Here is a 55562-nt window from a genome sequence, read left to right on the forward strand (position 1 = left end):
CTCCGCCAGCGCACGCACCGACTCCCGGAGCATCTCGTGCTCCTCGGACAACCGGTACAGGTCGAAGTCCTTGCCCATGGTCTTGAGCTCCCTGGCTTGCTAACTACCGTTAAGTAACCCAAAGGGTAGGGCGTGAACCGGGACCTTGTCAGCGCACGACTATGCTCGGGCAGGCACTTTCGCCCGACGTCCCTGGAGTTCCGCATGGCCCTGAAGATCACCGTGATCGGCACCGGATACCTCGGAGCCACCCACGCCGCGGCCATGGCGGAGATGGGCTTCGAGGTCCTCGGCCTCGACGTCGTGCCCGAGAAGGTCGAGCTGCTGGCCTCCGGCCGCGTCCCGATGTTCGAGCCCGGCCTGGAGGAACTGCTCCGCAAGCACGTCGCCGGCATCGAGGGCTCCACCGGCCGGCTGCGCTTCACCACCTCCTGGGAGGAGGTGGGCGCCTTCGGCGACGTCCACTTCGTCTGCGTGAACACCCCGCAGAAGCACGGTGAGTACGGCTGTGACATGAGCTACGTCGACGCCGCCTTCGCCTCCCTCGCCGCCGTCGCCCGCCCGGGCTCGCTGGCCGTCGGCAAGTCCACCGTCCCGGTCGGCTCCGCCGAGCGGCTGGCGGGGCTGCTGCCGGAGGGCGTGGACCTGGCCTGGAACCCCGAGTTCCTGCGCGAGGGCTTCGCCGTCCAGGACACCCTGCGCCCGGACCGGATCGTGGTCGGCGTGCGCGGCGACGACGACGGGCGGGCCGAGAAGCTGCTCCGCGAGGTGTACGCGGCCCCCGTCGCCGCCGGCTCGCCGTTCGTCCTCACCGACTTCCCGACCTCCGAGCTGGTGAAGACGGCCGCGAACTCCTTCCTCGCCACCAAGATCTCCTTCATCAACGCGATGGCCGAGATCTGCGAGGCGGCCGGCGGCGACGTCGCCAGGCTGGCCGAGGCGATCGGCCACGACGAGCGGATCGGCAACAAGTTCCTCCGCGCCGGCGTCGGCTTCGGCGGCGGCTGCCTGCCCAAGGACATCCGGGCCTTCATGGCCCGCGCGGGCGAGCTCGGCGTCGACCAGGCGCTGACCTTCCTCCGCGAGATCGACTCCATCAACATGCGGCGGCGCGGCCAGATGGTCGAGATGGCCCGCGAGGCGCTCGGCGGGAACTCCTTCCTGGGCCGCCGGGTCGCCGTCCTCGGCGCCACCTTCAAGCCCGACTCGGACGACGTCCGCGACTCCCCCGCGCTCAACGTGGCCGGGCAGATACACCTCCAGGGCGGCCAGGTGACCGTCTACGACCCCAAGGGCATGGAGAACGCCCGCAAGGTCTTCCCCACGCTCGGCTACGCGGACTCCGCCGTCGAGGCCGTGCGGGGCGCGGACGTGGTGCTGCACCTCACCGAGTGGCGCGAGTTCCGCGAGCTCGACCCGGCGGAGCTGGCCGCGGTCGTCACCTCCCCGGTCCTCCTCGACGGGCGCAACGCCCTGGACGGCGAGCGGTGGCGGGCGGCCGGCTGGACGTACCGGGCGATGGGCCGCCCGCGCGCGTGACGGCAGGGAGGAAGGGGCGCACCGGACGGATCCGGTGCGCCCCTTCCTCGTGGCTGTACGGGTGCGGGTTACGGGTGCGGGTCAGGCGGCGACGGGCCTGATCCGGTTCGTACGGGACAGGAACTCGGTCTCGCGCAGGGCGCGGGTGGCGTTGCCGTGGGCCAGGCCGACCAGGTCCCGGGCCGGCCAGTCCCGGCGCAGCAGCTCCGCGAAGAGCGGCACGTAGCCGGCCGCCGGGGCGGTCAGGCGGGAGAGGCCGGTGGAAGCGGGCCCCGCCAGGTCGCGTACCCGGTCGAGGAGGTCGGCGGTGGCGGCGGGGTCGTCCCCGACGGCGACCATGCAGACGGCGCCGTTCCCGCCGAGGAGCCGCAGCACGTCGTCCGGGAGCGCGTCCGGGGCGGCCCGGGTGACCAGGGCCGGGGCGCGGGTCACGGCGAGGACCTTGCGGACGGTGTCCTGGTCGGCGCCGGAGAGGTCCACGGCGAGGCCGATGCGGTTCATCTCGCGGACCGCCTCGCGGGCGAAGCGGTCGAAGCGGGTGAGGTTCACCGCCCGGACGCCCAGGGCGTGGTACGCCCGCAGGGTGGCGGCGGAGCCGCCGACGGCGGTCCAGTCGACCGGGCCGAGCAGCGCGGCGACCCGGCCGCAGTTGCGGGCGTGGATCATCTCCGAGGTGGAGTGCGCCAGGCGCAGGTCGTCGGGGCAGGCGGCGACGAGCGCCCGGATCGTGTCGAGCCGGCGCAGGGTGCCGAAGGCGCCGTCGTCGGAGTCCACGCGCAGCGACCAGAACTGGGCGCCCGCCTCCCCGGCCCGGGCGGGCGGCAGGTCCTCGGGGTCGAGGAGCGCGGGGAGTTCGGTGTGGCCTTCGAGGACGGGCTGGGCGGCGAGGATCGCCCGCGCGCGGGCGGTCTCGTCGAGCGGCGGGGGTGGTGGCTCCGGGGGTTCCAGCGCGCCGACGGCGCCGGAGGCGGCAGAGAAGGGGGGATGGTCGTCGAGATCTGCCATGGCACTACTCACACTTCCGAACTCGGTGATGCAGTACTACCCCGCCAAGAGGGCGGGGCAGTACCGTCCACCGTGCCAGCCGGGCCCGGCCGGGGGCCCGCCGGGCTGAGCCGTTCGGGTGAGGGCGCGGCGGTGCAGTCGCCTCAGTCCTTGGTGCCCCACACCCAGGGGACGCCGAAGCCGTAGGCCCGGTCGATCAGCTGCTGGTTGCTCTCCCACGGCGTCGCGGTGAACCAGCGGACCTCGCGGCGCACGTCCATGCCGCCGTTCCCGGCCGTGATCAGCGCGATCGCACAGGCCGTCGCCCCGGCCGGGGCGTCGTCGAGGAGGATGCGCAGACGGCCGGAGGCGGCGGTGACCGTGACGGTCGCACCGAGACTCCGGAAGTCGACCGCGCCCTCGTAGACGAAGGTGTAGACGAGGATCCGCCGGAACTTCGCCCGGTACTCCAGGTTCGTCCGCACCGTCTCGCCGTCCGAGGAGGCGCCGGTCCGGTCGTCCTGGTCGAGGAGCGTGTACGGGGGCGCGTCGAGCGCGCCGAAGGAGTCGCCGAGCGCCTGGATGACGTGGATGGAGCCGTCGGCGAGCTCGATCAGGCAGCCGAGGTCCAGGTCGGCGCCGGTCGCGGCGGACCAGTTCAGGTTGGCCTGGAGGACACCCCGGCCGGAGACGAGGCCGAGCGGCGTCGCCCTGGTCAGCAGGGCCTCACGGCCGGCGCGCTCCCCGGCCGGGGGGCGGGGCGGCCGGGGGGTCTCGCCGGGGGTCTTGGGCTTGGGCTCGCCGGGCGTCTTGGGCTTGAGCCGGATGACCCCGCGCTGCCTGTCTGATGCCACGTCAACTCCCCCTGTCCGCCTGACTTCCGCGACTCACACAGTATCCGCGAGTGGGCTACGATCTGCTCCCAAACGGGGGATGGCGGGCGTGAAGGGTGCGCTGGGGAGCGCACGACGCCGAGGACGGCACCCCCCTCTTTCTCGTCGCGTCGTGGGGGTGGGCATGACCGTCGGTTTCGCGACGGACCGGATGAAAGTGGCCCGGGACATCGAGCAGTTGAGCCAGGACGCCCGACTCGCCCCGCGCGCGGCCGAGTTGACCGAACTGTGCCGGGCGCTGCGGGCCGCCGACGCCGATGCGCGGCCGCTCGATCCGTGGACCGACCTCGACCTGGTGGCCGCGTACGCCCGGCCGGAGAGCGTGGACGCCGGCCCGCCGCCGCGCGACCACCCCGGCTGGAGCTGGCTGGAGACGGCGCTCGGCGGGCTGGTCTTCGTCCCGCTCGCGCTGACCTGGTACGGCCTCACGCGGGCGTCGAGCGCGTACGGGGCACTGACCGGCGCGAACCCCAAGGCGGCCACCCGGCCGTTCCTCCAGCTGTGGCAGTCCGGCTTCGAGGGGCACCTGACCGGCTTCTTCACCTTCGGGCACGTCGCCGGGACCGCCACCGGCGCGATCGTCCTCCTCCTCGTCCTCGCGGTGCTGCACGGCTGGCGCCGGGGCCGGGCGGACCGGCTGGAGCGGGCCGCCGAACAGCGGACGGAGGCGCTGCTCCGGCAGCTGGTGCCGGTGCTGACCCGGGCGCAGCTCTGCCTCAACGCGCACCGGTACTCCTCCCCCGTCCGGTTCGCGGAGGAGCTGACGAAGTCCGCCGCCGTCCTGGGCAAGCTGGGCGACCGGGCCAGCAAGACCCAGGGGCTGCTCGCGCAGGCCGCCACGAGCGTCGGCGACTCCCTCGACAAGGCGCAGCAGCGGCTGGCCGCCGTGGACGGCGCGGTGAAGCCGCTGGAGTCCGCCGCCGACCGCATCGAGACTGCGGTGAGCGGCAGCGGGGTCCTGGTGCGCCAGGCCCTGGAGGACGTACGGGGGACGAACGGCGAGGTCAGGGACGTCCTGGAGAAGGCCGGCAGCCAGGTCGAGGACTCCGTCATGACGCTGGCGGCGGCGCAGCGCTCGTTCACCACCGGGATCGAGGTCTCCGGCGACCTGTCCGGGCAGGTGCTCGGCCGGCTCGCCGACGTCGTCGAGGGAGCCGCGCGGGACCGGGCGGACGCCCAGGCACTGCTCGGCCGGCTCGCCGACCAGGCGGACGCGCTGACCCGGGTGGCGGAGCGGCTGGGCCAGGCTTCCGACACCCTGGCGGCGGCGCTGGCGCGCGACGCGGCCGGAAGCGGGGGCCGGGAGCGCGGGCGCCGGGGCGGCGGCCGGGACGGGAGCCGGGACGGCGGCCGGGACGGGGGGCTGAGCCTCGGCAAGGGCGGGAGCGCGGACTCCGGCGGCACCGGCCGTCGCGGGGGCGCGGGCCCCGGGCGGGATCCGGACGCCGGGTCCGGGCCGGGTGTGCCGCCCGCACGGGAGGCGGGCTCGGCGGGGCCGCCCGCGCTGCCGGGCCGCGAGGACCCTGACGGGGCCGGGCCGCGGTGAGGGCGCCCCGCTTCAACCCCCTGCACCTGGCCGGCTGGCTCTTCGCGGACATGCTGCTCGTCCTCGCCCTCGTGGCGATGGGCGACCGGGGCGACCCGCTGGCCGCCGAGGCCCGCCCCGGCGCCTCGGCGAGCCCCAAGCCGGGGACGAGCAAGCCGTCGAAGCCGAAGGGGCCGCGCGCCGTGGTCCGTACCCCGGTGAAGGTGTCGATCGGGGCGGCCCCGGGCGACCGGACCGCCATGCGGGAGCGGCTGCGGGCGGTGACGGCGAAGTACGCGGGCCGGCAGGCGGCGTTCGTCCTCACCTTCGGCCGGCACTCCGACCCGGGCGCCGGCGTCGGCTACGCGAGCGAGGTCAACGCGCAGCTGGCGAAGGCCCGTCCGGACATGTTCAAGGGCACCACGACCCGGGACTTCTGGAAGGGCGGCGCCCCGGGCGGGCGCGCCGACATCGAGATCTACTTCTACACGTACTGAGGGGCACGAGACCGCCCCACCGGAGGGAACCGAATCATGCAGATTCTTCCGTTCTACCTGCTGTGCGACGAGTCGGGCTCGATGGCGGGCGACAGCGTCGACGCGCTCAACACGGCGCTCGTGGAGCTGCACAACGAGATCAGCACCAACCCGACGGTCGCGGACAAGACCCGGTTCAGCCTCATCGGCTTCTCCACCGACGCGCAGGTGCTCCAGCCGCTGGCCGACCTCAGCGACATCGACGAGGTGCCGGCGCTCTCGGCGGGCGGCCTCACCTCCTTCGGCAACGCCTTCCGCACGCTGCTGCGGTGCATCGAGACGGACGTGGCCGCGCTGAAGGCCGAGGGCCACGAGGTCTACCGGCCCGTCGCGTTCTTCATGTCGGACGGCATCCCGACGGACGACGACTGGACGCAGGCGTACCAGGAGCTGACGGCCTCCCGCTACTGCCCGAAAATCATCGCCTTCGGGATCGGCGATGCCGAGGAGTCCACGATCGCGCAGGTGGCGAACTTCCGCGCCTTCATCCAGAAGCGGGACGGCGTCTCGGCGGCGAAGGCGCTGAGCGAGTTCGCGAAGAGCCTGACCCGGTCCATCGTCAACTCCGCCATCAGCATCTCCGCCGACGGCGGATCGGACCTCAAGCTGGCGGTGGACGACAACGTCCCCAACTTCACGACCGTCTCGCTCGACAAGCTCTGAGGAACCCGACATGGAGCGCATGAGCCGGCCCGAACCCGCGCGCCCGTGGGAGTTCCAGGGGCGCGTACGACTGGAGAAGGCGACACCGCCCGAACCGGCCGCCCCGGCCACGGAGCCCGAACCGACCGCCCCGGCCGCCGAGCCCGTACCGGCCGCCCCGGCCGCCCCGGCCGCCGAGCCCGTACCGGCCGCCCCGGCCGCCCCGGCCGCCGAGCCCGTACCGGCCGCCCCGCCGACGGTGGCGCCCGTACCCGCGACCGTCCCGCCCGCCGTCCCGCCCGTACCCGCGACCGTCCCACCGGCCGTGCCGCCGGCCCCCGCCGGGCCCCCGGCGCCCGCCGTTCCCCCCGCCCCCGCCGTGCCCCCGGTACCCGCCGCGCCGCCTGTGCCCGCCGCGCCGCCCGCGCCCGCGGCTCCGGTGCTCGGGGCGCCGCCGCACGCCGGACGGCGGCCGCCCAGCTATCCACCGGTGCCACGGGGCCGGCCCCGGATGACGGACGAGACGCTCGCCGCCGCCGTCGTCCCGGACATCGTGCTCGACGGCGCCGCCCACGGGGGGCTGACCCTGCGGGCCGCGTCCGTGCGCGGGGACTCCCACCGGTACCTCGGCGAGGCCCGGCAGGACACGGTCATGACGGCCCACCTCGGCGAGGAGGGCTCGGGTGAGCTGCTGGCGGTGGCGGTGGCCGACGGGGTCGGCTCGCAGCCGCTCTCGCACCTCGGGTCGTACCACGCCTGTCAGCGTGCCCTCCAGGTGCTCGGCGTCCGCGCCCAGGAGGTGTTCGAGACGCTGGCCGCCGGGCGCGAGGACCTCTTCGCCGATCTGGCCCGGCAGACCGCCGCCCACGTCGCCGAGTACCTGGTCGAGCGGGCGGGTCCGAGGGGGCTCGCACCCGTCACGTACTCCACCACCCTCCGGGTGCTGGTCGTGCCGCTCGACCCGGCCGTCCGCACCCGGGGGGTCTTCACCGTCGGGGACGGCGGCACCGCCCTGCTCCGCGACGGATCGTGGGACCTGGCGCCCGGCGAGGGCGGCCAGGAGGAGGACGAGGGCCGGGTCATCGACACCCGGACCGCCGCGCTGCCCATGTCCCGCAGCGTCTCGGCGCGGCTGCTCGACACCCTGCCGGGGGACGTCCTGGTGGTCTCCACCGACGGCTTCTCCTCTCCGCTGGCGGGAGAGACGGAGATGCGGGCCTTCCTCGCGGGCGCCTGGGGCGGCGGGACCGTGCCCGAACCGGCCGACTTCCTCTGGCAGTTCCAGTACCGGGTGAAGTCCTACGACGACGACCGCACCGCGGCCGTGCTGTGGGAGGCACGGCCGTGACGGCGGACGACGGCGCCGACGTCGAGCGGTCGCTGCTCACGGTCGAGCGAGAGCTGAACACGGGGGGCCAGGGCCGGGTGCACGTGCTCGTCGGCGCGCAGCGGCTGCTCTTCAAGGAGTACCTCACCCCGGCCAAGGTGAACGCGGCCGAACTCTCCGCGCTCGTCGCCCTCCGGCTCGGCCTCGTGCCGGAGGAGCGGCTGCGGCTCGACCGGGAGGCCGCCTGGCCCCTGTGCCGGGTGACGGACGGCGGGCGGGTGGTGGGCTTCCTGATGCGCCGGGCACCCGACTCGATGACCTGGACGCCCCCGAAGGGCGGGACCAAGGTCACCGAGCTCCAGTACCTCCTGCGGGAACCGAAGGCGGCGACCCGGACCATCCGCCAGCCCACCCCGGAGGAGCGGCTGGCGCTCGGCGTGGTCCTGGTGGAGCTGGTCGAGCGGCTGCACGCCATGGGCCTGGTGGTCGGCGACCTGTCGCAGGCGAACGTGCTGTGGTCCCTCGACCCGGAGCCCGCCCTCCACCTCCTCGACTGCGACGGCATCCGGATCACCGGACACCTGCCGGTCCTCGCCCAGGCCGACACCCCGGACTGGCACGACCCGCAGGCGCCCCCCGGGACGGTGAGCGTGGACAGCGACCGCTACAAGGCGGCGCTGATGCTCGGCCGGATCCTCGCCCAGGACCCGTACGTGACGCCGGAGCGCCCGCTGGCGGTGCTGCCCGGGGTGCTCGACGAGCGGCGGGAGACGGCGGTGCGGCGGCTGTGGGCGCAGGCGGCGGGGGCGTACGGTTCCCGGCCCGACCTCGGCCAGTGGTGTACGGCCCTGTCCGGGCGGGCGACGATCCGGCTCCAGGCCCGCGCCCCGCGGCCCCGGCCGGTGGTGGACCGGTCGCGGTTCGACGCGGGGCCGGAGCGCGACCGGGGCACCATCCGCTTCCGCGGCAACTCCTGACAGCGGCTCAGGCGGCGCCGTCGAGCTGGGCGATCGTGGCGTGCGAGGCGGGGGTGCGGGCGGTCAGGTCGCGGGAGACGGCCTCCGCGTCACCGAGCACGCGGAGCGCGTTCGACCAGGTCAGCTTGGTGAGGTCGGCGCGGGACCAGCCGCGGTGCAGGAGCTCCGCGATCAGGTGGGGGTAGCCGGCGACGTCGTCGAGGCCGGCCGGGGTGAAGGCGGTGCCGTCGTAGTCGCCGCCGATGCCGACGTGGTCGATCCCGGCGACCTCGCGCATGTGGTCGAGGTGGTCGGCGACCGTGGCGGCGGTGGCGATCGGGCGGGGGTGCTCCGCCGCGAAGGCGGCGTGGATCGCCTTCGCCTCGGGGGTGGTGTCGAGGTGGTGCAGGCCGTGGGCGCGCAGGTTGGCGTCGGCGCGCAGGGTCCATTCGACGGCCGCGGGGAGGATGAACTTGGGCACGAAGGTCGCCATCGCCACGCCGCCGTTGGCGGGCAGCCGCTCCAGGACGTCGTCCGGGACGTTCCTCGGGTGGTCGCAGACCGCGCGGGAGGAGGAGTGCGAGAAGACCACCGGCGCGGTGGTCTCGTCGAGGGCGTCGCGCATGGTGGTGGCGGCGACGTGCGAGAGGTCGACGAGCATGCCGCAGCGGTTCATCTCGCGGACCACGGCGCGGCCGAAGGCGGTGAGGCCGCCGTGCCGCGGCTCGTCGGTGGCGGAGTCCGCCCAGTCGTTGTTCTCGTTGTGCGTGAGGGTCATGTACCGCACGCCGAGGGTGGCGAAGGCGCGCAGCGTCGCGAGGGAGTTGTCGATGGAGTGGCCGCCCTCGGCTCCCTTGAGGGAGGCGATCCGGCCCTCGGCGCGGGCCTTGGCGACGTCACCGGCGGTCCGGGCGGGCGCCAGGTCGGCCGCGTACCGCTCGACCAGCCGGTCGACGGCGTCGATCTGCTCCAGGGTGGCGCTCACCGCGTGGTCGCCGGCGAGCCGGCCCGGCACGTAGACGGACCAGAACTGGGCACCGACCCCGCCGGCGCGGAGCCGGGCGAGGTCGGTGTGGAGGGAGGCCGAGCGGTCGCCCGCGATGTCGAGCGCGTCGAGGTCGTAGCCGCACTGCTGCCGCAGCGCCCACGGGAGGTCGTTGTGCCCGTCGACGACGGGGGCCTCCGCGAGGAGGGCGCGCGCCTCGGCGAGCCGCTCGGCCGCGCTCACCGGGCGAACCCGAAGGACTCGGTGCCCTCGACCTTGGCGCGCAGCCGCTGGCCCTTCTCGGTGGCCTGCGCGTTGAGGCCCTGGAGGAACTCCTCCATGCGGGCCTGGAGCGCCGGGTCGGCGGCGGCGAGGATGCGGACCGCGAGCAGGCCCGCGTTGCGCGCGCCGGCGACGGAGACCGTGGCGACCGGGATGCCGGCGGGCATCTGCACGATGGAGAGCAGCGAGTCCATGCCGTCCAGGTACTTCAGCGGCACGGGGACGCCGACGACCGGGAGCGGGGTGACGGAGGCCAGCATGCCCGGGAGGTGGGCGGCGCCGCCGGCGCCCGCGATGATCGCCTTCAGACCGCGGCCGGCCGCCCGCTCGCCGTACGCGATCATCTCGCGCGGCATCCGGTGGGCGGAGACGACGTCGACCTCGTACGGGATCTCGAACTCGTCGAGGGCCTGGGCGGCGGCCTCCATGACGGGCCAGTCGGAGTCGGAGCCCATCACGATGCCGATGAGCGGGTTGCTCGCCTGGTTACTCAACGATGGTCCCTCGCAGGTAGTCGGCGGCGTGGCGGGCGCGCTCCAGCACCTCGTCCAGGTCGTCGCCGTAGGTGTTGACGTGGCCGACCTTGCGGCCGGGCTTCACGTCCTTGCCGTACATGTGGATCTTGAGCCGCGGGTCGCGGGCCATGCAGTGCAGGTAGCCCTGGTACATGTCCGGGTAGTCGCCGCCGAGGACGTTGCACATCACGGTCCACGGGGCGCGCGGGCGGGGGTCGCCGAGCGGCAGGTCGAGGACGGCGCGGACGTGGTTGGCGAACTGGCTGGTGATCGCGCCGTCCATGGTCCAGTGGCCGGAGTTGTGCGGGCGCATCGCCAGCTCGTTGACGAGGATCCGCCCGTCGGTGGTCTGGAAGAGCTCCACGGCGAGGTGGCCGACGACGCCGAGCTCCTTGGCGATCCGCAGGGCCAGCTCCTGGGCCTGCCCCGCCAGCTCCTCGTCGAGGTCGGGGGCGGGCGCGATGACCGTGTCGCAGACGCCGTCGACCTGGCGGGACTCGACCACCGGGTAGGCGACGGCCTGGCCGTGCGGGGAGCGCACGATGTTCGCCGCGAGCTCGCGGACGAAGTCGACCTTCTCCTCGGCGAGCACGGGCACGCCGGCGAGGAAGGGGTCGCGGGCGTCCTCGGCGGAACGGACGAACCAGACGCCCTTGCCGTCGTAGCCGCCGCGCACGGTCTTGAGGATGATCGGGAAGCCGCCGGCCTCCTCCGCGAAGGCGACCGCGTCGGCCGGGTCGGCCACGATGCGGTGCCGGGGGCTGGGCGCGCCGATCTCGTCGAGCTTCGCCCGCATCACCCCCTTGTCCTGCGCGTGCACGAGGGCACCGGGCCCGGGGCGGACGGGGATGCCGTCGGCCTCCAGGGCGCGCAGGTGCTCGGTGGGGACGTGCTCGTGATCGAAGGTGATCACGTCGCAGCCGCGGGCGAACGCGCGGAGCGTCTCCAGGTCGCGGTAGTCGCCGATGACGACCTCTCCGGCCACCTGCGCCGCCGAGTCCTGCGGGGTGTCGCTGAGGATCTTGAACTTGATGCCGAGGGGGATGCCCGCCTCGTGGGTCATGCGGGCGAGCTGCCCGCCGCCGACCATGCCTACTACCGGGAACGTCACCCTCTTAGGGTATCCGCACCATCCGTGAACACGTTTTTGGCTGTGGATTGACACAAGGCGTGACGGGGCAGTGATGGGTTTTCCACAGGTTTCCCGCCTACCCGGGCGGGTGACAGGGGAGGCTGGTTAGCATGAGTGGGTTGACGTCACCCGGACGTCACCCGACGGACGGACCGACCCCACCATGAGCGAACCCGGCGCGCTGCGCATGCGAATCGCCCTGCTCGGCCGCGAGGTCGCCAAGTTCGGGGTGGTCGGCGGACTCGGAGTCCTGGTCAACCTGGTCGTGTTCAACCTGGTCCGGCACACCACGGAGCTTCCGGTGGTGCGGGCCAGCCTGATCGCGACGATCGTGGCCATCGCCTTCAACTACGTGGGGTTCCGTTACTTCACGTACCGCGACCGCGACAAGTCGGGCCGCACCAAGGAGATGACCCTCTTCCTGCTGTTCAGCCTGGTCGGGATGGTCATCGAGAACGGCATCCTCTACGCGGCGACCTACGGCCTCGGCTGGAACTCGCCGCTGGCCAGCAACTTCTTCAAGTTCTTCGGCATCGGTGTCGCGACGCTCTTCCGCTTCTGGTCGTACCGCACGTGGGTGTTCCGGGCGCTGCCGGCGAAGGAGGCCGTGCAGACGGCTGAGTCCTTCCTCGAGGCGGACTTCCTGGAGCAGGCCGAGCCGGTGGCGCCGCGGCAGGCCCGCCGCCGCCAGCCCGACCACGTCTGACCCGGCCCTTCTCCGAGAGGCCGCGCCTCAGCGCACCGGGCGCTCCCGCGTCTCGTCGGAGCCGCTGCGCGCCTCCCGGCTGAGGAAGAGCGCGAAGACCGGCGGCTGCTGCTGGAGGAGTTCCAGCCGGCCGCCGTCCGCCTCTGCGAGGTCCCGGGCGACCGCGAGGCCGATGCCGGTGGAGCTGCGGCCGCTGACCGCCCGCTCGAAGATCCGCGCGCCGAGGTCGGCGGGGACGCCGGGCCCCTCGTCGGTGACCTCGATCACCGACTGGTTGCCGATGACGCGGGTACGCAGGGCGACGGTGCCGCCGCCGTGCATGAGCGAGTTCTCGATGAGCGCGGCGAGGACCTGGGCGACCGCCCCCGGGGTGCCGATGGCCCGCATGCCCTGCTTGCCCGAGCGGACGATGGCGCGGCCCGCGCTGCGGTAGGCGGGGCGCCACTCCTCGATCTGCTGCTTGACGACCTCGTCGATGTCGAAGGCCACGGCGGAGCCGGAGCGGGGGTCGCGGGAGTTGGTGAGCAGCCGCTCGACGACGTCGGTGAGCCGCTCGACCTGGGTGAGCGCGATCGTCGCCTCCTCCTTGACCGTGTCCAGGTCGTCGGCGAGCGCGACCTCCTCCAGGCGCATGGAGAGCGCGGTGAGGGGCGTACGGAGCTGGTGGGAGGCGTCGGCGGCGAGCCGGCGCTCGGCCGTGAGCATCCGGCCGATCCGCTCGGCGGAGGCGTCGAGCACGTCCGCGACCCGGTCGAGCTCGGGGACCCCGTACCGCCGGTGCCGGGGCCGGGGGTCGCCGGAGCCGAGCCGTTCCGCGGTCTCGGCGAGGTCGGTGAGCGGGGAGGCGAGCCGGTTCGCCTGGCGTACGGCGAGGAGGACGGCGGCGATGACGGCGAGGCCGGCGACGGCGACGATGATCAGGGCCGTGCTGCCGACCTCGGAGGTGACGGCCGAGCGGGACTCCTCGACGATCGCCGTCTCGCCGCGCTCGCCCTCAGCGTAGCCGCGGATGACGCTGCCGGTGGGGCGGGTGCCGATCTCGATGGGGGGCCGGCCGGGGATGGTGACGAGGGCGTACCGCTTCGCGCCGCTCTGCTCCGCGAGGATGCCGGGGTTCACGGGCTCGCCGCCGATGAGCCGGCTGTCGACGATCGAGACGATGCGGAGGGCCTCGGCGTCGACGCTCTCCTGGGCGCTGCTGGTGATGGTCCTGGTCTCGACGAGGACGAGGGAGACGCCGAAGACGGCGATCACCACGAGGACGACGGCGAGGGTGGAGGTGATGAGGCGGCGGCGCACGTGCCCTCCCGGGCGGGTTGCGGGGTCTGCGGAGGGCCGTCCGGGGCGGGCCTTGTCGGTGCGCCGCGCACCGGGTGCGGGTTCAGGCTCCGGAGCCTGGGCGCGGCACTGGGCGCCGTTCCGTGTGCCCACCCGTTCCTCCCCCAAGGACTTCGTCCAGGGGGACCCCCAAGCGGAACGCCTGCCCACACGGCGGGGCGCGAGCTAGCTCTTCTCGAAGCGGAAGCCGACGCCTCGGACGGTGGCGATGTAGCGGGGGTTCGCCGCGTCGTCGCCGAGCTTCTTGCGGAGCCAGGAGATGTGCATGTCGAGGGTCTTGGTGGAGGACCACCACGTGGTGTCCCAGACCTCGCGCATCAGCTGGTCGCGGGTGACGACCCGGCCCGCGTCCCGGACCAGGACCCGCAGCAGGTCGAACTCCTTCGCGGTGAGCTGGAGCTCCTCCTCGCCCATCCAGGCCCGGTGCGACTCGACGTCGATGCGGACGCCGTGGGTGGCGGGCGCGGGGACGGGCTCGGCGGCGCCGCGCCGGAGGAGGGCCCGGACGCGGGCGAGCAGCTCGGCGAGGCGGAAGGGCTTGGTGACGTAGTCGTCGGCGCCCGCGTCGAGCCCGACGACCGTGTCGACCTCGTCCGCGCGGGCGGTGAGGACCAGGATCGGGATCGTGTGCCCCTCGGCCCGCAGCCGCCGGGCGACCTCCAGGCCGTCCATGCCGGGCAGGCCCAGGTCGAGCACGACCAGGTCGACCCCGCCCTGGAGGCCGGCTTCGAGCGCGGTCGGCCCGTCCTCGCGGACCTCGACCTCGTACCCCTCTCTCCGCAGGGCGCGGGCCAGCGGTTCCGAGATGGATGCGTCGTCCTCGGCGAGCAGTACACGGGTCATGGGGTGATGGTAGTCCGCACGGGTGCCGTGCCGGGGCGGGATCGCGGGCCGCCCGCCCCCACCTCCGGCCGCCTCGGAAGCAGGGTGCGTAATCTGGACATCACCTTGGAATGCCCTCCGTTGGTTCCATGGTCACCTGTGATCCATCTCTCAAGTCCTTCCATATCCGGCACTGTCGTGTCGTATGGTGGCGAGACGTCTGTAGCGGTAATCGGGGACCTTTGGCCTGCTTCGTCAGCCAAGGTCCTCTTTTCTGCGCAGGGTTGGCTCCGCCGGCCTTGAGACGGTGAACGACCTGTGGGCCGGGTCCCGCGGCGCGACGACGCGCGGCGGGGCGTGGATCCCGGCCGGGGCGCAAACGCCCCGTCCGGTGCCGGCCACCCCCCACCGGGCGCATCACGCTCATGAGGCGTCGCGTCCCGAGCTAGCAAGGATCGACCCATGGCTTCCAGCCTGACGAAGGACTCGCCGAGCCCGGCTCACGAGAAGACCTTCCTCGGCCACCCCGTTGGCCTGGCCACGCTGTTCATGACCGAGATGTGGGAGCGGTTCTCCTACTACGGCATGCGTGCGCTTCTCGTCCTGTACCTGGTCTCCGGTGGCGTCGACGCCGCGACCGGCAGCCAGGGCGGCGGACTCGGCTACACGGCCGCGACGGCCACGGCGATCTACTCCGTCTACGTGGCCATGGTCTACCTCATGGCCCTGCCCGGCGGCTGGTTCGGCGACCGCGTCTGGGGCGCCCGCAAGACCGTCGCCATCGCCGGCACCGTGATCATGCTCGGGCACGTGTCGCTCGCCCTGCCCGGCCAGATCGCGTTCTTCGCCGGTCTGGCGCTGGTCGCGATCGGCTCCGGCCTGCTGAAGGCCAACATCTCGACGATGGTCGGCCACCTGTACCAGGGCATGGACGACTCCCGCCGGGACAGCGGCTTCACGATCTTCTACATCGGCATCAACCTCGGCGCCTTCCTCGCCCCGATCGCCATCGGCATCGTCGGCGAGACGGTCAACTGGCACCTGGGCTTCTTCCTCGCCGCCGTCGGCATGGGTCTGGGCCTGGTCTTCTTCCTGGTCTTCGGCCGCACGCTGAACCCGAAGAGCAGCGAGATCCCGAACCCGCTCACCCCCGCCGAGCGCAACGGCATCCTCACCAAGACGATCGTCGCCGTCGTCGTCACCGCCGTCTTCTACGGCGTCGTGGTCGCGATGGACATGTTCACGATCAAGTGGGCGCTGTACCCGATCACGATCGCCGGTCTGGTCATCCCGGTCGCCGTCCTCGCGCGGATCAAGCGCGACAAGGAGCTGACCTCCGGCGAGCAGACCAAGATGAACGCGTACATCTGGTTCTTCGTGGCCGCCGCCGTCTTCTGGATGATCTACGACCAGGGCGGTTCCACGCTGTCGCTGTTCGGCAGCGAGAACTCCGAGCGCAGCCTCTTCGGCTGGGAGATGCCGAACGTCCTCTTCCAGTCGCTGAACCCGCTCTTCGTGGTCATCCTGGCGCCGTTCTTCGCCTGGCTGTGGATGGCGCTGGCGCGCCGCCGCCGCGAGCCCAGCACCATCGTGAAGTTCTCGATCGGCCTGGTCATCGTCGGTGCCTCGTTCTTCGTCTTCGCGATCCCGCTGAACCAGACCGCCGGCACCGACACCAAGGTCACCATGTGGTGGCTGGTGCTCATCTTCCTGATGCACACCGTCGCGGAGCTGTGCCTGTCCCCGGTCGGCCTGTCGGTCACGACCAAGATGGCGCCGCAGAAGTACGCCTCCCAGATGATGGGCGTCTGGTTCCTCGCCGTCACCGCCGGTGACTGCGTCACCGGTCTGCTCGGCCTGGCGGGCGTCAAGATGGACGGCGTCGGCGTGGTCCTCTTCGAGGCGCTCGCCGCGGTGCTCGCCGGATTCGCGATCTTCATGTACCGCAAGAAGGTCAACGCGCTGATGGACTCCGCCAAGTAGGGCACGCCCCCCTGCGGACGTGAGGCCCGGCACCTGCTTCCAGGTGCCGGGCCTTCGCGCGTCCGTGACGGTGCCCCGTCGGGACGGTGCCGTCGGACGGTGCCGTCGGACGGTCCTAGCGGTCGCGCCGGGCCAGCCTGCGCCACGGCGTGAAGGTGAAGAGCGCCCCGCCGAGGAGGATCACCGTGCCGGCGACCAGACCGAGGGCGCGGAGGGCGCCGTCGGACTCGGCGCCGGTCTCGGCGAGGTTCTCGCCCCCGCCGGAGCCGTTGCCCCCGTTGCCATTGCCCCCGTTGTCGTTGCCTCCGTTGCCGTTGCCTCCGTCACCGTTGGCGTTCGTGCCGCCGTTGTCCGTGCCGCCGTCGTCGGTGGAGCCGGAGGCGCCGCCGGACTGCTTGGCGGTGTCCAGGGTGAGGGACGCCTCGACGGCGCCCTTCACCTGGCAGGGGATCTTGATCGGGTCCGCGCCCGGGGCCAGGACGACGGAGATGGTGAGCGCGCCCGGGGAGAGCGTGGCCTTGCCGGTGGCGCCGGGGCGGTAGGTGCCCTTCATGTCGGTGAGGCTCACCGGGTCGTTCATCTTGAGCGCGGTGGGGTTGGACGCGCCGGTGACCTTGACGGTGCCGCTGTCGTCCCCGCCGATCTTGATGTCCATGCTGGGCGTGAGGGCCTTCGCGGGCAGCGGCGCCGGGCTGTTCATCACGCCCTTGGCCGTCTTGACCGTGAGGTCGTAGGCGCCGCCGTTCTTCTTCGCGCTGATGGTGACCTTGGAGTTGATCGCGGCGGGGCCGGGGGACGTACAGGTGAAGGCCACCTTGACCTCCTTGCCCGGGAAGTCGGTCTGGCCGCCGTTCCCGGAGCCCCCGTTCGCGGCGCCTCCGTTCGCGGCGCCTCCGTTGTCCGAACCTCCGTTGTCCGAACCTCCGTTGTCCGAGCCTCCGCCGTTGTCGGAGCCGCCGTCGCCGCCTCCGCCGTCCGCGCTCACCTTGATGGTGGCGCCGACGGGCACCTGCGCCTTCGGCGTGCACTTGGTGTTCGTGGACATCGGCTTGGACACGTTGATCGTGTACGCGTCGGGCGTCAGGGTGACGTCGCCCGCCTTGGTCAGCTTCAGGGTGCCCTTCATCTCGGGCAGGACCATGGCCGTGTTCTTGGGGATCGGCGGGTTCTGCCGGGGGCCCTCCATGGCGACCGTGCCGCTCTGCGCCCCGCCGACCTTCATGGTGCCGGTCGGCTTGACGGTGTTCGCCTCCAGGTCGAGCATGTCGGGGTTCTTGGAGGCCGGCTTCACGGTCTTCCAGACGACCTCGACGGTGTCGCCGACTTTGGCGGTCGCGGGCGCCGTGACCAGCACCGTGGTGGTGCCCTGGACCGGCGGGAGGCCGGAGATCGCCGGCGGAACGCACTCCGTCTCGAACGAGATCTGCGCGGCCTGGGCGGGAGCGGCGGACAGCAGGATCCCCGCGCCGCCGAGCATCAGCGCGACCCCGGCCGCGATCGTCCTCCGTTGCGTGCTCACGTAAGTCCCTTCGTCGTCGGACTGTTCTCGGACGGTGCGGAGCCGGGGTGGAACCACGGCAGGACCGCGGTCGTCCCGGGGCCGTCCGCGTCCGCCGGTACGGGGACGGGGACGGAGTGGCGGTTCCGGCCGCCGGCCCGGTCGACGAGGACCATGCCGATCCGGAAGAGGGCGGCGGGCACGACCACGGCGAGCAGGACCCAGAAGAGGACGACGCCCCAGGGGCGGCCCACCTTCCAGGGTTGTTCGGCCAGGACCTTCCCGCCGTAGGAGACGGAGACCCGGTAGTCGCCGTGGGCTCCGGCGGAGAGCTCGACGTCCAGCTCGATCCGCGCCTTCTGCCCGGGCTTGATGGTGCCGCGCCACTGGTGCTCCTCGTCGCTCGCGGCGAGGACGCCCCGGGCGGTGCCGACGAGGAAGACGGGGTCGCGGACGGGGGCGGTGCCGAGGTTGCCGACGGTGAGGACGACGGTGCGGCCGGGCGGCGCGCCGAACCAGGTCAGCACCCCGCTCGATCCGTCCAGGCGGGCCGCGGTGAGGACGGCGAGGCGGCCGTCGCCCGCGTTGTCGGGGAGCGGGGCCGTGGGGTGGCCGGCCACGGTGAAGGCGGCGTCGACGACGTCCTGCTGTCCGGTGACGCCGGAGACGTGGACGACGCAGGGGCAGGGCCTGGGCGGGGCGACGACCGGGAGCTTGACGCTGAAGGCGCCGCGCGGGTCGACGGTGGCGGCCCGGCCGTCGGTGTTCGCGCAGGAGTTGGTGCCGCCGACGACGCCCTTCTCGGGGGTGCCCTGGCCGCAGAGCAGCACCATCAGCAGCGCGCCGGCCTTCCAGCCGGTGCCGCTGACCGTGATCTCCCCGCCCTTGGGAGCCTCGTTCCCCGAGACGGCCACGGTCGGGTCACCGGCGGCGGAGGCCGAGGAGACGGCGGAGGTGGAGGCTGCGGAAACGGTGGAGACGGAGGGCGCGGCCGACGCGGCGACGGCCGGGAGCAGGGTGAGAGCGAGGGCCGCGAGCAGCGCGACCAGGGCGGTACGCGTGCGGGCCAGGGCCGTACGGGTGCGGGCCAGGGCCGTACGGGTGCGGGCCAGGGCCGTACAGGCGGGGGCGGCGGCCGGTCTCATGCGGTGGCTCCCTTCGTGCGGCGCCGGATGGCGTACGCGGCTCCGCCCGCCACCGCGAGCAGCGCTCCGGCGGCAAAAACGGCGGCGGGCCCGGTGGCGAGGACGGCCTCGGCGACGGCGGTCGCGGGGGTGGCTCCGGGGGCGGTGGCGGTGAGCCGGACGGTGACGGAGTCGAGGGCGGGCCGGCCGGGCCAGGGTTCCGTGCGGGCGGCGCGCTCGCCGGGGCGGAGGCTGAGCGGGAGGGCGCGCTCGGGGCGGTCGAGGACGGTGCCGAGGAGGCCGTCGGCGCGGACGGCGAGGCGCGGCCGGTCGAGGACGGTGCTGCCTCGGTTGACGAGCGTGTAGTGGAGGGTGCCGGTGGCCCGGTCGACGCGGGCGTCCTCGACGGTGAGGGCGGCGAGCCGGGGGCCGCTGACCTTCAGGCGCAGGTCGACGGTGGTCCGCCGGTCGCCGGCCGCGGCCCGTACGGTGCCGCGGTGTTCGCCGGGCGGGGTGGCGGCGGCCACGGTGACGGCGAAGGGCACGTCGGCGCGGGTGCGGGCGGGCACGGTGACGGTGCGGGCGGCGAAGGCGACGGCGGCCGGGCCCTCGCCGGTGAGGGTGACGGTGAGGGGGCGCGGGCCGGGGTTGGTGACGGAGAGGGTGTCCTGGAGGACACTGCCGGCCGGGCCTTCGAGGTAGGCGTACGGCCGTCCGGCGGCGGGGGCGGCGGTCCAGGCGGGGGCGGCGGGGGTGGCGGGGGGCGCGGCGCCGAGCGTGCCGAGGACGGCGCCGGCGGCGAGGAGCGCGTACCGGGTCCTGGTCATGGGCGGGCCGGGCCGGCGGGGCGGGGGCGGGGGCGGCGGGTGAGCCAGAGGAGTCCGCCCGCGCCGCCGAGGAGAACCGTGCCGCCGAGGGTGGCGAGGGCGGTGGTGGTGACGGTGCCGCCGGTTCTGGGCAGTTCGCCGCCGGGCAGACCGTCGGCCTCGTCCTCCTCGGCGGATTCCTCGGCGGATTCCGCGGGGGCTTCCGGCCGCGTGCCCGGGAGTCCGGTGACGGTCAGGCTCAGGGAGGGTTTCGGCGCGTTCGCGGGGGTGCAGACGGCGGCGTCCATGCCGAGGGCGTGGACGGTGAGCACTCCGGCGGTGAAGGTGACGGTGCCGTCGCGCTTCGGCGTGTAGGTGCCGGTGAGGGTGCCGATCCTGATGGGCGTGAAGGCGGGGATCGCGGCGGAGTTGGGGACGCCCTCGACCTTGACGGTGCCCTGGTCGTCGCCGCCGAGGACGAGGTCGGCGCGGGGCGTCATGACGCCCTTGGGGAGTTCGACGGGGCTGTCGGAGACGCCTTTGTCGAAGGTCATGGTGATCGTGTAGGCGTCGCCCTTCCGCTCGGCCGTGATGTCCACGGGCGAGACGGCGGCACGGTCGCCGATCTTGGTCTCGCACTCGTACGTCACGTCGACGATCTCGGCGTGGGCGGCGGGCGCGGCGGCGAGGCCGGCCGGCGCCCAGACCGCGGCGACGGCCGTGAGCACGGCGGCCGCCCTCCTCCGGTTCGGCTTCTTGGACACCCGCGACCCCTCACCGCTCTTTTTCCTGACGCGCCATCAGATTGGGCGTCAAGGTACGCCTGGGGCCGTACGGAGGGAAGAAGAGCGACGGTGAAAGTCCTGCGGGCAAGCGTCAGGCGGGCGCGACGGCCGGGCGCGGACCGTCGCCAAGCGCCGCCCTCGTCAGGCAGGCGCAAGCGTCAGGCGGGCGCAACCGTCAGGCGCCGCCATCGTCAGGCAGGCGCAAGCGTCAGGCGGGCGCAAGCGTCAAGCAGGCGCCACCGTCACGCAGGCGCGACCGTCAGGCGCCGCAACCGTCACGCGGGCGCGGCCAGTTCCGCCCAGACCGTCTTGCCGGGGGCGCCCGGGACGCGCTGGATGCCCCAGTCGAGGCAGAGCCGCTGCACGATGAACATGCCGTGCCCGCCGGGGCGTCCGGCCCGGTGCGGGGTGCGGGGCGTGGGCTGGCCCGCTCCCCGGTCGGTGACCTCCAGACGGACGCTGCGGCCGAGGCGGACCACCCGGAGCCGCTCGGGGCCCTCGGCGTGCAGGCAGGCGTTGGTGACGAGTTCGGAGACGACGAGCAGGACGTCCTCGGCGGCGGCCCGCCGGTCGGCGGACGCGGCGGGCAGCCAGCCCCACTCGGTCAGCGCGCCGCGGGTGAAGTCGCGGGCGAGCGGGACGGTGCCGCTGGTCTCGCCGAGCGCGAGCGTCCGCACGTCGGAAGCCTGGTCCATCAGCACTTCACCTCACCGGTCGACGAGACAACAGGGGCAGGGGCGGGAAGGGGGCGCGGGTCCGGCGGGGGTCAGCCGGAGCCCGGGAGCGCGGTGGCGAGGGTGTCGTGCACGGTGAAGACCGCCTCCGCGCCGGTGATCCGGAAGACCCGGGCCACCGCGGGCCGCATGGCCACCAGATGGACCCCGCCGCCGGCGGCCTCGGCCCGCAGCCGCGCCCCGAGGAGCACGTTGAGTCCGGTCGAGTCGCAGAACGCGAGCCGCTCGCAGTCGACGACGAGACGGACGCGGCCGGCGTCGAGGGCCGCGTCGAGCGGGACGCGCAGCAGTTCCGCGGTGTGGTGATCGAGCTCACCCACCGGCGCCAGAAGTTCGGCGCCGTCGTCCACGGTCCGTACCTCGACCCGCAGCCGCGCGGGCTGCGCGCCGCCGATGTGCTGGCGGTCCATGACGGGGCCCCTCCTCGATCGACTGCGCAGAACCCTACTAGCGGGGCGCCTTCCGGCGCACACAAGCCCCCCACGAAACCACCCAAACCGGATTATTGCCACTTGCAACGATCGGCGCCGAGCAGGTAGGGCTAGTAAGGAACACCCGATCCAGCCGGCTTTGGAGGCGCCGCACACCGCACCCCGGACACCCACCCCCCTGAGGAGACGCATGTCATCCCGGCTCGACGCCCCGCGCACCCCCCTCGCGCCGTCGACACCAGCCCTTCCCCGCCCCGCCGATCCCACACCCGCGCCGCCCCCGGCGCTCGAAGGACCCCTCGACCGGGTCGCCCCGGCCGACGCCCGCGCCCTCTCGAAGGAGCTCTTCGCCCGGCTCGCCGAGCTGGAGGAGGGCACCCACGAGTACGCGTACGTCCGCAACACCCTCGTCGAGCTCAACCTGGCCCTGGTCCGCTTCGCCGCCGCCCGCTTCGGCACCCGCAGCGAACCCATGGAGGACATCGTCCAGGTCGGCACGATCGGCCTCATCAAGGCCATCGACCGCTTCGAACTCGCCCGGGGCGTCGAATTCCCCACCTTCGCGATGCCGACGATCATCGGCGAGATCAAGCGCTTCTTCCGCGACACCTCGTGGTCCGTGCACGTCCCCCGCCGGCTCCAGGAACTCCGCCTCGACCTGGCCCGGGCCGGCGACGCCCTCTCCCAGCGCCTCGACCGGGCGCCGACCGTCGCCGAACTCGCCGCCGAACTCGGCATCAGCGACGACGAGGTCGTCGAGGGCATGGCCGCCAGCAACGCCTACACGGCCGCCTCGCTCGACGCCCAGACCGAGGACGACGACCACGGGCAGAACGAGAGCACCCTCGCCGACCGGCTCGGCTACGAGGACCACGGCCTGACCGGCATCGAGTACGTCGCCTCCCTCAAGCCGATGATCGCCTCGCTCCCCGAACGCGAACGGCTCATCCTCTCCCTCCGGTTCGTCACCGGACTCACCCAGTCGGAGATCGGCGCCGAGCTCGGCATCTCCCAGATGCACGTCTCCCGGCTGCTCGCCCGCACCCTCGCCCGGCTGCGCCGCGGGCTCACCCTGGAGGAATGACGCGCCTCTCCGGCGGAAACCCCCTCCGCCGACCCCCGCGAACCGCCAAGATAGCGACGGAAAGGGCCCGTTCACGGTCGACCGACCCGGACGGGCCCTTCCGCGCGACCACGGCGGACACCGGGCGGGACGTTGTTGACGCCCCCGTCCGGAATGGGCGACATTGAGCCCGTGGAACCAGGGGGGAATCACATGGCTTCCGCGTACGCGGAACTGGAAGAACGCATGCGCGACCGGCTGGGGGGCCGGGCGTGCCTCTACGTGCCGTCGTGCCGCCTCGGCCTCTACCTCGCGCTGCGCCGCTGGTGCGCGCCCGGCGGCCGGGTGCTCATGTCGCCCGTCAACGACGACGTCATCTTCTTCGTCGTCCTCGCCGCCGGCCTCCGGCCCGTGCAGGCGCCGCTCGACCCGCGCGACGGCTCCCTCGACCCGGCGGCCGTCCCCGACTCCGTCTGGTCCGGGCTCTCCGCCGTCCTCACCACCAACCTGTACGGCAACCCCGACCCGGCACCCGCGCTGCGCGCCCGCTGCGACCGGCTCGGCATCCCGCTCCTGGAGGACGCCGCCCACGCCATCGGCACCACCGTCGGCGGCCGCCCGGTCGGCGCCTGGGGCGACGCCGCCGTCTTCAGCCTCTCCAAGCACACCGGCGCCAAGACCGGCGGCTTCCTCGCCGTCGCCGACCCCCGGCTGCGCGACGGACTCGCCGCCGAGCGCGACGCGATGCTCCGCCCCGCCCGGCTCACCGGTGAACTCGCCTACCTGGCCCGCCCGTACGCCGAGTCCGCCGCCCGCGGACTGCGCCTCGCCCGCCCCGCGCACGCCGCCCTGCGCGCCGCCGGACTGCACGAACGGCCCGGCATCCGGATGCCGTTGCGCCCCGGCGAGCTGGCCCGGGCCCTCGGCGCGGCGCCCTCCCTCGACCCCTTCCACTCCTGGATCCGCGTCGACATGCACGACTACCGGCTCCGCCCCGGCGCCGCCCGCCTCCGCCGCGCCCGCCACCGGCTGGCCGCCCTCGACACCGTCCTCGACGCGCACCGCGCCGGCACCGCCCGCCTCCTCGCGAGCGAGTACTCCGCCCAGGGCCTCCCGGCGGACGGCGAGATCCCGCCGCTCTTCCGGGCACCGCTGCTCGTCGAGGACCGGGACGCCGCCGTCGCCGCGCTCGCCCGCCGCCGGATCACCGTCGGCTATCTCTACGACCCGCCCCTCGACGACTACGCCGGGGAGACCTTCACCGACCCCTCCCCCGCACCGGCCGGCGCCGCCTGGTTCGCCCGGCACGCCCTGCCCGTCGACCCGCGCCGCGCCGACGAGGCGCTCGCCGCCCTGCGCGCCTCCGGCGCCCGCCCCGCCGTGCCCTCGCCCGCCCCCGGCGGCGCCCGGTGACCGACACCGTACGGACCCGGGGCGCCGAACCCGACGCCCCGGGGGCACCCATGACCGGCACCTCCGAGGCGAAGGCCGCCGGCGAGGACTCCCCCGGCGACGACTCGCTCTTCCGCAACGCCTACGCCCTGATGCTCTCCACCGGCGTCTCGGCCGCCCTCGGCCTCGGCTTCTGGCTGGTCGCCGCCCGCTACTACACGGAGGAGGCCGTCGGCCAGGGCTCGGCCGCCATCGCCGCCCAGCGGATGCTCGCCTCCATCACGGCGACCACCCTCGCCGGCGCCGTCGTCCGCTACGTCCCCCGGGCCGGCCGCGCCACCGGCCCGCTCGTGCTCCGCCTCTACCTCCTGAGCACCGTCGTCGTGGCCGCCGCCTCCGGGATCTTCCTGCTCACCCTGGACTGGTGGGGACCCTCGTACGCCCCGCTCGGCACCCTCTCCGCCGGGATCTTCTTCACCCTCTCCTCGGTCGGCTGGGCGCTGCTCAGCCTCCAGGACGGCGTCCTCACCGGACTGCGCAAGGCGTTCTGGGTGCCGGTCGGCAACGCCGTCTTCTCCGTCGGCAAACTGGTCCTGCTCGTCGTCCTCGCCGCCGCCCTGCCCGTCCTCGGCGTCTTCGTCTCCTGGGCGGCGGCGATCGCGTTCTCCACGATCCCGCTGGCCTGGCTGGTCTTCCGCCGGCTCATCCCGCAGCAGGCCCGCGCCGACAAGGACCGCGAGCCGCCCACGTACCGCGAGATCCGGCGCTTCGTCGCCGGGGACGCGGTCGGCGCCCTCTTCAGCCTCCTCATGATCAGCCTGCTGCCGGTCATGGTCGCGGTCCGCTTCGACGCCGCGCACAACGCCTTCTTCTACACGGCGTACACCGTCGGCGGCACCATGGAGTTCATGGCCATCAACATGGCCTCCTCGCTCACCGCGCACGCCTCCCACAGCCCCGACTCCCTCGCCGAGGGCGTCCGGGGCGCGCTGCGCCGGATGGTGCTGCTGCTCGTCCCCGTCGTCCTGGTCCTGGTCGTCTTCGCGCCGCTGATCCTCGCCCCCTTCGGCCAGGGCTACACCGACAACGGCTCCACGGTGCTGCGGCTGCTCGCCGCCGGGGCGCTCCCCCGGGTCGCGGTGGAGCTGTACATCGGGGTGCTCCGCGTCCAGGGCCGCACCGGGATGCTCGCCGCCGTCCAGGGCGGCATGTGCGTGCTCGTGCTCGGCAGCGCGACCGTGCTCCTCGGCCCGTACGGCATCAGCGGGGCCGGGATGGCGGTGCTCGGCGGGATGACCGTGATGGCCGTGGCCTGCGTGCCGGGGCTGCGGGCGGTCCTCAAGGGCAAGGCGCCCGAGACCCCCGCGCGGCCCGCCGCCCCCGGGGACGACGGCTACGGCACCAGCTGGGCGCGGCAGAGCGCCTATCTGCGCTCCACCGCGGCCCAGGACACCGTGACTCCCGCGTACGGCATCCCCGTGTACGTGCCCGGCCCGCGCGCCCCCGAGCCCGCGCCCGGCACGCGGCCCCCCGGCGTACGGGAGCGCTCGCCGGCCGCGCTCCTGTGGGCGCTGCTCGGGGTGGCGGTGCTCGTCTTCTGGCTGCCGCTGGCGTTCGCCGCCCCGCTCGACGCCGCCCTGCCGTCCGGCAGGGACCTGCTGGCGGCGCTCCCGGCACCGACCCTGCTGGCCGGCCTCGTCCTGATCGGCCTCCAGGGCGCGGCGGTCGGCGCGCACGCGTTCGGCGGCGGCTACGCGGGCGCGGTCCTGGTGGCCACCTTCCTGGCCCTGCACACCGCGCCTCCGCTCCTGGGCCTGCTCCCGCCGCCGGCCGCGGGTCCGGCGGCCGGGCTGCTCGGCACGGGCCCGGCGGCCTGGATCGCCCCGGTGGCGGCGCAGGGCGTGTGCCTGGCGCTCGCGGCGGTGCTGCTGCGGCTGCTCGGCGCGGGCGGGCGGATCGCGGCCGGGGCGGTGTGGGTGCTGATATGGGCCGGCTGGGCGGCCCAGCAGTCCCTCGCCACCGCCCCGCTGCCGCTGCTGCTCGGCCTGTCCGGGGTGACCATGGCGGTGTACGCGATCCGGGGCCTGCGGTCCTGAGCGGGGTCAGCGCCGGGGCAGGGGCTGCCGGAAGTAGGGGTCCTGTCCGGCCGTCCGGTAACCGTCGAGTCCGGGACCGGAGTTGACGGTGAGGTCGCAGCCGGGGCCCGGCACGGGCCGGTTCCAGTGGACGTACGCCTTGGCCTCGGGCAGGGTCGGCGCGACCTCCGGGATCTTGGCGTACCAGTCCCGGTGGCGCTCGGGGCGCTCCGGGTCGGGGGCGGTGGCGAACTCGGCGAGCATGACCGGCTTGTCCGCGGAGACGTTCTCGCGGAGCCAGTCGTAGGTGGGGCGCTGGCTGGCCTCGAAGTCCCGCCAGGTGTCGGTGCCGTGGCAGCGGTAGTAGTTGTACTGGTCCATGCCGATCCAGTCGACGTACCGGTCGCCGGGGTAGAGGCTCTTCATCTCGTCGGCCATGCCGAGGTAGCCGGAGACGGTCCACACCCAGACGACGTTGTCCGCGCCGAGCCTCCGGAAGCGGTCGTGGAGGTGCCGGTAGGCGGCGACGTACTCGGCGGGGGTGCCGGCGCCTTCCTTGATGCGGGCGTCGACCTCCTGGTCGAAGGAGAGGAAGACCCGCTTGCCGTACTCCTTCACGCGGCGGATCTGGGGGTCGATGATCTCGGCGTCGTACCGCCCGGAGGCGATGTTCTTCCAGCCGAGCTGGGTCTCGGTCCAGCCGGCGTGGTGGGGTTCCTTCCACACGGTGGACTCCCAGGCGAGCATCAGCAGCCGCTCGCGGCCGAGTTCGCGCTCGTCGTCGGTGAGGAGGGTCCCGTCGAGCGTGTTGCCCGACATGTCGTGGTACGTGTACACGAGGTCGAGCTTGCGGCCGATCTTCCGCTCGAAGGCGTACACCGGCCGGGTGAGCGAACTGTCCTGGTCGTAGGGGAGGTACGCGCCCCACCAGGCTCCGCAGGGGGCGACGAGCCGGGTGTCGGGGGCGCAGCGGTCGCCGCCCTCGGCGACGGTGGCCCACACCCCTATCCCGGCGGTCAGCGCGCCGACGGCGGCGAGGGCGATCGCGAGGCGTCCGGTGGCGGTGCCCCGGGCGTGGCGGCCGCCGGTCACCGGCCACCGCCGGGCCCGCGTTCACGGGACAGGAAGGACTCGGCGTCGGCGGGGGCGACGGCGCCTCTGGTGGCGGCGGGCAGCGGAAGGCCGGGGAGGAGGGCGGCGACCGTGGTGAGGGCGGCGAGCGGGACGAGGAAGGCGGGCACGGAGAAACCTCCGATCAGGAAGAGGAACGTGGCGGTGAGCGCGGCGAGGGCGAGGCTGAGCGGGGCGGCGAGCGCGAACGCCTCCAGGCGGGCGCCGGGGCGCAGTCCGCGCGGCTGCGGGTGGAGCAGGGCGGTGCCGGGGCCGAGGCAGACGAAGAGGAGGACGGGCGCCCAGCGGAGCGGGAAGCCGTCCGGGAGGAGGGTCGCGGCGAGGGCGAGCCAGCCGGAGGCGGCGACGGCGGCCCTGACCCGGTTGTTCCCCCGGTTCCGGAGGGCGGGCGCGGTCGGGTTGGTGGTCACGAGGCACCGCCCGGGGTGGTGGTCGACGGGGTGTGGTCGAGGACGATCCCGTACGGGTGCTCCTCGACGGTCCTGAACAGGGGGGACGCCTTGAGCTTGTCGCGCAGGACGGTGAAGCCGCCGGCCGGCAGCAGTCCCTCGCCGGCGGTGTAGATGTCCTGGGTGCGGGTGAGGACGACCCGGGCGGGGACACCGCGCGGGATGCGGTCGGAGAGGTAGCGGGCCGGGTCGGCGAGCATCTTCTCGTTCTCGGCGGGGTCCTGCTCGCAGAACCACCAGTGCTCGACCTCGTCGTAGCGGTGCAGGGCCTCCGGGAAGGAGCCGGAGGTGGCGAGGAGCAGCCCGTCGGCCGGCATCCGGTCGATGGCGCGGGTGACGAGGGCGGACTCGGCGGGCGGGGTGTAGTACATGGCGTCCTTGCCGTAGTACGCGGGCAGGAAGCCGGCGGTCAGGGCGAGGAGGACGGCCGGGAGGGCGACGGCGGTGACCCGGCGGCGGGTGACGGCGGCGCGGCTGCGGCGGGCGCCCGCGGCGGCGGGGACGAGCGCGGCGGCGGCGAAGAACGCGGCGCCGGGCAGCCCGAAGAGGTAGACGCGGAAGAGCATCTCGCCGCCGTAGTCGTTGACGGCGAAGAGCGGTACGGGGGCGGCGGAGGCGAGCAGCAGCGGCAGGGCGCCGCGGGTGAGGCGGCGGCGGAGCAGGACGGCGACGCCGGCGAAGAGGACGACGGCGAGGGCCATGGCGATGCCGGCCCGGCCGGCGAGTTCGGGCCCGGGTCCGGTGAGCTGTCCGGTGTATCCGGCCCGGGAGTTCTGGGTGAGCCGGCCGAGGGAGTCCTTGAGGGTGCCGAGGGTCTCCAGGAACAGCGGACGGCCCATGGTGAGGTTCCAGGCCAGCATGATCAGGCCGGTGACGGCGAGGAGGCCGAGGTTGCGGTAGCGGCGGGTGAGGCAGAGGGCGGCCAGGACGACGCAGAGCATGACCGGGGTGAGCTGGTGAACCGCGTTGATCCCCAGGATCAGCGGGGACAGGATCAGCACCCCGGCGGCCCGCTGCCGGGTCGTCGTGGACGGCGGCACGGCGGCGGCGGCCGGGTCGAGCGCGGCGCGGTCGCGGAGCCGTCCGGCGGAGCCGGGCCGGACGAAGTGGCGCAGCACCACGGCGAGCACGGTCAGGTGGAGGACGTAGGCGAGGCCCTGCGGGGCGAGGTAGTCCTGGCCGACCCAGTTGGCGAGCTGGAAGATCCAGACGGCGGTCCAGACGAGCCGCCAGTCCTCGGTGAAGGTGCGGTAGAGCAGCACGAGCACCGGGAGGAGGATCAGGCCGAGGACGATGGGCGCCCAGTTGAGGTAGACGGCGGTGGACTCGACGCCGAAGGCGCGGACGAGGGCCGCGTTGAGGGTGAAGAAGCCGGGCCACTGGTCGTAGGCGGACATGTTGCCGGACAGGGCGGCGTGCGGGCGGAGTTCGCCGGCGCCGAGGATGGTGTTGACGACGGCGTCGTGCTTGGACGCCCACGGGTAGCGCACCGAGTCGTAGAGGACGGCGGGCGCCGCCTTGAGGGCGACGAGGAGGCCGACACAGTAGACGAGCGGCCAGCCCGGCGAGGTCCCGGCGCGGCGCAGCGCCACCAGGAAACCGGCGGTGAGGACGGCGAGGGAGGCGTAGAAGGGGACGGGCAGCCGGTCGAGGAGCCCGTAGTCGTCCATCGTGCGGAAGTCGACCAGGGGCAGCGAGAGCCCCCACAGGCCGAGGCCGAGCACCAGGAGGGCGGGGGGCAGCCAGGCGAGGGCGGGAACGGCGGTGCGGCGCGGCTGCGGCTGCGGCTGCGGCTGCGGCGGCCCCGGACGGCTGTCGTCCTCCTGGGCGAGGGCGCCGGGCTGCGCGGGCGGCCCCGGACGGCTGTCGTCCTCGTGGCCGGGGGCGGCGGTCAGCGCGGGCGGCGCCGGGCTGTCGTCCTCCCGGCCGGGGGCGCCGGGCTGCGCGGGTACGGACCCCTCGCTCACCGGCGCGGGCTCCTGGTGGTGCTGTGGCACGACGCGTTCTCCCCCCACTGTCCCCTCGGACGAGGCAAGGGAACGTACTTCGGTTCCGTCCTGGTACACAACTCCCGTCTCGCGCACGGGCTTTGTCGATCTTGGTCCGGCTTGTCCGGCCGGTCCCGCCGGCCGCTCAGCCGGCGAACTCCGGCCCCTTCACCAGCGCCTTCGCCCTGCGGTAGAGCCGCCAGCCGACGGTGGGGAGCGAGTCGGGGTACGGGGCGGTCCTGGCGCCCCTGCCCTCCATCCACGCCTCGACGTCCGCGGCGGTGTGGTCGCGGCGGACGATGAGCCGGGCGATCCGGAAGAGCTCGTCGGTCCGGGAGCTGAGCGCGTGCCGGACGGCGACGGCGGAGGCGTACCCGGCGGCGCGCGCGGCCCGGCGGACGGCGGGGCTGTTGTAGCCGTGCGGGTAGGCGAGGTGGCGGACCTCGTGGCCGAGGACGTCCTCCAGTTCGGCCTTGGAGTCGCGCAGTTCGGCGCGGAGGGCGGCGGGGCGGAGGGTGTCGAGCTGCGGGTGGCTGACGGTGTGACCGCCGACCTCCATCCCGTACTCCTCCAGGCGCGGGGCCTGCGCCAGGGTCATCATCGGCGCGGGCGGCAGGAGGCACGGCCGGCCGGGGGCGAGGGCGCCGGTGGTGAGGTACGCGGTGGCGGGCAGGGCCCGGGCGGCCAGCGCCTCCGCGGTGGGTCCCGCGAGGTCGGCGAAGCCGTCGTCGAAGGTGAGGACGACGGGCCGGGGCGGCAGCGGGGTCCCGGCGGCGAGGTGCCCGACGAGCGCGCCGACGGTGAGCGGGGTCCGGCCGCTGCCGGTGACCGCGTCCAGATGGGAGGCGAACTGGCAGGGGGTGACGGTGAATTCGGCGATCCAGGCCGGCGGGTCGTCCATCACCGGGTGGTAGAGGAGGACGGGGATGCGGGTGTGCGCGGGGGCGCCGCTCATCGGGAGGCTCCGTTCGTCCGTGCCCGCGCCCCGGTCCGGTCCGCGAGGCCGGTCCTCCGCGCCGCGAGGCCGTTCATCCGGGCCTTGAGGTAGCCCAGCGGGCCGTACAGCATGCCGCGCCGCTCCAGGCGGGAGAGGGAGGCGGGCCACGGGTGGTGCCGGGTGCCGTGCTCGCCGGGGACCCCGTCCGCGCCCTGGGGGGCGCCGCGCTCCGCCGTCATGGTCCGGGCGTGCGCGAGGCCGCGCGGAACCCTCGCGAGGAGCGCGGGGAGCAGGGCGGGGCGGCGGACCAGGGTGGCGGTGAGGTACGCGGTGAGGCCGGCGCCGTAGCCGTACGCCTGGTTCCTGAGGTCCTGCCAGGTCTCGCGGTGGTGGTGCCACACGAGGGCGTCGGGCGTGTAGCGGAGCCGGTGCCCGGCGGCGAGGACGGCGACGAAGGCGTACAGGTCGTCACCGCCCTTCGCCGGCGTCCCGGTGCCGGTGGCCGGGTCGAAGCCGCCCGCGCGGCGGAGCGCGGAGGCCCGGAAGGCCATGTTGGCGCCGGAGCCGAAGCTGCCGGCCGTGAACGGGAAGAGCGGTTCGTCGGCGGGCGGCCGGGCCGGGTCGTACAGCCGGGGCGCGAAGCCCTTCGCGAAGCCGCCGTGGGACTCCAGGAGGATCTGGGCGGGGGTGGTGAGCCGGGCGGGCAGGATCAGGCCGGTGACGCAGCCGAGCCCGGGGTCGGCGGCGAAGGGCGCGGCGAGCGCGCTCAGCCAGCGCGGGTCGGCGATCACGTCGTCGTCGGTGAAGGCCAGGACCTCCCCTGCGGCGGCGGCGACCCCGGCGTTGTGGGCGGCGGCGAGGCCCGGCCGGTCCTCGCGCACGTACCGGACGCGGCCCGCGTACCGCTCCGTGACCAGGTCGCGGGTGGCGGAGGTGCGGGGCGCGTTGTCGACGACGATCAGTTCGTGGTCGGGGTGGTCCTGCGCGAGCAGCGAGTCCAGGGCGCGGGCGAGGGACCCGGCGCGCTCGCGGGTGGCGACGATCACGGAGGCACGGGGCGGGGACGGGGGCTCCGGCAGGAGGGGCGCCGCTTCCCGCGCGGCGAGCCGTTCGGCGTCGGCATGGAGAGCGGCGCTCTCCCTCAGCCGTTTCTCCGCGAGCGCGGCGAGCACCTCGGCCGGGTCCTCGCCCTCCGCGTACCGGCCGAGGACGGTGGCGGCGGGGCGGCCGTCGACGCGGACGAGGGCGTAGACGTCGCCGGGGACGGGCTCGTCCGCTCCGGGCGCGGGACGGAGCCGGGGCCCGGCCGCGCCCAGCTCCAGCTCGGCGACGGAGACGGCGGAGTGCTGCTGGTTCATCGGTGCTTCCCCGGGACTCAGCGGTCGCCGCGCAGGCGGGCGGCCGTGTTCAGCGCCTCGCGGGCGCGGGCGGCCAGCGCCGGACGGGACCGGACGTAGGCATGGGCGGCGCGGACCGGCTCGCGGCGCAGCCAGTGCAGGGCGGTGCGCGGGTCGGGCCGGGTGACGGCGCCCTCGTACACGGTGAGCTCGCCGGTCTTCAGGGAGTCCTTGTACTCGGCGGCGCCCCGCCCGAGGTCGAGCATCCCGATGCCGGCCTCCGCCGCGCCCGCCGCCATCCGGAGGTGGAGGACGAGACCCGGGGAGTACTTGGCGTACCCGGGGTCGTACGCGGGGAACCAGCACGACAGGACCGTCGCGGACCGCAGCCCGAAGTGGGCGGCGATCGGGCGGTCGCCCGCGTACAGCACGGACAGGACGCCGGAGCAGCCGGGCGCGCGCTCTTCGTGGAGCCGGCGGACCAGGGCGCTGATCCACTCCTGGGCGAAGCGGTCGCCGCGCCCGGTGCGGCGGTACTGGGCGGACTTCCACGCCATGAGGGTGCGCAGGGCGGCCGGGTCCCGCTCGTCGAAGACGAACCGCACCTCGCCGTCGGCCTGCCGGGCGAGCTTGCGGTCCTTGGCGAGGGTGGTCTTCAGGAACTTCGGCGACTGGACGCGCAGCAGCGCCTCGTAGGCCGGGTACCCCTCGCCGACGTCGATGACGGGCGAGGCGAAGGACTCGTCGGCGGCGCCCTCGAAGACGGGCTGCCCGGTCTCCAGGTTGTCGTACTCCCAGAAGACGAGCCCGCAGGCGCGGAGCAACGCCCGCGCACCGGGCCGGAGTCCGGGCCGGAAGACACCGCCCTGACTGTCGGACACGCCGAAGCCGATGGCCCTCCCGCGCCCCAGCGGCCCCTTCTCGTACGGGAAGAAGCCGACGGGCTCGCCGTTCTCCCACCACACGGCGACCCGCGAGCGGGGCCGCACGGAACCGACGGCGAGGGTGAACTCCGGTTCCATGAACGGGTTCGCGGGAGCGCCGGACTTGGCCCGCAGCTCCCGCCACGCCTCGATCTCCCGCGCGCCCAGCTCCCCCGGCCGCACGACCCGCACACGCCAAGCACTCACCTAGCCGACCCCCCGGTCATCCCCCTGAGCACTACCAGGACAGGACGGTACCGGCCCGAACCCCTCCCCGGCAGGCATACTCGGCGTTTCGATCACGGAGGGGGAGCAGAGTGACCGGGACGCTGCTGGGACGGGGCCGCACGGCCGACGTGTACGCGACCGACGACGGGGCCTGGGTGCTGCGCCGCTACCGCGACGGCGGGGACACCGCCCGCGAGGCGGCGCTGATGGTCCGGCTCGCCGAGGCCGGCTATCCGGTCCCGGCGGTCCGCGGGGCGGCCGGACCGGACCTGGTCATGGAGCGGCTGCGCGGCCCGTCGCTGATGGAGGCGGTGCTGTCGGGGACGCACACGCCGGAGGAGGCCGGGCGGCTGCTCGCGGAGCTGCTGAACCGCCTGCACGCGGTGCCGGGCCGGATGGTCCACCTGGACCTGCATCCGGAGAACGTGGTCCTCGCCGAGCGGGGCCCGGTGGTCATCGACTGGCGCACGGCGCGGGAGGACACCGACCCGGGCCTGGACCGCGCCATGACGGCGCTGCTCCTCGCGGAGGTCGCCGTCTCCCCCGCCCCGTACGCCGGGGGCGCCCGGGCCGCTCTCGCCGCCCTCCTGGCGGCTTCCCCCGGCCCCCTCCTCCTGACGGAGGCCCGCCGCCGCCGGGCCGCCGACCCGAACCTGACACCGGCGGAGGTGGACGCGCTGGGCGGGGCGGAGGAGCTGGTGCGGGCGCCGGCGGGGTGATGGAGGGGTCAGGACTGGGGGCGGTCGATGACGGGCTTTCTGCGGACGTCGGTCACCTTCACCTCGGGTGACCCGGGGACCCCGAACGGTTCGGCGGTCACCATGGTCCGGTAGCCCGTCACGTCGACGGCCACGTCGCCGCCGAAACGGCCGAGGCGCAGGTCGATCCGGGCCACGGGCGAGCCGTGGTGCCCCTGGATGCGGTGGATGCGCTCGGCCGGGTAGCCGAGGGCGAGCAGCTGGGCGCGCAGCCGCGGGTAGTCGGCCGGGCCGGTCGGGAACGCCTGGGTGATGCGCTGATGGTGGTGGCCCCCGACGCACTGTTCGATCAGGCCGAGGGGCACCTCGTCCACGGTGGTGCCGGTCACCGCCGACGGGCTCGTGCCCTGCGGCCGGGACGGCAGGCAGGTGTCGACGATGTTCCCCGCCCACGTCCGGAACCGGGCCTCCGTCGGCGCGCCCCACGGCGCCTTGGCGGGGGGCTTGGGCACGGGCGGCTTGACCAGGGCCCGGGCGGCCTTCGCCTTGGCGGCGGCCCTGGCCGCGACCTGGTCCGCCGGCGTGGCGGCGGCCGCGGTGCCGGTGCCGCCGGCGGTCAGGAGGAGGGCGCCGAGGACGGCGGCGGTGACGGTCTTCGGGAGGCGCTGGACGGTTCGCATGCGGGAATCATGCGGGCGGCCCCGGACCGCCCACATGAGTACGGCTACTCAACTGCCCTTCGTGCACGCCCCGGTCGTCCCCCGCGTCACACGACGCGGACGCCCCGCCGCCAGACCCCCGACACCAGCGGCACACCCGGGCGGTAGGCCAGGTGGACGTGGAAGGGGGCGTCCAGGAGCGTGAGGTCGGCGCGGGCGCCGGGCGTCAGGCGGCCGACGTCGGTGCGGCGGAGGGCCGCGGCGCCGCCGGCGGTGGCGGACCAGACGGCCTCGTCGGGGGTCATGCCCATGTCGCGGACGGCGAGGGCGATGCAGAAGGGCACCGACGAGGTGAAGGAGGAGCCCGGGTTGCAGTCCGTGGAGAGGGCGACCGTCACGCCGGCATCGAGCAGGCGGCGGGCGTCCGGCCAAGGGGCGCGGGTGGAGAACTCGGCGCCGGGGAGGAGCGTGGCGACCGTGTTCCCGGAGGCCAGCGCGTCGACGTCGGCGTCCGTGAGGTGGGTGCAGTGGTCGGCGCTCGCCGCGTCCAGCTCCACCGCGAGCCGCACGCCGGGGCCGTACGAGAGCTGGTTGGCGTGCACACGGGCTCGCAGGCCCTTGGCCTGGCCCGCGGTGAGGATCGCGCGGGCCTGGTCGCCGTCGAAGGCGCCCTTCTCGCAGAAGACGTCGACCCAGCGGGCGTACGGCGCGCAGGCGTCCAGCATCGGGCCGGTGACCAGGTCGACGTAGGCCGCCGGGTCGTCGGCGTAGTCCGGGGAGACGATGTGGGCGCCGAGGTAGGTCACCTCGTCGGTGTGCTCGGCGGCGATGCGGAGCGCGCGGGCCTCGTCCTCGACGGTCAGGCCATAGCCGGACTTGGTCTCGAAGGTGGTGGTGCCCTGGCGCAGCGCCTCCCGCAGGAGGCGGGCCACGTTCGCCGAGAGCTCGGCGTCGCTCGCCGCCCGCGTCGCCGCGACCGTGGTGCGGATGCCGCCCGCCTTGTACGGCTGCCCGGACATGCGGGCGTTGAACTCGGCGGTGCGGTCGCCCGCGAAGACGAGGTGGGAGTGGGAGTCGACGAAGCCGGGGAGGACGGCGCGGCCCTCGGCGTCGATCCGGGCGTCCGCGTCCGGGGCCTGGGCCGCCGGGCCCGCCCAGGCGACCGTCCCGCCCTCCAGGACGAGGGCGGCGTCCTGGACCAGGCCGAGGGGGCCCTCGCCGAGGGCGGGGTCGTTGGTGACCAGGCTGCCGATGTTCGTGAGGAGGGTCGTCGTCATGTGCGTGCTCTCCGGTGGGGGGTTCGGGTGCGGTCCTGCGGTCAGCTGCGGAGGGCGGCGATCGCGTCCGTCAGGGCGCCCGCCGCGTCCGGTACGGAGACGTGGACGCCGTCCCGGACGATCACCCGGCCGCCGACGACGACGTGCCGGACGTCGGCCGCCGTCGCCGCGAAGACGGCGGTCTCGGGGGCGAGGCGCGGTACCGGTCCGGCGGTGCGGACCGAGTCGAGGGCGATCGTCGTGAAGTCGGCGAGGGCGCCGGCCTCCAGCGCCCCCGCGTCGGGCCTGCCGAGGGCCGCGTGGCCGTCGGCGGAGGCGGCGCGGAGCAGCGCCGCGGCGGTCCAGTGGCCCCGGATGTGGCTGCGCAGCCGCTCGTTCAGCTCCATGGCCCGCGCCTCCTCCAGGAGGTCGATGACGGCGTGGCTGTCGCTGCCGAGGGAGAGCGGGGAGCCGGCCTTCTGGAGGGCGACGGCGGGCCCGATGCCGTCGGCGAGGTCGCGTTCGGTCGTCGGGCACATGCAGGTGCCGGTGGAGGTGGAGCCGACGAGCGCGATGTCGTCGTCGGTCATGTGGGTGTTGTGGACGCCGGTGGTGCGCGGGCCGAGGACGCCGTGGTCGGCGAGGAGCCGGGTCGGGGTGGTGCCGTGGGCGGCGTGGCACGCCTCGTTCTCGGCGGTCTGCTCGGAGAGGTGGACGTGGAGCGGGGCCCCCCGCTCCTCGGCCCAGCGGGCGACCGTGGCCAGCTGGTCGGCGGGGACGGCGCGGACGGAGTGGATCGCCGCTCCGATCCGTACGCCGTCCCGGTCCTTCAGGGCGCTCACCCGCTCGGCCCACTTGTCGGCGGTGCCGTCGGAGAAGCGGAGCTGGTGGTGCTCGGGGGCGGCGCCGAAGCCGGCGGAGAGGTAGGCGGTGTCGAGGAGGGTGATGCGGATGCCGGCCTCCTGGGCCGCCGCGATCAGGGCCTCGCCCATGGCGTTGGGGTCGGCGTAGGGGGTGCCGCCGGGGGCGTGGTGGAGGTAGTGGAACTCGCCGACGGCGGTGATGCCGGCCAGCGCCATCTCGGTGTACACGGCCCGGGCGAGCGCGAAGTAGCTGTCCGGGGTGAGCCGCTGGGCGACGCCGTACATGACCTCGCGCCAGGTCCAGAAGGTGCCGGAGCCGACCTGGACGGTGCCGCGCAGGGCCCGGTGGAAGGCGTGGCTGTGGGCGTTCGCGAGCCCCGGGACGGTGAAGCCGCGCAGCACGACCGCGCCGGGCGGCGGGGCGTCCACCCCGGTGCGGACGGCGGCGATCCGCCCGTCGGCGGAGACGTCCAGGGCGACGCCCGGCTCGGCGTAGGTGCCGAGCCAGGCGTGCTCCAGCCAGTACGTCGTCAGCGGCACGCCAGCTCCTCCAGTACGTCGGCGAGTGCGAGGACCCCGGCGACGCAGTCGTCCTCGGCGGCGTGTTCGGCCGGGGAGTGCGAGACGCCGGTGGGGTTCCGTACGAACAGCATGGCGGTCGGGACCGATTCCGACAGGATGCCCGCGTCGTGTCCCGCGCCGGTGCCGAGGACGGGGGTCCTCTCGCCGAGGACGCGGCCCAGCTCGTCGCGGAGGGCGTGCGAGAAGTCCACGACGGGGGTGTACGACTCCTGGACGACGGCGAGGTCGATGCCGTGCCGTTCGGCGTACTCCCGGGCGGCGGTCTCGACGCCGGTGACGACGGCGTCCAGGGACGCCTGGTCGGCGGCGCGGGCGTCGAGCCAGCCGCGGACCAGCGACGGGATCGCGTTGACGCCGTTGGGCTCGACGGCGATCTTGCCGAAGGTGGCGACGGCGCCCGCGAGTTCGGCCTCGCGGCGGGCGGCGAGGACCGTCTCGGCGTAGGTGAGCATCGGGTCGCGGCGGTCGACCAGGCGGGTGGTGCCCGCGTGGTTGGCCTCGCCGGCGAAGTCGTACCGCCAGCGGCCGTGCGGCCAGATCGCGGAGGCGATGCCGACGGCGTCCCCGGAGAGGTCGAGGGCCCGGCCCTGTTCGACGTGGAGCTCGACGAAGGCGCCGATCCGGGCGAGCCGCTCCGGGTCGGGGCCGATCCGCTCGGGGTCGTATCCGGCCTTCTCCATGGCCTGCGGGAGGGTGATGCCGTCCGCGTCGCGGAGCTCGTACGCCCGCTCCTTCGTCAGCCGGCCGGCGGTGAGGCGGGAGCCGACGCAGGCGAGGCCGAAGCGGGCGCCCTCCTCGTCGCCGAAGTTGACGATGGCGAGGGGCCGCTTGAACGAGGCGCCGCGGGCGCGGAGTTCGTCGAGGGCGGCGAAGGCGGAGACGACGCCGAGGGGGCCGTCGAAGGCGCCGCCGTCGGGCACGGAGTCCAGGTGGGAGCCGGTGACGACGGCGTCGCCGGCGGCCGGGTCGCCGAGCCAGGCCCACTGGTTGCCGTTGCGGTCGGTCTCGACGTCCAGGCGGCGGGCCTCGGCCTGCATCCGGAACCAGAGCCGGCAGTCGGCGTCGGCCTCGGTCCAGGCGTAGCGGCGGTAGCCACCGGAGGCGGCGCTGCGGCCGAGGGGCCGCAGCGACCGCCACATGGCGTGGAAGGTGGCGCTCACGCGCCGGCCTCGTCCTCGGCGCCCTCGCGCATCGGGACGCGGACGCCCTTCTCGTCGGCGACGCGCTCGGCGATGTCGTAGCCGGCGTCGACGTGGCGGATGACGCCCATGCCGGGGTCGTTGGTGAGCACGCGGCGGATCTTCTCGCCGGCGAGCGCGGTGCCGTCGGCCACCGAGACCTGCCCGGCGTGGATCGAGCGGCCCATGCCGACGCCGCCGCCGTGGTGGATCGAGACCCAGGAGGCGCCGGAGGCGACGTTGACCATGGCGTTGAGGAGCGGCCAGTCGGCGATGGCGTCGGAGCCGTCGAGCATGGCCTCGGTCTCGCGGTACGGGGAGGCGACGGAGCCGCAGTCGAGGTGGTCGCGGCCGATGGCGAGGGGGGCGGCGAGGGTGCCGTCGGCGACCATGTCGTTGAACATGGCGCCGGCCTTGTCGCGCTCGCCCTGGCCGAGCCAGCAGATGCGGGCCGGCAGGCCCTGGAAGTGGACGCGCTCGCCGGCCATCTTGATCCAGCGGTGGAGCGATTCGTTCTCCGGGAAGAGGTCGAGGATCGCCTTGTCCGTCTTGTGGATGTCGGACGCCTCGCCGGAGAGGGCGGCCCAGCGGAAGGGGCCCTTGCCCTCGCAGAACAGCGGGCGGATGTACGCCGGGACGAAACCGGGGAAGGCGAAGGCGCGGTCGTAGCCGGCCAACTGGGCCTCGCCGCGGATGGAGTTGCCGTAGTCGAAGACCTCGGCGCCGGCGTCCATGAAGCCGACCATGGCCTCGACGTGCCTCGCCATCGACTCGCGGGCCTTGGCGGTGAACCCGGCCGGGTCCTTCGCCGCCGCGTCCGCCATGTCCTCGAAGGCGACGCCGACGGGGAGGTACGACAGCGGGTCGTGGGCCGAGGTCTGGTCGGTGACGATGTCGATCGGGGCGCCCTCGGCGAGCAGCTGCGGGACCAGCTCGGCGGCGTTGCCGAGGAGGCCGATGGAGAGCGGGCGGCGGGCGTCCCGGGCCTCGACGGCGAGGCGGAGGGCGTGGGCGACGTCGTCGGCCCTGACGTCCAGGTAGCGGTGCTCGATGCGGCGCTCGATGGCGCGCGGGTCGACGTCGACACAGATCGCGACGCCGTCGTTCATCGTCACGGCGAGCGGCTGGGCGCCGCCCATGCCGCCGAGGCCGGCGGTGAGGGTGATGGTGCCGGCCAGGGTGCCGCCGAACTTCTTGGCGGCGACGGCGGCGAAGGTCTCGTAGGTGCCCTGGAGGATGCCCTGGGTGCCGATGTAGATCCAGGAGCCAGCGGTCATCTGGCCGTACATGGTGAGGCCGAGCTGCTCCAGGCGCCGGAACTCCTCCCAGTTGGCCCAGTCGCCGACCAGGTTGGAGTTGGCGATGAGGACGCGGGGGGCCCACTCGTGGGTCTGCATGACGCCGACCGGGCGGCCGGACTGGACCAGCATGGTCTCGTCCTGCTTGAGGGTGCGCAGCGTGCGGACCATGGCGTCGAAGGAGCGCCAGTCGCGGGCGGCCTTGCCGGTGCCGCCGTAGACGACGAGCTTGTCGGGGTGCTCGGCGACCTCGGGGTCGAGGTTGTTCTGGAGCATCCGGAGGGCGGCCTCCTGCTGCCATCCCAGGGCGCTCAGTTCCGTACCGCGCGGGGCCCGTACGGGGCGGGGTCCTGACATGGCGTGCCTCCTCGAATGTCGTTCAGATATTCACATCCTGGCGTGCTGAATAGTTGTAGTCAACAGGGCGCGGGGCCTGCACCCGTGCACGGGTACGCGTCCGGGGGCTCCCGCCCGGCGCCACACGCCCCGGTGCGCCCCCTTCGCGCCCTCCGCGCACACGCCCCGGTGACGGCCCGCCCCGGGCCCGCCAGGATGGAGCCCATGGCCTCCTACCGCCGTGACCTCGCCGTCCGAGCCGCCGTCGCCCGAGGGCTCCTCGCCCCCGCCGCCCCTCCCGCCCCGGGGATCCGCACCCCCGCCGCCGCCCCCGTCGTCGCCCTGCTCGACACCGTCGGCATCCGGGCCTCCGCCGCCGCCCTGACCAGCGCCTTCGCCGCCGTCACCGACGCCGAGGTGCTGCACGCCTTCGCCGTGAAGGCCGCCCCGCTCGTCCCCGTCCTGCGCCTGCTCGCCGACGCGGGCATCGGCGCCGAGGTGGCGAGCCCGGGCGAACTGGCCCTCGCCCGCGCCGCCGGGCTGCCCCCGTCCCGTACGGTCCTCGACTCGCCCGCCAAGACCCCCGCCGAACTCCGCGAGGCGCTCGCCCTCGGGATCGCCGTCAACGCCGACAACCTCCAGGAACTGGCCCGCATCGACGCCCTGGTCGCCTCCGCCCCCACCGCCTCGCCGCTCGGGCTCCGGGTCAACCCGCAGGTCGGCGCGGGGACGATCGGCGCCCTGTCCACCGCCACCGCCACCTCCAAGTTCGGCGTCGCCCTGCGCGACGAGGGCGCCCGCGAGGCCGTCGTCCAGGCGTACCTCGACCGCCCCTGGCTCACCCGGCTGCACACCCACACCGGCTCCCAGGGCGTCCCGCTCACCCTGATGGCCGAAGGCGTCCGGACCGCGTACGAACTGGCCGAGGAGATCAACACCAAGGCGGGCCGCCGGCAGATCGACACCGTCGACCTCGGCGGCGGCCTCCCGGTCAACTTCGCCTCCGACGAGGAGACCCCCACCTACGCCGAGTACGCCCGGCTGCTCGCCGCCACCGCCCCCGGCCTCCTCGACGGCCGCTACCGCCTCGTCACCGAGTTCGGCCGCTCCCTGCTCGCCAAGCACGGCACGGTCCTCACCCGCGTCGAGTACACCAAGACCTCCGGCGGACGCCCGATCGCCGTCACCCACGCGGGCGTGCAGCTCGCCACCCGGACCGTGTACGCCCCCGAGGCGTGGCCGCTGCGGATCCTCGCGTACGACTCCGAGGGCCGCCCCCGGGCCGGCGAGCCCACCGTCCAGGACGTGGCGGGCCCCGCCTGCTTCGCCGGGGACCTGCTCGCCGCCGGGCGCGCCCTGCCGCTGCTCCACCCCGGCGACGTGGTCGCCGTCCCGGACACCGGCGCCTACGCCTTCGCCCACCACTACGCCTACAACTCGCTGCCCCGCCCCGCCGTGCACGGCTTCACCGTCACCGGCGACGGCACCGTCTCCTTCGCCCTCGTCCGGCCCGCCCAGACCACGGAGGAGATCGTCGCCGAGGCCGGCGGCGCGCACGCGGACGCGCTCGTCCGGTAGCGCGGGAGCGGCGGAACCACTTCGATGGGAACCATGACCACCACCACAACCGTCGTCGTCGAGCGCCGGGTCGCCGCCTCGCCCGGCCGCGTCTGGGAGGCGATCACCGACCTGCGGGAGATGCCCCGGACGCTCTCCGGCGTCCAGAAGGTCGAGGTGCTCACGGAGGGCGGCTTCGGCGTGGGCACCCGCTGGCGGGAGACCCGGAAGATGCTGGGCAAGGAGGCCACGGAGGAGATGACCGTGACCGAGTGCGAGCCGCCCGACCGGTACGTCGCGGTCGCCGACTCGCACGGCATGCACTACGTCTCCGAGCTCTCCCTGCGCGCCGAGGGACCCGACGCCAGCGTGCTCCGGATGACCTTCTCCGGCGGCCCGGCGGACGGCCGCGCGCCCGGCTTCGTCACCCGCCTCCTCGCCCGGATCGGCGCGAGGGCCGTCTCCAAGGCGCTCGCCAAGGACCTGGACGACATCGCCCGGACGGTCACGAGCCGGTACTGACGCGGATCCGGCCGGCGGCCCCGGCCGCCGGTCCACCCTCCATCGTCGTTCACTTCAGGCCGCCGTCGGGCATGTTCCGATGGAAAATGCCAGAACCCCTCCCCCGGGCCGCGCCGTTCAGTAACGTCACCGTCACTGCCGTTGCCCGCACGCCGTATCGGGAGGGGAACCCGCGTGCCCGGAATCGACGAGTGCCTCATGGAGGCCATGACCCTGCCGGGTGCTCGCGGTGCCTCCCTGGTCGACTGGAACAGCGGCCTCGCACTCGGGACCGCGGGTGACTCGCCGGTCGGGGACCACGAGACGACCGCCGCCGAGACCGCCGAACTCGCCCGCGCAGCCGCCGAGTTCGACTCCTTCACCGCCGCCGATCCGCCGGACGGCGCCGCGGGGGCCGAGGGCGAGCCGCCCGTCGAGGACCTGATCGTCACGACGCGGGCCGGCTACCACGTCCTCCGCTTCGTCCGGACCTCCTTCGACAGCAGCGTCTTCCTCCACCTCTGGCTCGACCGCGACACCGGGAACCTCGCCCTCGCCCGCATCCGGCTCGGCGACCTCGCCGAGAGACTGGTCCTGGGATGAGCGTCTCCCCGATGCTCGTACGGCTCGCGGCCGAGAAGGCCACCGGCGCCCTGCTGCGCGACCACGGCACCCTCTACCTCGTCGACGGGCACGTCGTCCACGCCGAGAGCCCCGCCGCCCCCGGCATGGACGTCCTGCTCACCACCGCGGGACGGCTCCCCCGCGAGAACTGGGACGAGGCCGTCGACCGGGCCGGGGCCCACCGCGCCGTCGGCCGCTTCCTCGTCGACAGCGGCCGGCTGCGCGACGGCGAGCTGGAGATCTGCCACCTCGGCGCCGTCTTCGACGCCGCCTTCTTCGCCCTCGCCCCCACCAGCGGCCCCACCCGCTTCCGGTACGGCGTCGGCCACTGGTTCGGCACCGTGCGCCCCGTCTCCGCCGAGGCCGTCGAGCGCGAGACCCTCCGCCGCCGCGAACTCCTCGACGCCGTCTGGCCGTACGCCTCCGTCGACACCGCCCCCGTCGTGCCCCGCCCGGCCGCCCCCGGCCAGGGCGTCGGCGCCCGCCGGCGCGCCCTGCTCGCCGCGGCCGACGGGGTCAGCACCCCCGCCGACCTGGCCCGGACCCTCGGCCGCCCCGCCTTCCACACCCTCCTCGACGTCCGCAGGCTCGCCGCCGCCGGCCTCGTCGAGACCCCGCTCGACGCGGCCCCCGGAGCCACCCCCGTACCGCCGTCCCCGGAGTGGTCACCGGTCCCCCCGGTCTCCGACCCCGACATCGCCCTGCTGCGCCGGCTCCGTGACGCCCTGGAGGCACACCTGTGATGAGGCGTGCTCTGCGCCTGCGCGCCGAGAGGAGACAGTTGATGACAGCCGAAGCCGAGGTGCTCGGCGAGCTCAGACGCCTGCGCGCCCGGCTGCCCCAGCTCACCGGGGCGCTCGCGGCCAGCGCCGACGGCCTCGTGCTCGCCCACGACACCGTGGACGGCGCCGCCGAGAGCGTGGCCGCGCTGACCGCCGCCGCGCTCGGCGTCGGCCGGCGGCTGACCGAGTCCACCGGCCAGGGCGGCTTCCGCGAACTGCTCGTCCGCGGCGATTCCGGTTACGTCGCCACCTACGCGGCCGGCGGCTCCGCCGTCCTCACCCTGCTCGCCGAGCCCCGCATCAACGTGGGCCGGCTCCACCTGGAGGCCCGCCGCTCCAGCGCCCGCATCGGCGACCTCGTCGACGGCGCGCTGGAGCGCAGGGACCTCGCCTGACCCGGCCCCCGCGAGGAAGCCGCACCCCGTCCCCGTCCCCGGAACCCGTCCCCGTCCCCGGAACCCGTACCCGTACCCGTACAGAAGGAAGTGGCACACCATGGCGAACACCGAAGCCGCCCTCAAGGAAGCGGCCTCGATCGAGGGCGCGATCGGCGCGGCCCTCGTCGACTACACCAGCGGCATGGCGCTCGGCACCATCGGCAGCAGCAAGGACCTCGACCTCACCGTCGCCGCGGCGGGCAACACCGACGTGGTGCGGGCCAAGGTCCGCACGATGGAGATGCTGGGCCTCCAGGAGGAGATCGAGGACATCCTCATCACCCTCGGCACCCAGTACCACCTCATCCGGCTGCTCAAGTCGCGCGGCAGCAACGGCCTCTTCCTCTACCTGGCGCTGTCCAAGGACCGGGCCAACCTGGCGATGGCCCGCCACCAGCTGAAGAAGATCGAAGCGGAGCTGGAGGTCTGACGGGCACCGGCACGTCCGCCCCGCCGGCCGCGCTCCCCGCGGAGCGCCGCACCCCGCCAGGAGCTCCTCACTCCACGAAGAGCGCCCGCTCCGCCGCCCGCGCGTCGAACTGCTCGAGCCGCGCCTGCGCGTCCGGCAGCTCGTCCGCCATGGCCTCCAGGAGGACCCGGCCGAGGAGCATCGGCGCGCAGGCGGTGTCGAAGGCCAGCCCGGTGCCGACGGCGGCCGGGATGAGCAGGTCGGAGTGGGCGGCGACGGGAGCGAAGGCGGACTCGGCCACCGTCACCACCGTCAGCCCGGCCGCCCGCGCGTACTCCAGGGCCTCGACGACCTCCCGCGGGTGCCGGGGCAGCGCGAAGCAGAGCAGCGCGGTGGCCCCGGCCCGTACGGCCGCGTCGATCCGGTCCATCAGCATCGAGCCGCCCTCGTCGAGCAGCCGGACGTCCGGGTGCACCTTGGCGGCGAAGTAGGCGAAGCCGCGGGCCTGCGAGGAGGCGGCGCGCAGGCCGAGGACGAGCAGCGGCCGCGAGCCGGCGAGCAGCCGCCCGGCGCGCTCCACGGGCGCGGGGTCGGCGAGCAGCCCGGCGAGGTGCCGCAGGTTCTCGATCTCGGCGAGGACGGCCTGCTGGTACGCGTTGTGCCCGGCGTCCTCCCCGGTGGCGGGCCGCTCGGGCGGTGCGACCTCGCGCAGGTGGCGGCGGAGCGCGGGATAGCCGTCGAAGCCGAGGGCGACCGCGAAGCGGGTCACGGAGGGCTGGCTGACGCCGGCGAGCTCGGCGAGCTCGACGCTGGAGAGGAAGGGCGCGTCGGCGGCCCGCCGGACCATGCAGTGGGCGATCCGCCGCTGCGTGGGCGTGAGCCGGTGCCCCTCGAAGAGCGCCTGGAGCCGCCCGGCCGGGCTGTCGCTCATGCCGTCCCCCTTCATCCATTCATCCCTGACCCTGTCTGCATAAGGATATGCAGAGGTGGTGCGGACGGGACGGGAGCGGCCTCCTCCGGTCGCCATGGTCACGCCATGACGTCCGGTTCGTCCGGGGGCTGTAACAAACGCGGGAGGCCCGTGGAGGGTTGCGCCCGGCTGGCAAGAATAGCCATGTCGCTTGCACACGGGCCGACTTGGGGTCGGCCATGGGGGAAGAGGGAACGGCATGAACTCGAAGACGGTCGGAGCCGGTGCACCACGCCGCCTGCGCGGCGCCGTCCTGGGCGCGGCCGTGGTCGCGGCGCTGCTGACGACCACCGCCTGCCAGGACTCCGGGGGTGACGACGGCGCCGCCGCGTCGCCGACCGCCTCCGCCCCGCCGGCCGCGTCCCCCTCCGGCTCCGCGTCCGCCGGCCGGGCGCCCGCGTCCACCGCGCCCGCGACCGCCGCGCCCACCGGCGACTCCGGGACGAGCGGCAGCGCCGAGCCCTCGGCCACCGGGACCGGGGACAGCGGCGAGACGGGCGGCGGCAACGGCACGGCGTACGCGGACTGCGAGGCCGACGGGCTCACCACCGCCGTCGAGCTCCAGGACGCCGCCGGGGAGACCCCCCGCCACTTCCTGCTGACGGTCACCAACACCGCGAAGACGCCGTGCGTCCTCAACGAGGCCCCGATCCTGCGGCTCAAGGCCGGGAACGACGCCCCGATCGTCGAGACGCTCGGCGAGCCGGACTCCGAGCCCGTGGTCGTCGAGGGCGGCGGCAAGGCGTACGCCGGGCTCTACGTCTTCGGCAACGACGAGGGCGGCGAGGCGGTGTACGACCAGTCCGACCGCTTCACGGCCACCCTGGTCGCCGGCGAGGGCACCGAACTGCGCGGCACGCTCGTCTTCGACCTGCCCGACGGCCTCGACACGGTCTCGGTCGACGACGCGGCGCGGGTGAACGGCTGGGCCGGGACCGAGGGGCTCGCGATGCGCCCGATCACCCAGCTCTGAGCCCCGGAGGACCGGCGGAAGACCGGCGGAAGACTCACGGAAGACTCACGGAAGACCGGGGAAGACCGGGGAAGACCGGGGAGGACTGGCGCGGGGACCGCCGCACCCCCATCGCTGGGGGGCGGGACGACGGCGGTCCCCGCGGGGGACACGGGCCCGGGTCAGGGCCGGTCTCCGCGTCCGCGGCGTCTTCAGAGGTCCGGGAGCCGCTCCGGAAGTTCTGTGACGCCGACGAGGAACACTCTGCCGGAGCCGTGTTAAGCCGGTGCTGCGCGAACATGACACCCGCGTACCGTTTGTGCGAACGCCCGTCCGGGCCCCGGCCGGCCCCGGCAGCCTGCTACTTCGTGCCGCCGTTGGCCAGGAAGGCCAGCAGGTCCTGGCGGCTGACGACGCCGGTGGGCTTGCCCTCGACGAGGACGATGGCGGCGTCGGCGTCGCCGAGGACGGACATCAGGTCGGCGACCGGCTCACCGGAACCGACCTGTGGCAGCGGGGCCGACATGTGGTCCTCCAGCGGGTCCTCCAGGTTCGCCTTCTGGGTGAAGAGGTGGTCCAGGAGCTCCCGCTCGACGACCGAGCCGATGACCTCGGCGGCCATCACGTCGGGGTGGCCGGCGCCGGGCTTCACGATGGGCATCTGGGAGACGCCGTACTCGCGCAGCACCTCGATGGCCTGGCCGACGGTCTCGTCCGGGTGCATGTGGACGAGGGAGGGCATGCCGCCCGACTTGTGGCGCAGGACGTCGGCGACGGTGGCCGTGGAGGTGTCCTCCAGGAAGCCGTAGTCCGCCATCCACTCGTCGTTGAAGATCTTCGACATGTACCCGCGGCCCGAGTCCGGGAGCAGGACGACGACGACGTCGTCGGGGCCCAGGTCCCTGGCGACCTCCAGGGCGGCGACCACGGCCATGCCGCAGGAGCCGCCGACGAGCAGGCCCTCCTCCTTGGCGAGGCGGCGGGTCATCTGGAAGGAGTCCTTGTCGGAGACCGCGACGATCCGGTCGGTGACGTTCCGGTCGTAGGCGGTGGGCCAGAAGTCCTCGCCGACGCCCTCGACCAGGTACGGGCGGCCGGAGCCGCCGGAGTAGACGGAACCCTCGGGGTCGGCGCCGATGACCCGGACCTTCCCGCCGCTGACCTCCTTCAGGTAGTTGCCGGTGCCGGAGATCGTGCCTCCGGTGCCGACGCCCGCGACGAAGTGGGTGATCTTCCCCTCGGTCTGGTCCCACAGCTCGGGACCGGTGGTCTCGTAGTGCGAGCGGGGGTTGTTCGGGTTGGAGTACTGGTCGGGCTTCCAGGCGCCGGGGGTCTCGCGGACGAGCCGGTCCGAGACGTTGTAGTACGAGTCCGGGTGCTCCGGATCGACGGCGGTGGGGCAGACGACGACCTCGGCCCCGTAGGCGCGCAGCACGTTGATCTTGTCGAGGGACACCTTGTCGGGGCAGACGAAGATGCACTTGTAGCCCTTCTGCTGGGCCACGATCGCCAGGCCGACGCCGGTGTTGCCGGACGTGGGCTCGACGATGGTGCCCCCGGGCTTCAGCTCGCCGCTCTGCTCGGCGGCCTCGATCATGCGCAGGGCGATGCGGTCCTTGACCGACCCTCCGGGATTGAAGTACTCCACCTTGGCGAGGACGGTGGCCTGGATACCTGCCGTCACGTTGTTGAGCCTCAGCAGCGGGGTGTTGCCGACGAGGCTGATCATCGAGTCGTGGAATTGCACCGTGTTCTCCGGGGTCTCCGTAATGGTGTGGTCAGCGTATGCGTAGTCGGGACGCCTTTCGGGGCAGTTAGAACCCTGAACGGCCGGATCGGCGGGAACGGCCGGAACGGCGTGACGGATCTGTATGGCTCTGAGGAGGTGACGCCCCCGATGTCCAGGGCGAGGGTGGCGCGCCGGATCGCGGCGGGCGCGGCGTACGGCGGCGGGAGCATCGGACTGATCGGCGTGGCCGCGGTCGGGATCGTGCTGGCGGAGGCGCAGCTCGCGAAGCGGACGGTGGGCACGGGGACGGCTCCCCTGCCGCCGGCGGCGGACGGCCTCTACGGGAGGGCGTTCGGCGCGGAGGATCCGCTGCGGCTGGCCCTTCTGGGTGATTCCACCGCCGCGGGCCAGGGGGTGCGCCGGGCGGGTCAGACGCCGGGCGCGCTGCTCGCCTCGGGGCTCGCGGCGGTCGCGGAGCGTCCGGTGACGCTGCGGAACGTGGCGCTGTCGGGGGCCCGCTCGGACGATCTGGAGCGACAGGTGTCGCTGCTGCTCGCGCAGCCGCTGGGCCCCCCGGACGTCTGCGTGATCATGATCGGGGCGAACGACGTGACGCACCGGATGCCGGCGACGGAGTCGGTACGGCTCCTGGCCGCGGCGGTGCGGCGGCTGCGGACGGCCGGCGCGGAGGTGGTGGTCGGCACCTGCCCGGACCTGGGCACGATCGAGCCGGTCTACCAGCCGCTGCGCTGGCTGGCCCGGCGGGCCTCGCGGCAGCTGGCGGCGGCGCAGACGATCGTGGTGGTGGAGCAGGGCGGGCGGACGGTGTCGCTGGGCGACCTGCTGGGGCCGGAGTTCGCGGCGAACCCCCGGGAGATGTTCGGGGTGGACCTCTTCCACCCGTCGGCGGAGGGGTACGCGACGGCGGCGATGGCGGTGCTGCCGACGCTGTGCGCCTCGCTGGGCGTGTGGCCGGAACCGGACCGTCTGGAGCCGGAGCGCCGCGAGGACATGCTGCCGGTGGCGAAGGCGGCGGCCGAGGCGGCGAAGCAGGCCGGTACGGAGGTGACCGGGGCCCGGGCGCCGTGGGCGCTCCTGAAGCACCGGCGCCGGCGGCGGCTGACGGAGGCGGGCGAGGCCGTGGAGGCGGCGGAGACGGCGGCGACGGCGGGGGCGGAGTCGTCCGGCGCGGAAGCCGCCCAGGGGGCTCCCGGGGCCTCCGGGGAGGCTCCGGAGGGCCGGGGGGAGCCGCTGCCGCAGGACTCCCCATGGGCCTGAGGACCCCCTCCCCGAGACCTGAGCAAGCGCTTAGAAAAGAGGTCCGCATCACATGCCGATCCCGGTGACCCCGTGCGGTACGTCCGGGTAACTTCCCAGTGAGTCCGACCGCCACCAGCCCCCTGGAGCCGTGATGCCCGAAGCCGTGATCGTCTCGACCGCCCGTTCCCCCATCGGCCGGGCCTTCAAGGGCTCCCTGAAGGATCTGCGCCCCGACGACCTCACGGCCACGATCATCCAGGCCGCGCTCGCCAAGGTCCCCGAGCTCGACCCGCGCGACATCGACGACCTGATGCTGGGCTGCGGCCTGCCGGGCGGCGAGCAGGGCAACAACCTGGGCCGGATCGTCGCGGTGCAGATGGGCATGGACCACCTGCCCGGCTGCACGGTCACCCGCTACTGCTCCTCCTCGCTGCAGACCTCCCGGATGGCGCTGCACGCGATCAAGGCGGGCGAGGGCGACGTCTTCATCTCGGCGGGCGTCGAGATGGTCTCCCGGTTCGTGAAGGGCAACTCGGACTCGCTGCCGGACACGCACAACCCGTTCTTCGCCGAGGCCGAGGCCCGTACCGCCCAGGTCGCCGAGTCCGAGGGCTCCACCTGGCACGACCCGCGCGAGGACGGCATCGTCCCCGACGCGTACATCGCCATGGGCCAGACCGCGGAGAACCTCGCCCGCTGGAAGGGCGTCACCCGGCAGGACATGGACGAGTTCGGCGTCCGCTCGCAGAACCTCGCCGAGCAGGCCATCAAGAACGGCTTCTGGGCGCGCGAGATCACCCCGGTGACGCTGCCGGACGGCACGGTCGTCTCCACCGACGACGGCCCGCGCGCCGGCGTCACCCTGGAGGGCGTCTCCGGCCTGAAGCCGGTCTTCCGCCCCGACGGCCTGGTCACCGCCGGCAACTGCTGCCCGCTGAACGACGGCGCCGCCGCGCTCGTGATCATGTCCGACACCAAGGCGCGCGAGCTGGGCCTGACCCCGCTGGCCCGGATCGTCTCCACCGGCGTCTCCGGCCTCTCCCCCGAGATCATGGGCCTCGGCCCGGTCGAGGCGTCGAAGCAGGCCCTCCAGCGGGCCGGGCTGACCTCCTCCGACATCGACCTGGTCGAGATCAACGAGGCGTTCGCCGCGCAGGTCATCCCGTCCTACCGGGACCTCGGCTTCGACCTCGACAAGGTCAACGTCAACGGCGGCGCCATCGCCGTCGGTCACCCCTTCGGCATGACCGGCGCGCGGATCACCGGCACCCTGATCAACAGCCTCCAGTTCCACGACAAGCAGTTCGGCCTGGAGACGATGTGCGTGGGCGGCGGCCAGGGCATGGCGATGGTCATCGAGCGGCTGAGCTGAGCCGCAGCGGAGGGTAGGGGTCGCCCGAGGAACGAGGGCGGCACCTGCCCGCAGCGGAGGCGAAGCTCAGCGCGACCAGAAGAATGGAGCGGCTGAGCTAGTACGAGAGGGCGGCGCTCTCCGCGCACCGAGCGCGCCGACCTCTCCACGTACCGAGCGCGTCAACCTCGGCGCGTCCGAGCCGTGACCGAATCTCCCCCAGGATGTGACCTACATCCCGGGGGAGTTCGTTTTCCCAGGTCAGAGTGGTTTCGGGACTAAACGCCTGACCGAAATACCTGTCCAATTCGTGACGTAATGCACTGACAGGCAGCCCCACCCCACGACAAGCTGATGTAGGAAGTCGGGGGATCGACTCGAACCGGGAGTACGTCAGTGAGCGCCATGTCTCTTGCCCTGCTGCTGACCACGGCCGCTGCCACGGCCGTGGGCGCCGCTGCCCTGCACCACGTGCGGGGTCTCCGCAAGGAGGTCACCGCCCTGCGCGCCGAGCTGGCCGCGGGTCACGGTGTGACGGTCCCCGCGGCCCGCGCCACGCCCGCCGCCGAGATACGGGCCGCGGTCGCGGAGGCGCTGGCCGAGGAGCGCGAGCGCGAGCTCGCCGAGGCGCGGGCCTTCTGGGCCGCGCAGGAGGCCAGGGACGCGGCCGACGCGCCCTCCGCCCTCCTCGGCGGCCCGGCCGGCGAGGAGGCGGCCGGTCTCTTCGTCCCGCGCCAGACCGACTTCGTGGGCCTGGAGGCGATGGCGCTGGAGGCCATGGAGGCCGAGGCGGCCGCCCTCGACGGCGTCGTCGACCCGGTGGACGACTTCCCGGAGTACCCGGAGGACTCCGCCGAGCTGGCCGCCGCCCGCCGCCGGCACCCCTCGCACCCGGACTTCGTGCCGGTGCAGACGCCGGTCGTCACGGACCACGAGCGCACGGTGGCGCGCCTGGAGGAGCTGGCCGACACGGCCACGGCCCTCACCGACGTCCGCCCGGGCCCGCTGGGCACCCTCGACGTGTACGTCTTCGCCGACGGCACCACGCTCTGCATGACCCCGGGGCACCGCGAGACCGCGGAGCGCCTCGCGGAGGCCCTCCAGGCCGGTCGCACCCCGGTCCTCCTCGGCGGCTCGGGCGTCTCGGGCGCCTTCGCGCTGACCTTCTCCTACGGCGAGTCCGACGAGGAGAACGTCTACATCCTCGCCGACCGCGTCATCGCCTCGCTCTAGCCCTTCCCGCGCCCCTCGCGCGGTGAGGCCCCAGGGGGCCTCACCGGCTTCGGGGCGCCGCGGCGGCCTCCGGCCGCCGGTGCGTGGCCGGTGCCGGCTCCCCGCCCGCCGCGCCCCACCCCGACGTCCTCACACCCCCGCGCGCTCGCGGGACTCCCGTACCAGCCTCACGGCCTCTGCCAGCTCCTGTTCGCGGGAGTCGGCGGGGGCCGTTCTCAGGATCTCGGCGAGGTCGTTGCCGGCGACGGCCAGCTGGTCGGCGACGGTGAAGACGCCCGCGTCGGGGATGATCCTGGGCTCCCGGTCCGGCTCCTCGGCGCGCTGCGCGCGTACTGCCAGCTCCCTCGCCAGCTCCAGGCCCTCGGCGGCGGCGCCCCGCTGGAGGCGGCTCTGCGGGGCGGCCCGCAGCCGGTCCGCGTAGCGCTCCACGGCGGTGGTCAGTTCACTCGTATCCAGCACCCGCCCGACCCTACCGGGGCCCCGCCCCACGAGGAGAGGCGGAAGAGCCCGCCCGGCGAGAGACGCGGAAGGGCCCGCCCGGCGGTTGCCGGACGGGCCCTTCCCCCGAGTCACGGGGTGCGTCAGTCGTCGCCCTGGAGGATCGACAGCAGACGCAGCATCTCCAGGTAGATCCACACCAGGGTCATGGTGAGACCGAAGGCGGCCAGCCACGCCTCCTCGCGCGGCGCGCCGTAGGTCACGCCGTCCTCGACCTGCTTGAAGTCGAGGGCCAGGAAGCAGGCGCCCAGGATGATGCCGATGACACCGAAGAGGATGCCGAGGCCACCGCTGCGGAAGCCGAGGCCGTCACCGCCGGCGAAGACCGAGAACAGCAGGTTCACCACCATGAGCAGCATGAAGCCCATGGCCGCGGCGATCACGAAGCCGGTGAAGCGGCGGTTGACCCGGATCCAGCCCATCTTGTAGGCGGTGAGCACACCGGCGAAGACCGCCATCGTGCCGAGGACCGCCTGGATGACCACGCCGTCGGCGATGTACGTCGAGACGGCCGCGGAGATCACACCGAGGAAGACGCCCTCGAAGGCCGCGTAGCCCAGGATCAGCGCCGGCGACGCCTTGCGCTTGAAGGACTGCACGAGCGCCAGGACCAGGGCGACCAGGGCGGCGCCGATGGCGATGCCGTAGGACTTGCCCAGGTTCGCCGGGTCGACCGGCAGGAGGAACCAGGACAGGACGGCGGTGAGCACGACCGTGCCGAGCGTCATGGCCGTACGGCTCACGACGTCGTCGATCGTCATCACGTTGCCGCGCGCCTGCTGCGGGGCGCCCGTCTGGACGTCCTGCGGGGCGTAGGGGTTGGTGGCGTACGGGTTGGTCGCACCCTCGGCGTACGGGTTGCCGGTCGCGTACGGGTTCGCTCCGACGGCGGGGCCCCCGGCCTGCGGCTGCTGCGCGTTGAAGCCCGCGTAGCCGTTGTCGCGGCTGAACCCCCGTCGCGAGAAGACCGGGTTGCTGCTCCTCATCTCACTCCTCCATGGACGGCCGCACTGCGCGGCCTTGCGTCAAGGGTAATGCGTAGGCAAAAGAAACTCTCTAGTGCTCGGGGAGGATCTTTTGCGACAACTTTCGATCTTCACCGGCCACCGGGCGACCCGGGAGTGAGGAGGGGCGGCCACCGGAGGGCGGCGGGGGCGGAGTGCCGGGCCGCAGGCGTCTCCTGGGGCCCGGGTGGTGCCCGGAACCGGACTTGAACCGGTACGGCCCGAAGGCCAGCGAGGTTTAAGCTCGCCGTGTCTGCTATTCCACCATCCGGGCGTTATCCGCGTAGCTCCGCGTTGGCACAGGAGCCTATCGGGGCCCTTCCCTCGTTCAGCGGAACGAGCGCCCGATGTTGTCTTATTTTATTGACGTCTGAGGGTGCGTCAGTGCAGGTGAGCGGGGTTTCCGCAAACTGTGACAGGGGTCGCAGGCGCAAAGCGGCCACCCCCGGATTGACCAGATCTCGCCGCAGGTGTGTCACATCCGCCGTCGGGGTCGCCGTCATACCAGAGGAGGAGACACGGGGAGGGCGGTCCGACCCAAGGGGGCCCCTCGAACGGGCACGTGGACGGACGACCCGGGCAGGAACGTTCGAAACGATGGAGTGGTTCCCGGGACACCGGGTTCTCGAACAGACGTCCTGACAGGAGTCCCCTCGTGACCACCACCCCCACCGTGCCCCGCGCCACCGCGGTGGCCGCCCGCGCCACGGAGCTCTCCAAGGTCTACGGCCAGGGCGAGACCCAGGTGGTCGCGCTCGACCGGGTCAGCGTGGACTTCCGCCAGGGCGAGTTCACCGCGATCATGGGCCCCTCGGGCTCCGGCAAGTCCACGCTCATGCACTGCGTCGCCGGCCTCGACACCTTCTCCTCCGGCTCCGTCCGGATCGGCGAGACCGAGCTGTCCACCCTCAAGGACAAGCACCTCACCCAGCTCCGCCGGGACAAGATCGGCTTCATCTTCCAGGCGTTCAACCTGCTGCCGACGCTGACCGCCCTGGAGAACATCACGCTCCCCATGGACATCGCCGGCCGCAAGCCCGACCAGGCGTGGGTCCAGCGGGTCATCGACATGCTCGGCCTGTCCGGCCGCCTCAAGCACCGCCCGACCGAGCTCTCCGGCGGCCAGCAGCAGCGCGTCGCCGTCGCCCGCGCCCTCGCCTCCCAGCCGGAGATCATCTTCGGCGACGAGCCCACCGGAAACCTGGACTCCCGCTCCGGCGCCGAGGTCCTCGGCTTCCTCCGCAACTCGGTCCGCGAGCTCGGGCAGACCGTCGTCATGGTCACCCACGACCCCGTCGCCGCCTCCTACGCCGACCGCGTGATCTTCCTGGCCGACGGCCGGATCGTCGACGAGATGCTGCGCCCCTCCGCCGACGGCGTCCTCGACCGCATGAAGGCGTTCGACGCCAAGGGCCGTACGAGCTGACGCGAGGCCCCGCGCCCCGCGCGAGCCCGCACCCGACTTCCGTCCCGCCTTCCTCCAGGACCTCACCCATGTTCCGTACCGCCCTGCGCAACGTCCTCGCGCACAAGGCGCGGCTGCTGATGACCGTGCTCGCCGTGATGCTCGGCGTGGCCTTCGTCTCCGGCACCCTCGTCTTCACCGACACCCTCTCCCAGGCTTTCCGCAACCAGTCCGCGAAGAGCTACGACGACGTGGCCGTCGCCGTCAGCCTGCGCCCGAGCCCGGAGGAGGCCGCGAAGAACCCCGGCCTCTCCCAGGCCACCGTCGACAAGGTCGCCGAGCTCGGCGGCGTCACCGGCGTCCAGCCGCGCGTCGACGGCTTCGCCGGCGTGCCGGACGCGAAGGGCAAGCTGATCGGCAGCGGCTGGTCCAACAGGGGCACCAACTTCGCCCCCGGCCCGGACGGCAAGGACCCGGCGCTCGCGTTCACCTCCGGTGACGGTCCCACCGCGGCCGGCCAGATCGCGCTCGACAAGGAGTCCGCCGACAAGGGCGGCTACAAGGTCGGCGACAAGGTCCGCGTCGCCACCAACGGCCCGGTGAAGGAGTACACCCTCTCCGGTGTCTTCACCACCGAGGACGGCGCCGTCAACGCCGGCGGCAGCCTCGTCGTCTTCGACGCCCCGGTCGCCCAGAACCTGTACCTGAAGCCGGGCTACTACTCCGACCTGAACGTCTCGGCCGCCGCCGGCACCGACGCCGACAAGCTCCGCGACGAGGTCCTCAAGGTCGTCCCGAAGGCGGCCACCGCCCAGACCGGCCAGGACCTGGCCGACCAGCAGGCCCGCGACATCGAGTCCGGCCTCGGCACCCTCAACCAGGTCCTGCTCGGCTTCGCCGGCATCGCGCTCTTC

52 protein-coding genes and 1 tRNA gene (1 of these 53 running past the window's edge) are annotated in these 55562 nt (G+C 74.0%); 24 read left to right on the forward strand and 29 right to left on the reverse strand.

Annotated features, from left to right (window positions below; all coding sequences use genetic code 11):
* Positions 1-204 precede the first annotated feature (204 nt).
* Positions 205-1539, forward strand: a complete 1335-nt coding sequence (locus ACIGHB_RS26795) for a UDP-glucose/GDP-mannose dehydrogenase family protein (protein WP_360322179.1) — start codon at positions 205-207, stop codon at positions 1537-1539.
* Between the two features lie 81 nt (positions 1540-1620).
* Here the strand turns inward: ACIGHB_RS26795 and ACIGHB_RS26800 are convergent, their stop codons facing one another.
* Both ACIGHB_RS26800 and ACIGHB_RS26805 read right to left on the reverse strand, forming a co-directional pair.
* Positions 1621-2544 carry a membrane dipeptidase gene (locus tag ACIGHB_RS26800; RefSeq protein ID WP_360322176.1) on the reverse strand — a complete coding sequence of 308 codons (924 nt, stop codon included), beginning with the start codon at positions 2542-2544 and terminating at the stop codon, positions 1621-1623.
* 143 nt (positions 2545-2687) lie between these two features.
* A complete protein-coding gene (locus ACIGHB_RS26805; RefSeq protein WP_399916465.1) occupies positions 2688-3377 on the reverse strand; it encodes a tellurium resistance protein in 690 nt (229 codons plus the stop codon).
* Positions 3378-3540: 163 nt separating this feature from the next.
* Here ACIGHB_RS26805 and ACIGHB_RS26810 point away from each other — a divergent pair, with 163 nt between their 5' ends.
* The 5 genes from ACIGHB_RS26810 to ACIGHB_RS26830 are packed head-to-tail and all read left to right on the forward strand — an operon-like array spanning position 3541 to position 8423.
* Positions 3541-4962, forward strand: coding sequence for a methyl-accepting chemotaxis protein (locus ACIGHB_RS26810; RefSeq protein WP_399916467.1), 1422 nt, complete (start codon positions 3541-3543; stop codon positions 4960-4962).
* Positions 4959-5438: a hypothetical protein gene (locus tag ACIGHB_RS26815; protein WP_399916469.1), complete on the forward strand. Its 480-nt coding sequence runs from the start codon at positions 4959-4961 to the stop codon at positions 5436-5438. The genes ACIGHB_RS26810 and ACIGHB_RS26815 overlap by 4 nt, the downstream gene beginning before the upstream one ends.
* A 36-nt stretch (positions 5439-5474) precedes the next feature.
* Positions 5475-6140 (forward strand): VWA domain-containing protein, encoded by a 666-nt coding sequence (locus tag ACIGHB_RS26820; protein WP_399916471.1) that lies wholly within the window; start codon positions 5475-5477, stop codon positions 6138-6140.
* 10 nt (positions 6141-6150) lie between these two features.
* Positions 6151-7467, forward strand: a complete 1317-nt coding sequence (locus ACIGHB_RS26825; protein ID WP_399916473.1) for a protein phosphatase 2C domain-containing protein — start codon at positions 6151-6153, stop codon at positions 7465-7467.
* Complete coding sequence (locus tag ACIGHB_RS26830) at positions 7464-8423, forward strand: hypothetical protein (RefSeq protein WP_399916475.1); 960 nt, start codon at positions 7464-7466, stop codon at positions 8421-8423. The genes ACIGHB_RS26825 and ACIGHB_RS26830 overlap by 4 nt, the downstream gene beginning before the upstream one ends.
* A gap of 7 nt (positions 8424-8430) precedes the next feature.
* On the opposite strand, the gene ACIGHB_RS26835 is transcribed toward ACIGHB_RS26830, so the two are convergent.
* The 3 genes from ACIGHB_RS26835 to ACIGHB_RS26845 are packed head-to-tail and all read right to left on the reverse strand — an operon-like array spanning position 8431 to position 11295.
* Positions 8431-9630 carry a dipeptidase gene (locus ACIGHB_RS26835; RefSeq protein ID WP_399916477.1) on the reverse strand — a complete coding sequence of 400 codons (1200 nt, stop codon included), beginning with the start codon at positions 9628-9630 and terminating at the stop codon, positions 8431-8433.
* Positions 9627-10124, reverse strand: coding sequence for a 5-(carboxyamino)imidazole ribonucleotide mutase (gene purE / locus ACIGHB_RS26840; protein WP_360320760.1), 498 nt, complete (start codon positions 10122-10124; stop codon positions 9627-9629). The genes ACIGHB_RS26835 and purE overlap by 4 nt, the downstream gene beginning before the upstream one ends.
* Positions 10125-10155: 31 nt before the next feature.
* Complete coding sequence (locus tag ACIGHB_RS26845; protein WP_360320745.1) at positions 10156-11295, reverse strand: 5-(carboxyamino)imidazole ribonucleotide synthase; 1140 nt, start codon at positions 11293-11295, stop codon at positions 10156-10158.
* Between the two features lie 184 nt (positions 11296-11479).
* Here ACIGHB_RS26845 and ACIGHB_RS26850 point away from each other — a divergent pair, with 184 nt between their 5' ends.
* Positions 11480-12022, forward strand: a complete 543-nt coding sequence (locus ACIGHB_RS26850) for a GtrA family protein (protein WP_360320742.1) — start codon at positions 11480-11482, stop codon at positions 12020-12022.
* A gap of 27 nt (positions 12023-12049) precedes the next feature.
* Here the strand turns inward: ACIGHB_RS26850 and ACIGHB_RS26855 are convergent, their stop codons facing one another.
* A complete protein-coding gene (locus tag ACIGHB_RS26855; protein WP_360320739.1) occupies positions 12050-13321 on the reverse strand; it encodes an ATP-binding protein in 1272 nt (423 codons plus the stop codon).
* A gap of 204 nt (positions 13322-13525) precedes the next feature.
* Complete coding sequence (locus tag ACIGHB_RS26860; RefSeq protein WP_360320736.1) at positions 13526-14203, reverse strand: response regulator transcription factor; 678 nt, start codon at positions 14201-14203, stop codon at positions 13526-13528.
* 441 nt (positions 14204-14644) lie between these two features.
* Between ACIGHB_RS26860 and ACIGHB_RS26865 the strand changes: the two genes are divergently transcribed.
* Positions 14645-16165 (forward strand): oligopeptide:H+ symporter, encoded by a 1521-nt coding sequence (locus tag ACIGHB_RS26865; RefSeq protein WP_360320733.1) that lies wholly within the window; start codon positions 14645-14647, stop codon positions 16163-16165.
* 115 nt (positions 16166-16280) lie between these two features.
* Here ACIGHB_RS26865 and ACIGHB_RS26870 read toward each other — a convergent pair whose 3' ends face one another.
* The 6 genes from ACIGHB_RS26870 to ACIGHB_RS26895 form a co-directional block, all read right to left on the reverse strand.
* Entirely contained in the window at positions 16281-17642 is a 1362-nt protein-coding gene (locus tag ACIGHB_RS26870) for a hypothetical protein (protein ID WP_399916672.1), read from the reverse strand.
* A gap of 38 nt (positions 17643-17680) precedes the next feature.
* Positions 17681-18808 carry a hypothetical protein gene (locus ACIGHB_RS26875; protein ID WP_399916482.1) on the reverse strand — a complete coding sequence of 376 codons (1128 nt, stop codon included), beginning with the start codon at positions 18806-18808 and terminating at the stop codon, positions 17681-17683.
* Entirely contained in the window at positions 18805-19614 is an 810-nt protein-coding gene (locus ACIGHB_RS26880) for a hypothetical protein (protein ID WP_399916484.1), read from the reverse strand. The genes ACIGHB_RS26875 and ACIGHB_RS26880 overlap by 4 nt, the downstream gene beginning before the upstream one ends.
* On the reverse strand, positions 19611-20357 hold the full coding sequence (locus ACIGHB_RS26885; protein ID WP_399916486.1) for a peptidase: 747 nt from the start codon (positions 20355-20357) through the stop codon (positions 19611-19613). The genes ACIGHB_RS26880 and ACIGHB_RS26885 overlap by 4 nt, the downstream gene beginning before the upstream one ends.
* 296 nt (positions 20358-20653) lie before the next feature.
* Positions 20654-21073 carry an ATP-binding protein gene (locus ACIGHB_RS26890; RefSeq protein WP_360320718.1) on the reverse strand — a complete coding sequence of 140 codons (420 nt, stop codon included), beginning with the start codon at positions 21071-21073 and terminating at the stop codon, positions 20654-20656.
* 71 nt (positions 21074-21144) lie between these two features.
* On the reverse strand, positions 21145-21522 hold the full coding sequence (locus ACIGHB_RS26895) for an STAS domain-containing protein (RefSeq protein WP_360320715.1): 378 nt from the start codon (positions 21520-21522) through the stop codon (positions 21145-21147).
* Between the two features lie 211 nt (positions 21523-21733).
* On the opposite strand from ACIGHB_RS26895, the gene ACIGHB_RS26900 reads away from it, so the two are divergent.
* From ACIGHB_RS26900 to ACIGHB_RS26910, 3 genes are all read left to right on the forward strand, one after another.
* Positions 21734-22627, forward strand: coding sequence for an RNA polymerase sigma factor SigF (locus ACIGHB_RS26900; protein ID WP_360320712.1), 894 nt, complete (start codon positions 21734-21736; stop codon positions 22625-22627).
* 192 nt (positions 22628-22819) lie between these two features.
* Entirely contained in the window at positions 22820-24019 is a 1200-nt protein-coding gene (locus ACIGHB_RS26905) for a DegT/DnrJ/EryC1/StrS family aminotransferase (RefSeq protein WP_399916489.1), read from the forward strand.
* A gap of 50 nt (positions 24020-24069) precedes the next feature.
* Positions 24070-26094, forward strand: a complete 2025-nt coding sequence (locus ACIGHB_RS26910; protein ID WP_399916491.1) for a lipopolysaccharide biosynthesis protein — start codon at positions 24070-24072, stop codon at positions 26092-26094.
* Between the two features lie 6 nt (positions 26095-26100).
* Here ACIGHB_RS26910 and ACIGHB_RS26915 read toward each other — a convergent pair whose 3' ends face one another.
* The 6 genes from ACIGHB_RS26915 to ACIGHB_RS26940 form a co-directional block, all read right to left on the reverse strand.
* Positions 26101-27117, reverse strand: coding sequence for a glycoside hydrolase family 26 protein (locus ACIGHB_RS26915; RefSeq protein WP_399916674.1), 1017 nt, complete (start codon positions 27115-27117; stop codon positions 26101-26103).
* A 44-nt stretch (positions 27118-27161) separates the two neighbouring features.
* Positions 27162-27614 (reverse strand): hypothetical protein, encoded by a 453-nt coding sequence (locus tag ACIGHB_RS26920; protein ID WP_399916493.1) that lies wholly within the window; start codon positions 27612-27614, stop codon positions 27162-27164.
* Positions 27611-29650 carry a hypothetical protein gene (locus ACIGHB_RS26925; RefSeq protein ID WP_399916495.1) on the reverse strand — a complete coding sequence of 680 codons (2040 nt, stop codon included), beginning with the start codon at positions 29648-29650 and terminating at the stop codon, positions 27611-27613. The genes ACIGHB_RS26920 and ACIGHB_RS26925 overlap by 4 nt, the downstream gene beginning before the upstream one ends.
* Before the next feature lie 136 nt (positions 29651-29786).
* Entirely contained in the window at positions 29787-30596 is an 810-nt protein-coding gene (locus ACIGHB_RS26930; protein WP_399916497.1) for a polysaccharide deacetylase family protein, read from the reverse strand.
* On the reverse strand, positions 30593-31936 hold the full coding sequence (locus ACIGHB_RS26935; RefSeq protein WP_399916499.1) for a glycosyltransferase: 1344 nt from the start codon (positions 31934-31936) through the stop codon (positions 30593-30595). The genes ACIGHB_RS26930 and ACIGHB_RS26935 overlap by 4 nt, the downstream gene beginning before the upstream one ends.
* A gap of 17 nt (positions 31937-31953) precedes the next feature.
* The gene (locus ACIGHB_RS26940; protein WP_399916501.1) at positions 31954-33045 is read right to left on the reverse strand and encodes a GNAT family N-acetyltransferase; all 1092 of its coding nucleotides are present in this window, start codon (positions 33043-33045) and stop codon (positions 31954-31956) included.
* A gap of 110 nt (positions 33046-33155) precedes the next feature.
* Between ACIGHB_RS26940 and ACIGHB_RS26945 the strand changes: the two genes are divergently transcribed.
* Complete coding sequence (locus ACIGHB_RS26945; RefSeq protein WP_399916503.1) at positions 33156-33785, forward strand: phosphotransferase; 630 nt, start codon at positions 33156-33158, stop codon at positions 33783-33785.
* Positions 33786-33793: 8 nt separating this feature from the next.
* On the opposite strand, the gene ACIGHB_RS26950 is transcribed toward ACIGHB_RS26945, so the two are convergent.
* From ACIGHB_RS26950 to hutU, 5 genes are all read right to left on the reverse strand, one after another.
* Positions 33794-34444, reverse strand: coding sequence for a hypothetical protein (locus ACIGHB_RS26950; protein ID WP_399916505.1), 651 nt, complete (start codon positions 34442-34444; stop codon positions 33794-33796).
* A gap of 86 nt (positions 34445-34530) precedes the next feature.
* The gene (hutI, locus tag ACIGHB_RS26955) at positions 34531-35700 is read right to left on the reverse strand and encodes an imidazolonepropionase (protein WP_399916506.1); all 1170 of its coding nucleotides are present in this window, start codon (positions 35698-35700) and stop codon (positions 34531-34533) included.
* Positions 35701-35741: 41 nt separating this feature from the next.
* Positions 35742-37082, reverse strand: coding sequence for a formimidoylglutamate deiminase (locus ACIGHB_RS26960; RefSeq protein WP_399916508.1), 1341 nt, complete (start codon positions 37080-37082; stop codon positions 35742-35744).
* Positions 37073-38263 carry an allantoate amidohydrolase gene (locus ACIGHB_RS26965; RefSeq protein WP_399916676.1) on the reverse strand — a complete coding sequence of 397 codons (1191 nt, stop codon included), beginning with the start codon at positions 38261-38263 and terminating at the stop codon, positions 37073-37075. Before ACIGHB_RS26965 ends, ACIGHB_RS26960 begins: the two co-directional genes overlap by 10 nt.
* Positions 38264-38280: 17 nt before the next feature.
* Complete coding sequence (hutU, locus tag ACIGHB_RS26970) at positions 38281-39957, reverse strand: urocanate hydratase (protein ID WP_388875825.1); 1677 nt, start codon at positions 39955-39957, stop codon at positions 38281-38283.
* A 195-nt stretch (positions 39958-40152) separates the two neighbouring features.
* Here hutU and ACIGHB_RS26975 point away from each other — a divergent pair, with 195 nt between their 5' ends.
* The 6 genes from ACIGHB_RS26975 to ACIGHB_RS27000 all read left to right on the forward strand — a co-directional run bounded on the left by ACIGHB_RS26975 (position 40153) and on the right by ACIGHB_RS27000 (position 44267).
* Positions 40153-41514 carry a diaminopimelate decarboxylase gene (locus ACIGHB_RS26975; protein WP_399916509.1) on the forward strand — a complete coding sequence of 454 codons (1362 nt, stop codon included), beginning with the start codon at positions 40153-40155 and terminating at the stop codon, positions 41512-41514.
* Between the two features lie 33 nt (positions 41515-41547).
* Positions 41548-42015: an SRPBCC family protein gene (locus tag ACIGHB_RS26980; protein WP_388875822.1), complete on the forward strand. Its 468-nt coding sequence runs from the start codon at positions 41548-41550 to the stop codon at positions 42013-42015.
* Between the two features lie 174 nt (positions 42016-42189).
* Positions 42190-42597: a hypothetical protein gene (locus ACIGHB_RS26985; RefSeq protein ID WP_360314574.1), complete on the forward strand. Its 408-nt coding sequence runs from the start codon at positions 42190-42192 to the stop codon at positions 42595-42597.
* On the forward strand, positions 42594-43361 hold the full coding sequence (locus ACIGHB_RS26990; protein WP_360314576.1) for a transcriptional regulator: 768 nt from the start codon (positions 42594-42596) through the stop codon (positions 43359-43361). Before ACIGHB_RS26985 ends, ACIGHB_RS26990 begins: the two co-directional genes overlap by 4 nt.
* Positions 43361-43795, forward strand: coding sequence for a roadblock/LC7 domain-containing protein (locus ACIGHB_RS26995; protein ID WP_360314578.1), 435 nt, complete (start codon positions 43361-43363; stop codon positions 43793-43795). The genes ACIGHB_RS26990 and ACIGHB_RS26995 overlap by 1 nt, the downstream gene beginning before the upstream one ends.
* 100 nt (positions 43796-43895) lie before the next feature.
* Complete coding sequence (locus ACIGHB_RS27000) at positions 43896-44267, forward strand: hypothetical protein (RefSeq protein ID WP_360314580.1); 372 nt, start codon at positions 43896-43898, stop codon at positions 44265-44267.
* Between the two features lie 67 nt (positions 44268-44334).
* Here the strand turns inward: ACIGHB_RS27000 and ACIGHB_RS27005 are convergent, their stop codons facing one another.
* Positions 44335-45177, reverse strand: a complete 843-nt coding sequence (locus tag ACIGHB_RS27005) for a MurR/RpiR family transcriptional regulator (RefSeq protein WP_360314582.1) — start codon at positions 45175-45177, stop codon at positions 44335-44337.
* A gap of 238 nt (positions 45178-45415) precedes the next feature.
* On the opposite strand from ACIGHB_RS27005, the gene ACIGHB_RS27010 reads away from it, so the two are divergent.
* Positions 45416-46189, forward strand: a complete 774-nt coding sequence (locus tag ACIGHB_RS27010) for a DUF4232 domain-containing protein (protein ID WP_399916513.1) — start codon at positions 45416-45418, stop codon at positions 46187-46189.
* Between the two features lie 340 nt (positions 46190-46529).
* Here the strand turns inward: ACIGHB_RS27010 and ACIGHB_RS27015 are convergent, their stop codons facing one another.
* A complete protein-coding gene (locus ACIGHB_RS27015; protein WP_360314586.1) occupies positions 46530-47915 on the reverse strand; it encodes a cystathionine beta-synthase in 1386 nt (461 codons plus the stop codon).
* Between the two features lie 150 nt (positions 47916-48065).
* Between ACIGHB_RS27015 and ACIGHB_RS27020 the strand changes: the two genes are divergently transcribed.
* The 3 genes from ACIGHB_RS27020 to ACIGHB_RS27030 all read left to right on the forward strand — a co-directional run bounded on the left by ACIGHB_RS27020 (position 48066) and on the right by ACIGHB_RS27030 (position 51741).
* Positions 48066-49175, forward strand: coding sequence for an SGNH/GDSL hydrolase family protein (locus ACIGHB_RS27020; RefSeq protein ID WP_399916515.1), 1110 nt, complete (start codon positions 48066-48068; stop codon positions 49173-49175).
* A 133-nt stretch (positions 49176-49308) separates the two neighbouring features.
* On the forward strand, positions 49309-50529 hold the full coding sequence (locus ACIGHB_RS27025; RefSeq protein WP_360314590.1) for an acetyl-CoA C-acetyltransferase: 1221 nt from the start codon (positions 49309-49311) through the stop codon (positions 50527-50529).
* A gap of 384 nt (positions 50530-50913) precedes the next feature.
* Positions 50914-51741 carry a hypothetical protein gene (locus ACIGHB_RS27030; RefSeq protein ID WP_360314592.1) on the forward strand — a complete coding sequence of 276 codons (828 nt, stop codon included), beginning with the start codon at positions 50914-50916 and terminating at the stop codon, positions 51739-51741.
* Positions 51742-51870: 129 nt separating this feature from the next.
* Here ACIGHB_RS27030 and ACIGHB_RS27035 read toward each other — a convergent pair whose 3' ends face one another.
* From ACIGHB_RS27035 to ACIGHB_RS27045, 3 genes are all read right to left on the reverse strand, one after another.
* Complete coding sequence (locus ACIGHB_RS27035) at positions 51871-52200, reverse strand: hypothetical protein (protein WP_360314594.1); 330 nt, start codon at positions 52198-52200, stop codon at positions 51871-51873.
* Positions 52201-52322: 122 nt separating this feature from the next.
* On the reverse strand, positions 52323-53225 hold the full coding sequence (locus ACIGHB_RS27040; RefSeq protein ID WP_360314596.1) for a Bax inhibitor-1/YccA family protein: 903 nt from the start codon (positions 53223-53225) through the stop codon (positions 52323-52325).
* A gap of 206 nt (positions 53226-53431) precedes the next feature.
* Positions 53432-53517 (reverse strand) — tRNA-Leu (locus ACIGHB_RS27045).
* Positions 53518-53898: 381 nt separating this feature from the next.
* On the opposite strand from ACIGHB_RS27045, the gene ACIGHB_RS27050 reads away from it, so the two are divergent.
* Entirely contained in the window at positions 53899-54669 is a 771-nt protein-coding gene (locus tag ACIGHB_RS27050; RefSeq protein ID WP_360314598.1) for an ABC transporter ATP-binding protein, read from the forward strand.
* Positions 54670-54737: 68 nt separating this feature from the next.
* Positions 54738-55562, forward strand: partial view of an ABC transporter permease gene (locus ACIGHB_RS27055; RefSeq protein ID WP_399916518.1) — the 5' end (the start) only. Its footprint extends 1707 nt past the window's final position; 825 of the gene's 2532 nt are visible here — the first part of the coding sequence; the start codon lies at positions 54738-54740; its stop codon lies off the right edge, out of view.

This window comes from Streptomyces sp. NPDC085460 (genome assembly GCF_044541975.1).
Taxonomy (GTDB): Bacteria; Actinomycetota; Actinomycetes; order Streptomycetales; family Streptomycetaceae; genus Streptomyces.

Coding starts and splice junctions, on each gene's coding strand:
- ACIGHB_RS26990 (WP_360314576.1), top strand. CDS start 42,594: ATGAGCGTCTCCCCGATGCTCGTACGGCTCGCGGCCGAGAAGGCCACC.
- ACIGHB_RS26935 (WP_399916499.1), bottom strand. CDS start 31,936: ATGAACCAGCAGCACTCCGCCGTCTCCGTCGCCGAGCTGGAGCTGGGC.
- ACIGHB_RS26850 (WP_360320742.1), top strand. CDS start 11,480: ATGAGCGAACCCGGCGCGCTGCGCATGCGAATCGCCCTGCTCGGCCGC.
- ACIGHB_RS27040 (WP_360314596.1), bottom strand. CDS start 53,225: ATGAGGAGCAGCAACCCGGTCTTCTCGCGACGGGGGTTCAGCCGCGAC.
- ACIGHB_RS26930 (WP_399916497.1), bottom strand. CDS start 30,596: ATGAGCGGCGCCCCCGCGCACACCCGCATCCCCGTCCTCCTCTACCAC.
- ACIGHB_RS26980 (WP_388875822.1), top strand. CDS start 41,548: ATGACCACCACCACAACCGTCGTCGTCGAGCGCCGGGTCGCCGCCTCG.
- ACIGHB_RS26965 (WP_399916676.1), bottom strand. CDS start 38,263: ATGTGGCGGTCGCTGCGGCCCCTCGGCCGCAGCGCCGCCTCCGGTGGC.
- ACIGHB_RS26905 (WP_399916489.1), top strand. CDS start 22,820: ATGGCTTCCGCGTACGCGGAACTGGAAGAACGCATGCGCGACCGGCTG.
- ACIGHB_RS26910 (WP_399916491.1), top strand. CDS start 24,070: ATGACCGGCACCTCCGAGGCGAAGGCCGCCGGCGAGGACTCCCCCGGC.
- ACIGHB_RS26975 (WP_399916509.1), top strand. CDS start 40,153: ATGGAGCCCATGGCCTCCTACCGCCGTGACCTCGCCGTCCGAGCCGCC.
- hutU (WP_388875825.1), bottom strand. CDS start 39,957: ATGTCAGGACCCCGCCCCGTACGGGCCCCGCGCGGTACGGAACTGAGC.
- ACIGHB_RS26795 (WP_360322179.1), top strand. CDS start 205: ATGGCCCTGAAGATCACCGTGATCGGCACCGGATACCTCGGAGCCACC.
- ACIGHB_RS27030 (WP_360314592.1), top strand. CDS start 50,914: ATGTCTCTTGCCCTGCTGCTGACCACGGCCGCTGCCACGGCCGTGGGC.
- ACIGHB_RS26950 (WP_399916505.1), bottom strand. CDS start 34,444: ATGCGAACCGTCCAGCGCCTCCCGAAGACCGTCACCGCCGCCGTCCTC.
- ACIGHB_RS26900 (WP_360320712.1), top strand. CDS start 21,734: ATGTCATCCCGGCTCGACGCCCCGCGCACCCCCCTCGCGCCGTCGACA.
- ACIGHB_RS26825 (WP_399916473.1), top strand. CDS start 6,151: ATGGAGCGCATGAGCCGGCCCGAACCCGCGCGCCCGTGGGAGTTCCAG.
- ACIGHB_RS26820 (WP_399916471.1), top strand. CDS start 5,475: ATGCAGATTCTTCCGTTCTACCTGCTGTGCGACGAGTCGGGCTCGATG.
- ACIGHB_RS27005 (WP_360314582.1), bottom strand. CDS start 45,177: ATGAGCGACAGCCCGGCCGGGCGGCTCCAGGCGCTCTTCGAGGGGCAC.
- ACIGHB_RS26895 (WP_360320715.1), bottom strand. CDS start 21,522: ATGGACCGCCAGCACATCGGCGGCGCGCAGCCCGCGCGGCTGCGGGTC.
- ACIGHB_RS26890 (WP_360320718.1), bottom strand. CDS start 21,073: ATGGACCAGGCTTCCGACGTGCGGACGCTCGCGCTCGGCGAGACCAGC.
- ACIGHB_RS26875 (WP_399916482.1), bottom strand. CDS start 18,808: ATGAGACCGGCCGCCGCCCCCGCCTGTACGGCCCTGGCCCGCACCCGT.
- hutI (WP_399916506.1), bottom strand. CDS start 35,700: ATGACGACGACCCTCCTCACGAACATCGGCAGCCTGGTCACCAACGAC.
- ACIGHB_RS27020 (WP_399916515.1), top strand. CDS start 48,066: ATGTCCAGGGCGAGGGTGGCGCGCCGGATCGCGGCGGGCGCGGCGTAC.
- ACIGHB_RS26880 (WP_399916484.1), bottom strand. CDS start 19,614: ATGACCAGGACCCGGTACGCGCTCCTCGCCGCCGGCGCCGTCCTCGGC.
- ACIGHB_RS26800 (WP_360322176.1), bottom strand. CDS start 2,544: ATGGCAGATCTCGACGACCATCCCCCCTTCTCTGCCGCCTCCGGCGCC.
- ACIGHB_RS26865 (WP_360320733.1), top strand. CDS start 14,645: ATGGCTTCCAGCCTGACGAAGGACTCGCCGAGCCCGGCTCACGAGAAG.
- ACIGHB_RS26870 (WP_399916672.1), bottom strand. CDS start 17,642: ATGCTCGGCGGCGCGGGGATCCTGCTGTCCGCCGCTCCCGCCCAGGCC.
- ACIGHB_RS26995 (WP_360314578.1), top strand. CDS start 43,361: ATGAGGCGTGCTCTGCGCCTGCGCGCCGAGAGGAGACAGTTGATGACA.
- ACIGHB_RS26860 (WP_360320736.1), bottom strand. CDS start 14,203: ATGACCCGTGTACTGCTCGCCGAGGACGACGCATCCATCTCGGAACCG.
- ACIGHB_RS27000 (WP_360314580.1), top strand. CDS start 43,896: ATGGCGAACACCGAAGCCGCCCTCAAGGAAGCGGCCTCGATCGAGGGC.
- ACIGHB_RS27010 (WP_399916513.1), top strand. CDS start 45,416: ATGAACTCGAAGACGGTCGGAGCCGGTGCACCACGCCGCCTGCGCGGC.
- ACIGHB_RS27025 (WP_360314590.1), top strand. CDS start 49,309: ATGCCCGAAGCCGTGATCGTCTCGACCGCCCGTTCCCCCATCGGCCGG.
- ACIGHB_RS26810 (WP_399916467.1), top strand. CDS start 3,541: ATGACCGTCGGTTTCGCGACGGACCGGATGAAAGTGGCCCGGGACATC.
- purE (WP_360320760.1), bottom strand. CDS start 10,124: ATGGGCTCCGACTCCGACTGGCCCGTCATGGAGGCCGCCGCCCAGGCC.